This window comes from Buttiauxella gaviniae, assembly GCF_040786275.1.
GTDB lineage: Bacteria > Pseudomonadota > Gammaproteobacteria > Enterobacterales > Enterobacteriaceae > Buttiauxella > Buttiauxella gaviniae_A.
The window spans coordinates 2,877,641-2,935,311 of the sequence record NZ_JBFMVT010000002.1; the positions used below are offsets into that span (position 1 = coordinate 2,877,641).

At 51.3% G+C, this 57,671-nt stretch carries 53 protein-coding genes and 1 pseudogene (2 of these 54 running past the window's edge); 31 read left to right on the forward strand and 23 right to left on the reverse strand.

The genetic code is table 11. The features are described 5' to 3' along the window. Positions 1–429: the start of an exonuclease subunit SbcD gene (sbcD, locus tag AB1E22_RS13980; protein WP_367595850.1), read on the reverse strand. It extends 789 nt beyond the left edge of the window; 429 of the gene's 1,218 nt are visible here — the first part of the coding sequence; its start codon is at positions 427–429; its stop codon lies beyond the left edge, outside the window. Between the two features lie 187 nt (positions 430–616). Here sbcD and phoB point away from each other — a divergent pair, with 187 nt between their 5' ends. The 8 genes from phoB (at position 617) to AB1E22_RS14020 (ending at position 11,048) form a co-directional block, all read left to right on the forward strand. Then, positions 617–1,306 (forward strand): phosphate response regulator transcription factor PhoB, encoded by a 690-nt coding sequence (phoB, locus tag AB1E22_RS13985; protein ID WP_139882222.1) that lies wholly within the window; start codon positions 617–619, stop codon positions 1,304–1,306. Between the two features lie 22 nt (positions 1,307–1,328). Further along, positions 1,329–2,636 carry a phosphate regulon sensor histidine kinase PhoR gene (phoR, locus tag AB1E22_RS13990; protein WP_367595851.1) on the forward strand — a complete coding sequence of 436 codons (1,308 nt, stop codon included), beginning with the start codon at positions 1,329–1,331 and terminating at the stop codon, positions 2,634–2,636. 409 nt (positions 2,637–3,045) lie between these two features. Further along, on the forward strand, positions 3,046–4,365 hold the full coding sequence (brnQ, locus tag AB1E22_RS13995) for a branched-chain amino acid transporter carrier protein BrnQ (RefSeq protein WP_367595852.1): 1,320 nt from the start codon (positions 3,046–3,048) through the stop codon (positions 4,363–4,365). 71 nt (positions 4,366–4,436) lie between these two features. Next, on the forward strand, positions 4,437–5,807 hold the full coding sequence (gene proY / locus AB1E22_RS14000; protein WP_367595853.1) for a proline-specific permease ProY: 1,371 nt from the start codon (positions 4,437–4,439) through the stop codon (positions 5,805–5,807). A 150-nt stretch (positions 5,808–5,957) separates the two neighbouring features. Further along, positions 5,958–7,775, forward strand: coding sequence for a maltodextrin glucosidase (gene malZ / locus AB1E22_RS14005; RefSeq protein WP_367595854.1), 1,818 nt, complete (start codon positions 5,958–5,960; stop codon positions 7,773–7,775). Between the two features lie 141 nt (positions 7,776–7,916). After that, positions 7,917–8,558, forward strand: a complete 642-nt coding sequence (locus AB1E22_RS14010) for a hydrolase (protein ID WP_034457918.1) — start codon at positions 7,917–7,919, stop codon at positions 8,556–8,558. Between the two features lie 55 nt (positions 8,559–8,613). Further along, complete coding sequence (locus AB1E22_RS14015; protein ID WP_367595855.1) at positions 8,614–9,156, forward strand: antibiotic biosynthesis monooxygenase; 543 nt, start codon at positions 8,614–8,616, stop codon at positions 9,154–9,156. Positions 9,157–9,179: 23 nt separating this feature from the next. Then, complete coding sequence (locus AB1E22_RS14020) at positions 9,180–11,048, forward strand: amidohydrolase (RefSeq protein ID WP_367595856.1); 1,869 nt, start codon at positions 9,180–9,182, stop codon at positions 11,046–11,048. A gap of 77 nt (positions 11,049–11,125) precedes the next feature. On the opposite strand, the pseudogene AB1E22_RS14025 reads toward AB1E22_RS14020, so the two are convergent. The 3 genes and pseudogenes from AB1E22_RS14025 to acpH form a co-directional block, all read right to left on the reverse strand. Further along, a pseudogene (locus tag AB1E22_RS14025) lies at positions 11,126–12,342 on the reverse strand (IS481 family transposase). A gap of 174 nt (positions 12,343–12,516) precedes the next feature. Then, positions 12,517–13,119 (reverse strand): peroxiredoxin C, encoded by a 603-nt coding sequence (locus AB1E22_RS14030; RefSeq protein WP_064549195.1) that lies wholly within the window; start codon positions 13,117–13,119, stop codon positions 12,517–12,519. A gap of 201 nt (positions 13,120–13,320) precedes the next feature. Next, on the reverse strand, positions 13,321–13,902 hold the full coding sequence (gene acpH / locus AB1E22_RS14035; protein WP_367595857.1) for an ACP phosphodiesterase: 582 nt from the start codon (positions 13,900–13,902) through the stop codon (positions 13,321–13,323). A gap of 103 nt (positions 13,903–14,005) precedes the next feature. On the opposite strand from acpH, the gene queA reads away from it, so the two are divergent. The 5 genes from queA (at position 14,006) to secF (ending at position 19,495) form a co-directional block, all read left to right on the forward strand. Next, on the forward strand, positions 14,006–15,076 hold the full coding sequence (queA, locus tag AB1E22_RS14040; protein WP_367595858.1) for a tRNA preQ1(34) S-adenosylmethionine ribosyltransferase-isomerase QueA: 1,071 nt from the start codon (positions 14,006–14,008) through the stop codon (positions 15,074–15,076). A gap of 80 nt (positions 15,077–15,156) precedes the next feature. Then, positions 15,157–16,284: a tRNA guanosine(34) transglycosylase Tgt gene (gene tgt, locus AB1E22_RS14045; RefSeq protein ID WP_064549189.1), complete on the forward strand. Its 1,128-nt coding sequence runs from the start codon at positions 15,157–15,159 to the stop codon at positions 16,282–16,284. 21 nt (positions 16,285–16,305) lie between these two features. Further along, entirely contained in the window at positions 16,306–16,638 is a 333-nt protein-coding gene (gene yajC / locus AB1E22_RS14050; protein ID WP_034457929.1) for a preprotein translocase subunit YajC, read from the forward strand. Between the two features lie 27 nt (positions 16,639–16,665). Continuing rightward, positions 16,666–18,513, forward strand: coding sequence for a protein translocase subunit SecD (gene secD / locus AB1E22_RS14055; RefSeq protein ID WP_367595859.1), 1,848 nt, complete (start codon positions 16,666–16,668; stop codon positions 18,511–18,513). Positions 18,514–18,523: 10 nt separating this feature from the next. Beyond that, positions 18,524–19,495 (forward strand): protein translocase subunit SecF, encoded by a 972-nt coding sequence (secF, locus tag AB1E22_RS14060; RefSeq protein WP_367595860.1) that lies wholly within the window; start codon positions 18,524–18,526, stop codon positions 19,493–19,495. Between the two features lie 163 nt (positions 19,496–19,658). Here the strand turns inward: secF and AB1E22_RS14065 are convergent, their stop codons facing one another. Then, on the reverse strand, positions 19,659–20,543 hold the full coding sequence (locus tag AB1E22_RS14065) for a nucleoside-specific channel-forming protein Tsx (RefSeq protein WP_367595861.1): 885 nt from the start codon (positions 20,541–20,543) through the stop codon (positions 19,659–19,661). A gap of 377 nt (positions 20,544–20,920) precedes the next feature. Continuing rightward, the gene (locus AB1E22_RS14070; RefSeq protein WP_367595862.1) at positions 20,921–21,481 is read right to left on the reverse strand and encodes a DUF3251 domain-containing protein; all 561 of its coding nucleotides are present in this window, start codon (positions 21,479–21,481) and stop codon (positions 20,921–20,923) included. 151 nt (positions 21,482–21,632) lie between these two features. Between AB1E22_RS14070 and nrdR the strand changes: the two genes are divergently transcribed. The 6 genes from nrdR to pgpA all read left to right on the forward strand — a co-directional run bounded on the left by nrdR (position 21,633) and on the right by pgpA (position 25,776). Continuing rightward, positions 21,633–22,082, forward strand: coding sequence for a transcriptional regulator NrdR (gene nrdR, locus AB1E22_RS14075; protein ID WP_124025176.1), 450 nt, complete (start codon positions 21,633–21,635; stop codon positions 22,080–22,082). A 5-nt stretch (positions 22,083–22,087) separates the two neighbouring features. Further along, positions 22,088–23,206, forward strand: coding sequence for a bifunctional diaminohydroxyphosphoribosylaminopyrimidine deaminase/5-amino-6-(5-phosphoribosylamino)uracil reductase RibD (gene ribD, locus AB1E22_RS14080; protein ID WP_367595863.1), 1,119 nt, complete (start codon positions 22,088–22,090; stop codon positions 23,204–23,206). Between the two features lie 76 nt (positions 23,207–23,282). Then, positions 23,283–23,753 (forward strand): 6,7-dimethyl-8-ribityllumazine synthase, encoded by a 471-nt coding sequence (gene ribH, locus AB1E22_RS14085; protein WP_034493696.1) that lies wholly within the window; start codon positions 23,283–23,285, stop codon positions 23,751–23,753. Positions 23,754–23,773: 20 nt separating this feature from the next. Next, positions 23,774–24,193 (forward strand): transcription antitermination factor NusB, encoded by a 420-nt coding sequence (gene nusB / locus AB1E22_RS14090; protein WP_139878831.1) that lies wholly within the window; start codon positions 23,774–23,776, stop codon positions 24,191–24,193. Between the two features lie 112 nt (positions 24,194–24,305). Beyond that, on the forward strand, positions 24,306–25,283 hold the full coding sequence (gene thiL / locus AB1E22_RS14095) for a thiamine-phosphate kinase (protein WP_367595864.1): 978 nt from the start codon (positions 24,306–24,308) through the stop codon (positions 25,281–25,283). Beyond that, positions 25,270–25,776, forward strand: coding sequence for a phosphatidylglycerophosphatase A (gene pgpA / locus AB1E22_RS14100; protein WP_367595865.1), 507 nt, complete (start codon positions 25,270–25,272; stop codon positions 25,774–25,776). The genes thiL and pgpA overlap by 14 nt, the downstream gene beginning before the upstream one ends. A gap of 39 nt (positions 25,777–25,815) precedes the next feature. Here pgpA and AB1E22_RS14105 read toward each other — a convergent pair whose 3' ends face one another. From AB1E22_RS14105 to xseB, 4 genes are all read right to left on the reverse strand, one after another. Next, on the reverse strand, positions 25,816–26,790 hold the full coding sequence (locus AB1E22_RS14105) for an aldo/keto reductase (RefSeq protein ID WP_367595866.1): 975 nt from the start codon (positions 26,788–26,790) through the stop codon (positions 25,816–25,818). Between the two features lie 55 nt (positions 26,791–26,845). Further along, the gene (gene dxs, locus AB1E22_RS14110) at positions 26,846–28,708 is read right to left on the reverse strand and encodes a 1-deoxy-D-xylulose-5-phosphate synthase (protein ID WP_367595867.1); all 1,863 of its coding nucleotides are present in this window, start codon (positions 28,706–28,708) and stop codon (positions 26,846–26,848) included. A gap of 71 nt (positions 28,709–28,779) precedes the next feature. Continuing rightward, complete coding sequence (gene ispA, locus AB1E22_RS14115; protein WP_367595868.1) at positions 28,780–29,679, reverse strand: (2E,6E)-farnesyl diphosphate synthase; 900 nt, start codon at positions 29,677–29,679, stop codon at positions 28,780–28,782. After that, positions 29,680–29,922: an exodeoxyribonuclease VII small subunit gene (xseB, locus tag AB1E22_RS14120; protein WP_367595869.1), complete on the reverse strand. Its 243-nt coding sequence runs from the start codon at positions 29,920–29,922 to the stop codon at positions 29,680–29,682. Positions 29,923–30,117: 195 nt separating this feature from the next. Between xseB and thiI the strand changes: the two genes are divergently transcribed. After that, positions 30,118–31,566: a tRNA uracil 4-sulfurtransferase ThiI gene (gene thiI / locus AB1E22_RS14125; RefSeq protein ID WP_367595870.1), complete on the forward strand. Its 1,449-nt coding sequence runs from the start codon at positions 30,118–30,120 to the stop codon at positions 31,564–31,566. 103 nt (positions 31,567–31,669) lie between these two features. On the opposite strand, the gene yajL is transcribed toward thiI, so the two are convergent. Together yajL and panE are read right to left on the reverse strand one after the other, a co-directional pair. After that, the gene (gene yajL, locus AB1E22_RS14130) at positions 31,670–32,263 is read right to left on the reverse strand and encodes a protein deglycase YajL (protein ID WP_367595871.1); all 594 of its coding nucleotides are present in this window, start codon (positions 32,261–32,263) and stop codon (positions 31,670–31,672) included. Beyond that, entirely contained in the window at positions 32,223–33,137 is a 915-nt protein-coding gene (gene panE, locus AB1E22_RS14135; RefSeq protein ID WP_367595872.1) for a 2-dehydropantoate 2-reductase, read from the reverse strand. Before panE ends, yajL begins: the two co-directional genes overlap by 41 nt. A gap of 137 nt (positions 33,138–33,274) precedes the next feature. Here panE and AB1E22_RS14140 point away from each other — a divergent pair, with 137 nt between their 5' ends. Continuing rightward, positions 33,275–33,766 (forward strand): YajQ family cyclic di-GMP-binding protein, encoded by a 492-nt coding sequence (locus tag AB1E22_RS14140; RefSeq protein WP_034493706.1) that lies wholly within the window; start codon positions 33,275–33,277, stop codon positions 33,764–33,766. A 79-nt stretch (positions 33,767–33,845) separates the two neighbouring features. On the opposite strand, the gene AB1E22_RS14145 is transcribed toward AB1E22_RS14140, so the two are convergent. The 8 genes from AB1E22_RS14145 to AB1E22_RS14180 all read right to left on the reverse strand — a co-directional run bounded on the left by AB1E22_RS14145 (position 33,846) and on the right by AB1E22_RS14180 (position 42,976). Next, positions 33,846–35,213 carry an MFS transporter gene (locus AB1E22_RS14145; protein ID WP_367595873.1) on the reverse strand — a complete coding sequence of 456 codons (1,368 nt, stop codon included), beginning with the start codon at positions 35,211–35,213 and terminating at the stop codon, positions 33,846–33,848. 147 nt (positions 35,214–35,360) lie between these two features. Then, complete coding sequence (gene cyoE, locus AB1E22_RS14150) at positions 35,361–36,248, reverse strand: heme o synthase (protein ID WP_367595874.1); 888 nt, start codon at positions 36,246–36,248, stop codon at positions 35,361–35,363. Positions 36,249–36,383: 135 nt separating this feature from the next. Next, positions 36,384–36,713, reverse strand: coding sequence for a cytochrome o ubiquinol oxidase subunit IV (locus tag AB1E22_RS14155; RefSeq protein ID WP_367595876.1), 330 nt, complete (start codon positions 36,711–36,713; stop codon positions 36,384–36,386). After that, the gene (locus tag AB1E22_RS14160) at positions 36,713–37,327 is read right to left on the reverse strand and encodes a cytochrome o ubiquinol oxidase subunit III (RefSeq protein WP_367595877.1); all 615 of its coding nucleotides are present in this window, start codon (positions 37,325–37,327) and stop codon (positions 36,713–36,715) included. The genes AB1E22_RS14155 and AB1E22_RS14160 overlap by 1 nt, the downstream gene beginning before the upstream one ends. Beyond that, positions 37,317–39,308, reverse strand: coding sequence for a cytochrome o ubiquinol oxidase subunit I (gene cyoB, locus AB1E22_RS14165; protein ID WP_367595878.1), 1,992 nt, complete (start codon positions 39,306–39,308; stop codon positions 37,317–37,319). Before cyoB ends, AB1E22_RS14160 begins: the two co-directional genes overlap by 11 nt. A 19-nt stretch (positions 39,309–39,327) precedes the next feature. Beyond that, positions 39,328–40,275: a cytochrome o ubiquinol oxidase subunit II gene (gene cyoA, locus AB1E22_RS14170; RefSeq protein ID WP_367595879.1), complete on the reverse strand. Its 948-nt coding sequence runs from the start codon at positions 40,273–40,275 to the stop codon at positions 39,328–39,330. Between the two features lie 455 nt (positions 40,276–40,730). Further along, on the reverse strand, positions 40,731–42,224 hold the full coding sequence (ampG, locus tag AB1E22_RS14175; protein ID WP_367595880.1) for a muropeptide MFS transporter AmpG: 1,494 nt from the start codon (positions 42,222–42,224) through the stop codon (positions 40,731–40,733). A 173-nt stretch (positions 42,225–42,397) separates the two neighbouring features. Continuing rightward, positions 42,398–42,976: a lipoprotein gene (locus AB1E22_RS14180; RefSeq protein ID WP_367595881.1), complete on the reverse strand. Its 579-nt coding sequence runs from the start codon at positions 42,974–42,976 to the stop codon at positions 42,398–42,400. Between the two features lie 305 nt (positions 42,977–43,281). On the opposite strand from AB1E22_RS14180, the gene bolA reads away from it, so the two are divergent. From bolA to AB1E22_RS14225, 9 genes are all read left to right on the forward strand, one after another. Beyond that, positions 43,282–43,599, forward strand: coding sequence for a transcriptional regulator BolA (gene bolA, locus AB1E22_RS14185; RefSeq protein ID WP_367595882.1), 318 nt, complete (start codon positions 43,282–43,284; stop codon positions 43,597–43,599). Between the two features lie 356 nt (positions 43,600–43,955). Beyond that, positions 43,956–45,254, forward strand: coding sequence for a trigger factor (tig, locus tag AB1E22_RS14190; RefSeq protein WP_367595883.1), 1,299 nt, complete (start codon positions 43,956–43,958; stop codon positions 45,252–45,254). A gap of 320 nt (positions 45,255–45,574) precedes the next feature. Next, the gene (clpP, locus tag AB1E22_RS14195) at positions 45,575–46,198 is read left to right on the forward strand and encodes an ATP-dependent Clp endopeptidase proteolytic subunit ClpP (RefSeq protein ID WP_034457992.1); all 624 of its coding nucleotides are present in this window, start codon (positions 45,575–45,577) and stop codon (positions 46,196–46,198) included. 130 nt (positions 46,199–46,328) lie between these two features. Then, a complete protein-coding gene (gene clpX, locus AB1E22_RS14200) occupies positions 46,329–47,603 on the forward strand; it encodes an ATP-dependent protease ATP-binding subunit ClpX (RefSeq protein ID WP_139878852.1) in 1,275 nt (424 codons plus the stop codon). A 211-nt stretch (positions 47,604–47,814) separates the two neighbouring features. Next, positions 47,815–50,169: an endopeptidase La gene (lon, locus tag AB1E22_RS14205; protein ID WP_367595884.1), complete on the forward strand. Its 2,355-nt coding sequence runs from the start codon at positions 47,815–47,817 to the stop codon at positions 50,167–50,169. Between the two features lie 210 nt (positions 50,170–50,379). Next, positions 50,380–50,652, forward strand: coding sequence for a nucleoid-associated protein HU-beta (gene hupB / locus AB1E22_RS14210; RefSeq protein WP_034457998.1), 273 nt, complete (start codon positions 50,380–50,382; stop codon positions 50,650–50,652). A 233-nt stretch (positions 50,653–50,885) separates the two neighbouring features. Continuing rightward, a complete protein-coding gene (gene ppiD / locus AB1E22_RS14215) occupies positions 50,886–52,757 on the forward strand; it encodes a peptidylprolyl isomerase (protein WP_367595885.1) in 1,872 nt (623 codons plus the stop codon). 162 nt (positions 52,758–52,919) lie between these two features. Further along, entirely contained in the window at positions 52,920–53,282 is a 363-nt protein-coding gene (locus tag AB1E22_RS14220) for a helix-hairpin-helix domain-containing protein (RefSeq protein WP_367597378.1), read from the forward strand. Between the two features lie 122 nt (positions 53,283–53,404). Further along, the gene (locus AB1E22_RS14225) at positions 53,405–53,803 is read left to right on the forward strand and encodes a YbgC/FadM family acyl-CoA thioesterase (RefSeq protein ID WP_367595886.1); all 399 of its coding nucleotides are present in this window, start codon (positions 53,405–53,407) and stop codon (positions 53,801–53,803) included. A gap of 131 nt (positions 53,804–53,934) precedes the next feature. Here AB1E22_RS14225 and queC read toward each other — a convergent pair whose 3' ends face one another. Both queC and AB1E22_RS14235 read right to left on the reverse strand, forming a co-directional pair. Then, positions 53,935–54,630, reverse strand: coding sequence for a 7-cyano-7-deazaguanine synthase QueC (gene queC / locus AB1E22_RS14230; protein ID WP_367595887.1), 696 nt, complete (start codon positions 54,628–54,630; stop codon positions 53,935–53,937). Positions 54,631–54,700: 70 nt separating this feature from the next. After that, positions 54,701–56,404: an SgrR family transcriptional regulator gene (locus tag AB1E22_RS14235; RefSeq protein ID WP_367595888.1), complete on the reverse strand. Its 1,704-nt coding sequence runs from the start codon at positions 56,402–56,404 to the stop codon at positions 54,701–54,703. Positions 56,405–56,507: 103 nt separating this feature from the next. Between AB1E22_RS14235 and cof the strand changes: the two genes are divergently transcribed. After that, on the forward strand, positions 56,508–57,329 hold the full coding sequence (gene cof, locus AB1E22_RS14240) for an HMP-PP phosphatase (protein ID WP_367595889.1): 822 nt from the start codon (positions 56,508–56,510) through the stop codon (positions 57,327–57,329). Positions 57,330–57,374: 45 nt separating this feature from the next. Here cof and AB1E22_RS14245 read toward each other — a convergent pair whose 3' ends face one another. Next, positions 57,375–57,671: the 3' portion of a PLP-dependent cysteine synthase family protein gene (locus AB1E22_RS14245; protein WP_367595890.1), read on the reverse strand. It continues 750 nt past the right edge of the window; the window shows 297 of its 1,047 coding nt (coding positions 751–1,047); its start codon lies beyond the right edge, outside the window — the gene reads right to left on this strand; it ends in the stop codon at positions 57,375–57,377.

Consider the following 57,671-nt stretch of genomic DNA (forward strand, 5'->3'; position numbering starts at 1 on the left):
GCTCTGAATATCGCGTGGTCGCAAAAAAGGGATGGGGCAGAGTATCGCGCCAGGCTGGCCGGCTTTCGTATTAAGGATGATCGCCTGCTGGCTGGCATCATGGCGCGCGCTGGCGATAACGTAGGTATTCAGGCACGCCATCAGTTCGCGGGATTCATTCAGCGTGGCAACGGAATCATGGTTCCCTGCCAGAACCACCAGAGAGCAGCCGGTCGCCTGAAGCAGCACCACAAAGCGGTTGTACAGTTCACGGGCATAGCTTGGCGGCGATCCGGTATCAAAGATATCGCCAGCAACAATTATGGCATCCACATGATGTTCGACGGCCGCGTTCAGTAGCCATTCAAGAAAAGCCTGGTGCTCCGGCCCGCGGCTTTTGGTATAAAAATTTTGACCAAGATGCCAGTCCGATGTGTGAATGATGCGCATATCTATCCCATGCCAGAAAAAACCTGCGGGGATTATAAGGCCTGGCATCACGAAGGGCACTTATGGTTGTCATAATTCAAGGTGATGAGTCATTGAGCGGTCATGTTTTTCATAAATCTGTCATAAATCTGACGCATAATGGCGCGGCATTGAAACAACAATAATTATTCCTTGAGCAAGGCGAATCATGGCGAAGCGTATATTAGTCGTAGAAGATGAAGCTCCAATCCGTGAAATGGTGAGCTTTGTGCTTGAGCAAAACGGTTTTCAGCCCGTAGAAGCGGAAGATTATGACAGTGCAGTGAATCTCCTTATCGAACCTTTCCCCGATCTGATCTTGCTGGACTGGATGTTGCCCGGCGGCTCCGGGATTCAGTTTATCAAACACCTCAAGCGTGAAGCCCTGACGCGTGAAATACCGGTGATGATGCTGACGGCGCGTGGCGAAGAAGAAGATCGCGTGCGCGGCCTTGAAGTCGGTGCGGATGACTATATTACCAAACCGTTTTCTCCGAAGGAGCTGGTGGCCCGCATCAAAGCTGTGATGCGCCGTATTTCGCCGATGGCGGTTGAAGAAGTCATTGAGATGCACGGGTTAAGTCTTGATCCCTCATCACACCGTGTGATGGCGGGTGAAAACCCATTAGATATGGGGCCAACGGAATTTAAGTTATTACACTTCTTTATGACGCATCCGGAGCGGGTGTACAGCCGTGAACAGTTGCTTAATCACGTCTGGGGCACCAATGTTTATGTCGAAGACCGAACGGTGGACGTCCATATTCGGCGGTTACGCAAAGCGCTCGAACACAGTGAACATGACAGAATGGTACAAACAGTACGCGGTACGGGCTATCGGTTCTCAACCCGTTTTTAATTCTTTCTCAGGAGAGTGACGCGTGCTGGAACGGTTGTCATGGAAAAGGCTGGTGCTGGAGCTGGTGCTCTGTTGCATTCCCGCCGCCATTTTAGGCCTCATCTTTGGCCATTTACCCTGGTTTTTATTACTGTCTGTCACCGGGCTGCTGGTCTGGCATTTCTGGAATTTGCTGCGTTTGTCGTGGTGGTTGTGGGTGGATCGCAGTATGACGCCGCCGCCGGGGCGGGGGAGTTGGGATCCACTGCTCTACGGCCTGCATCAGATGCAGTTGCGTAATAAAAAACGCCGTAAAGAGCTGGGAAGTCTTATCAAACGCTTTCGTAGCGGTGCGGAATCGCTGCCCGATGCGGTGGTGCTGACCACTGAAGAAGGGACAATCTTCTGGTGTAACGGGCTCGCTCAGCAACTCCTGGGTTTGCGTTGGCCGGACGATAACGGGCAAAACATTCTTAACTTATTGCGTTACCCGGAATTCACCCGTTATCTGTCCCAAAAAGATTTTGCCCGCCCGCTAACGCTGGTGCTTAACAATGGTCGCCATCTGGAATTTCGCGTGATGCCTTACAGTGACGAACAGTGGCTGCTGGTGGCGCGGGATGTCACTCAAATGCACCAGCTTGAAGGTGCGCGGCGCAACTTTTTCGCCAACGTCAGCCATGAGCTGCGAACGCCGTTGACCGTGTTGCAAGGCTATCTTGAGATGATGCAGGACCAGGCGCTGGAAGGGCCGCTGCGGGAAAAAGCGCTCGGCACAATGCGCGAACAAACTTCGCGCATGGAAGGGCTGGTTAAGCAGCTTCTGACGTTATCCAAAATTGAAGCGGCTCCGGCGATGGTGCTCAATGAAAAGATTGATGTGCCTTTGATGCTGCGTGTGGTGGAGCGCGAAGCGCAAACGCTCAGCCAGAAAAGGCAAACGCTACAGTTTGAAATCGATTCCACTCTGAAAGTGTTTGGTAACGAAGAGCAACTGCGCAGTGCGATTTCGAATCTGGTGTATAACGCGGTAAACCACACGCCAGAAGGGACGCATATTACGGTGAGCTGGAAGCGGGTCGCGGGTGGCGTGAGTTTTAGCGTGGCCGATAGCGGCCCGGGGATTGCGGCAGAACATATTCCTCGTCTGACTGAGCGTTTCTATCGGGTAGATAAAGCGCGTTCACGTCAAACAGGCGGCAGCGGGCTTGGGCTTGCGATTGTAAAGCATGCGTTAAGTCATCACGATGCGCGGTTGAATATTGAAAGCCAGCCTGGCAAAGGCTCGACGTTCTCCTTTGTACTACCTGAGCGTTTGATTGTTAACGAGAAAGTGGTGCAGGCAGAGTAGCTCAAAGGTGTCATGTCAAAATAACTTTCCACAGGCCCTAATTTTGGCCTGTGTTTTTTTTAGTCTATTGTAAATCAAAAAACCTTAATTGGTGATATTTTAACCACATAAAAGACCATGATCTTTTCTTATGATTAAACTAATCAACCAGGAATTGTGTTAATTAAAGCATATCAATCTGGTTTTTAGATCCCTTCTTGCCTTCAAACGCTATAAGCGTTTTAATTGCCGCCCTGTGATTGGCAGACAGACTGGATATGAGTGGTAATTCAAACAACTATTCTTCTCCACCGATCCCGGAAAGGATTTTCCGCTGCTGTAATTGCCGATTGCCGCTTTTATGCTGAGTTTACCGGCATGAAAATTTGAATACTTTCAACACCACACATCCACAGGCTGCAAATATTTTATGACCCATCATTTAAAATCTCGTGACATCCTGGCATTGGGCTTCATGACCTTTGCGCTGTTTGTCGGCGCCGGTAATATCATTTTCCCGCCGATGGTGGGTCTTCAGGCAGGTGAACACGTTTGGTGGGCATCGCTTGGCTTCCTGGTCACCGCAGTGGGTTTGCCGGTGCTTACGGTTGTCGCTATCGCCCGCGTTGGCGGCGGTATTGATAGCCTGAGCTCACCGATTGGCCGCCGTGCGGGCCTGGTGCTGGCGACGGTTTGTTATCTGGCCGTTGGCCCGCTATTTGCGACTCCGCGTACCGCGACAGTTTCCTTTGAAGTCGGGATTGCCCCGTTGACCGGTATGGGCGAGCTGCCGCTGTTCATCTACAGCCTGGTCTACTTTGCGCTGGTAATGGGTATTTCCCTGTACCCTGGCAAACTGCTGGATACCGTCGGCCATGTGCTGGCTCCGGTAAAAATTGTGGCGCTGATTATTTTATCAGGGGCGGCGATTCTTTGGCCTGCGGGGGGGATTAGCACCGCGACTGAGGCCTACCAGAATGCTGCGTTCTCCAACGGTTTCGTCAATGGTTATCTGACCATGGATACCCTGGCGTCGCTGGTATTCGGGATTGTTATTGTTAATGCCGCACGTTCTCGCGGCGTGACCGAAGCGCGTCTGCTGACTCGCTACACCATCTGGGCAGGTATTATCGCGGGTATCGGTTTAACACTGATTTACCTGGCGCTGTTCCGTTTGGGTTCCGATAGCGCAACGCTTGTGGATCAAGGCGCAAATGGCGCGGCCATTCTGCATGCTTACGTTCAGCACACCTTCGGTGGCGCGGGCAGCATCTTCCTGGCAGCGTTGATTTTCCTCGCTTGCATGGTAACGGCAGTTGGCCTGACCTGTGCTTGTGCTGAGTTCTTTAGCCAGTATTTGCCGCTCTCTTATCGCGCACTGGTGTTTATCCTTGGGCTGTTCTCGATGGTGGTGTCAAACCTGGGCCTGAGCCATCTGATTCAGATTTCAATCCCCGTGCTGACGGCCATTTACCCTCCGTGTATTGCACTGGTCGTGCTGAGCTTTACTCGCCCATGGTGGAATAACTCATCGCGAGTGATTGCTCCGGCAATGTTAATCAGCCTGCTGTTTGGCATCGTTGATGGAATTAAGGCTTCAGCAATCAGCAATATATTACCTGATTGGACCGCGCGTTTACCGCTGTCTGACCAGGGCCTGGCATGGCTCATCCCAACCTTGATTATGGTGGTTATTACCATCATTTGGGACCGGGCAGCAGGGCGGCAGGTGGCTTCCGCCGCGCACTAAAATTTGATTTGTTGTTTAACCACGGGGCTTTGCTCCGTGGTTTTTTTATTATTAAGCAGGGTGTGGAATCAATGGAAAACGCTAATAAACTCAAGCGCGGCTTGAGTACCCGGCACATACGCTTTATGGCGTTGGGCTCGGCAATTGGCACCGGGCTGTTTTATGGCTCGGCAGATGCAATCAAAATGGCAGGGCCGAGCGTTCTGCTGGCTTACATTATCGGCGGCGTGGCGGCTTATATCATCATGCGTGCGCTGGGCGAGATGTCGGTTCATAACCCTTCCGCCAGTTCGTTTTCTCGTTACGCGCAGGATAACCTTGGGCCGTTGGCGGGCTATATCACCGGCTGGACTTACTGCTTTGAAATATTGATAGTGGCGATTGCGGATGTCACCGCATTCGGCATTTATATGGGCGTCTGGTTCCCGGCGGTGCCGCATTGGGTCTGGGTTTTGAGCGTGGTGCTGATTATCTGCGCCATCAACCTGATGAGCGTGAAGGTATTTGGCGAGCTGGAGTTCTGGTTCTCCTTCTTCAAAGTTGCCACCATCATCATCATGATTGTCGCCGGTATCGGGATTATCGTGTGGGGGATTGGCAACGGCGGCCAGGCAACGGGCATCCATAATTTATGGACCAACGGCGGCTTCTTCAGCAACGGCTGGATAGGCATGATTATGTCGTTGCAGATGGTCATGTTCGCCTACGGCGGCATCGAAATTATCGGGATTACCGCCGGTGAAGCGAAAGACCCACAGAAATCTATTCCGCGTGCGATCAACTCAGTGCCACTGCGTATCCTGGTGTTTTATGTGGGCACGCTGTTTGTGATTATGTCCATTTACCCGTGGAACCAGGTGGGCACCTCCGGTAGCCCGTTCGTGCTGACCTTCCAGCATATGGGGATCACCATCGCCGCAGGCATTCTGAACTTTGTGGTTATTACCGCTTCTTTGTCCGCGATTAACAGCGATGTGTTCGGCGTTGGCCGTATGCTGCACGGTATGGCGGAGCAGGGCAGCGCGCCGAAAGTGTTCGCTAAAACCTCACGCAACGGGATTCCGTGGGTGACGGTCATGGTGATGTGCTGCGCGCTGCTGCTGGCGGTGGTATTGAACTACCTGATTCCTGAAAACGTCTTCCTGGTGATTGCATCGCTGGCGACATTTGCCACCGTGTGGGTCTGGATAATGATCCTGCTGTCGCAGATTGCTTTCCGTCGCAAGCTCTCTCCTGAAGAGACGAAAGCGCTGAAATTCCCGGTACCGGGCGGTGTGGCAACGACTCTTGTTGGGCTGGTGTTCCTGGTGTTTATCATCGCGCTAATCGGCTGGCACCCGGATACCCGCATTTCGTTGTACGTCGGCTGCGTGTGGATTGTACTGCTGCTGGTTGGCTGGATGTTTAAACGTCGCCAAATTCTGGCGGCAAACCAGGGTTAATCTCTTCTCTCAAACTCACTGCTAGCGCGGTGAGTTTGAGCTTCTCTTTCTCCGCCCCCGTTTTCCTCCCCCAATAAAAATAGTAATGATGAGTGATCCCCAGCTACGCTGTGGCAAGGTGGCGTCAATTATTTATCTGGGGATGCGATTATGTTGAATGCCTGGCACCTTCCGGTGCCCCCTTTCATACAAACACGTAAAGATAAGCTGCACATTACTCTTTGGGTTTCAGGCACGGATTTACCGCAGCGTGTAGTTTTGCGTTATGAGAAAGATAACGAAGACACGTCGGTTCAGATGACGCGCCAGAAAACGTCGCCAGAAGAGGAAATCGTCGCCTGGCGCGGCGTGATTGATTTATCCGAAGGGCAGCCACGCCGTCGCTACAGTTTTAAACTGTTGTGGCTGGATAAACAGCGCTGGTTTACCCCTCAGGGAATGGGATCCATTCCTCCTGCAAAACTTGAGCAATTTGCCGTTGATCTCCCGGATGATGGCCCCCAATGGGTGCAGGATCAAATCTTCTACCAGATTTTCCCCGATCGTTTTGCGCGAACCGAGCAACGCACCCCGGAGCAGGATCAGGTTTATTATCATCACGCTGCAAAGCGCGACATTATTTTGCGAGACTGGAATGAGCCGTTGCTTGGCGAGGCAGGCGGATCGACATTTTATGGGGGCGATCTGGACGGTATCAGTGAAAATCTGCCGTATCTCAAAATGCTGGGTGTTACCGCGCTCTATCTGAACCCCATTTTTACCGCCCCGAGCGTACACAAATACGATACCCAGGATTACCGCCACGTCGATGTGCAGTTTGGGGGCGATCATGCTTTTTTACGCCTGCGTAAAAACACTCAGCGATACGGCATGCGCCTGGTGCTCGATGGGGTATTTAACCACAGCGGCGATACGCACCAGTGGTTTGACAGGCAGCAAACCCATGGCGAAGGGGCGAGTCACAATCCACAATCGCCGTGGCGTGACTTTTACAGCTACAACGACGATGGGCGCGCCCTCGACTGGCTTGGATATTCCAGTTTGCCGAAACTGGACTACCAATCCACTACCCTGGTTGATGAAATTTACCAGGGGGAGGACAGTATCGTGCGCCACTGGTTACGCGAGCCCTGGGGCATTGACGGCTGGCGGCTTGATGTCGTGCATATGCTCGGTGAAGCGGGAGGCGCGAAAAATAATCTTCTGCATGTTTCGGGGATTACCAGGGCCGCAAAAGAGACGAAACCTGATGCTTACATGCTGGGCGAACATTTTGGTGATGCGCGGCAGTGGCTGCAAACCGATGCTGAAGACGCCGCGATGAACTATCGCGGTTTCACCTTCCCGCTGTGGGGATTCCTGGCCAACACCGATATTTCGTACGATCCGCAGCATATCGACGCGCAAACCTGTACCACATGGATGGATGAGTATCGCGCAGGGCTTTCACATCAGCAGCAGTTGCGTATGTTCAACCAGCTTGATAGCCATGATACCGCGCGCTTTAAATCGATCCTTGGCAAAGATGTCGCAAGATTGCCGCTGGCGGTGGTGTGGCTGTTTTGTTGGCCGGGTGTGCCGTGTATTTACTACGGCGATGAAGTGGGGTTAGACGGCAACAACGATCCGTTCTGCCGCAAGCCTTTCCCGTGGAATCCTGATCAACAAGATCTGGGTCTCCTGGCGCTCTACCAGCGGCTCGGTAAATTACGCCATAAAAGCCGTGCTTTGCGCCAGGGCGGCTGCCAGGTGGTTTACGCCGAAGGTGACGTGGTGGTGTTTGTGCGCGTATACCAAAACGAACGCGTGCTGGTGGCGATTAACCGTGGGGTACCTATCGACGTTACGCTGCCATTTAATCCGTTATTAGGCGGCAAAACCTGGAAGCAGCACGAAGGCAAAGCAGTGCTGGAAAATTGCCAGTTGTCGCTGCCTGCTGTTTCCGTCTCTCTCTGGCAAAATCTTTAATCAGGTAACCGGTTTCCCTCTTCGTCAGGCGAGGGCGGAAACTGGTGCTATTCTTATTTTTCGTCCCCTTCATCAATACTATCCAGGCTAGAAATTTCCAGCTCTCATGCCCTACGGGCTTACTGAATCTGAGGAAACACTATGTCTATACGTGAATTGATCGACCCGACTAACTCCACGCTGATTTTCATCGACCACCAACCGCAGATGTCTTTTGGCGTGGCGAACATTGACCGGCAAACGTTGAAAAACAACACGGTAGCGCTAGCGAAAGCGGGCAAGATTTTTAACGTTCCCACCATTTTCACCTCGGTAGAAACCAAAAGTTTTAGCGGATATATCTGGCCTGAATTGCTGGCGGTTCATCCAGAAATTACGCCAATCGAACGCACTTCAATGAACTCCTGGGAAGATGCGGCGTTTGTCGCGGCGGTGAAAGCCACCGGGCGTAAAAAACTGATTATTTCAGCGCTCTGGACGGAGGTATGCCTGACGTTTCCGGCTTTGATGGCGCTGGAAGAAGGGTTTGAAGTTTACGTGGTGACGGACACGTCGGGCGGGACTTCTGTGGATGCGCACGAACGCTCAATTGATCGTATGGTGCAGGCGGGGGCGGTTCCCGTGACCTGGCAACAGGTGTTGCTTGAATACCAGCGCGACTGGGCGCGCAGAGACACCTACGACGCGGTGATGGACTTGGTGCGAGAGCACAGCGGCGCGTACGGCATCGGCGTGGATTACGCCTACACCATGGTTCACGGTGCGCCAGAGCGGAAAGCCTGATTCATCGCCGCAGGAATTTTCCTGCCTTCTGTTTTCTTTGCATCAGGAATAGCCCATGGCTGACAACAACACTGTCACGCTGGTGATTACCCACGCCCTGAAAGCGGGTCAGGCTGCGCATTACGAAGCGTGGCTGGCGAGAATCATGCCGACTGCGGCGCGTTATCCGGGTCATCTTGGCGTGCATGTTATTCGTCCCACAGCCGGAAATGATGTGTACAACATCGTTATCCGCTTTGACACGCTTGAAAATCTCACCGCCTGGACAAAATCGGCTGAACGCGAAGCGCTGGTCGAGGAGATCAAACCGGCTCTGAGCCAGGACGATCATCTGGAAGTTCGGACTGAAACGGCTTTCTGGTTCACACCGGAAATGCCAGCGGTTAAGCGCCCGGCGCAGTGGAAGCAATTCCTGATCACGCTGGCGGTGATTTTCCCCAGCACCAACATCGTTCCGCGAATCACCGCTTTGTTTTTCCCCTCGCTCAAAGGCTCGCTGTTATTACATTTTATCAATGACGCGTTAGTCGTGGCGTTGGTGGTGTGGCTATGGATGCCCGTAATGACGCGCCTGTTAGCGGGCTGGCTGAAAAAATAACACTTCACCGAGGAGAACAGGTTATGTCGCAATCTGCTTCATTAATTCTCACTAACGGTCAGTTTCATACTCTTAATAGCGAAGCTCCACTTGCGCAAGCCGTGGCGATCAAAGATGGAAAGATCATGGCCGTCGGCAGCGAGCCGATGGTGATGAGCTTTGCTGACGATCAAACGCAGTTGGTCGATCTCAAAGGGCATACGGCGATCCCCGGCCTTAACGACTCACATTTGCACCTAATCCGAGGCGGGCTGAATTACAACCTGGAATTGCGCTGGGAAGGCGTGCCTTCGCTTGCGGATGCGCTGCGAATGCTCAAAGAGCAGGCATTACGCACGCCGTCGCCGCAGTGGGTTCGCGTTGTGGGGGGCTGGACGGAGTTCCAGTTTGCTGAAAGGCGTATGCCAACGCTTGAAGAACTGAATGAAGCGGCACCGGAAACGCCCGTTTTCGTGCTGCATCTTTATGATCGCGCGTTGTTAAACCAGGCGGCACTCAAAGCGGTGGGCTACACCAAAGAGACGCCAAATCCGCCCGGTGGCGAGATTGTTCGTGACAGGAATGGGAATCCTACCGGGATGCTTATCGCCAAACCGAATGCGATGATCCTCTATTCGACGCTGGCGAAAGGGCCGAAATTACCGCTGGAAATGCAGGTTAACTCCACGCGTCAGTTTATGCGTGAGCTTAATCGTTTAGGCGTTACCAGCGCCATTGACGCCGGTGGCGGCTTCCAGAATTACCCGGAGGATTATCAAGTCATCGACCAGCTCCACGCCCAGAAACAGATGACGGTGCGTATTGCCTACAACCTGTTTACTCAGCGCCCTCAGCATGAACTGGAAGATTTTGAAAAGTGGACCGACATGCTGAAACCGGGGCAGGGGACGGATTTTTATCGCACTAACGGTGCCGGAGAAATGCTGGTCTTTTCCGCCGCCGACTTTGAAGATTTCTTACAGCCACGCCCGGATTTACCGGACGGCATGGAACAGGAGCTTGAACGCGTGGTGCGCCATCTGGTGGAGCAGCGCTGGCCGTTTCGCCTGCATGCAACCTATAACGAATCCATCAGCCGGATGCTGGACGTCTTCGAAAAGGTGGATCGTGATATTCCGTTTAACGGCCTGCACTGGCTGTTTGACCACGCGGAAACCATCAGCGAAAAGAATATCGAGCGGGTTAAAGCGCTGGGTGGCGGGATTGCGGTGCAACATCGCATGGCGTTTCAGGGAGAATATTATGCCGCACGTTACGGGGCTGAAGCCGTTAAACAGACGCCACCGATAGCGAAAATGCTGGCGGCTGAATTGCCTGTCGGGCTGGGGACGGATGCAACGCGTGTCGCAAGCTATAACCCGTGGACAGCGCTTTACTGGCTGGTGTCAGGGCGCACCGTGGGCGGGATGCAAATGTATGACAACAATAACCGACTGCCGCGTGATGTTGCGCTTGAGTTGTGGACGGCGGGCAGCGCATGGTTTTCCAGCGAAGAGGGCAAAAAAGGGCGAATCAAAACGGGGCAATTGGCCGATTTGGTTGTGCTGTCGAAAGATTTTTTTAGCGTAACGGAAGAGGAAATTAAAGGCATTGAATCGGTGCTGACGCTGGTGGATGGCAAAGTGGTTTACGCCGCCGGTGCGTTTACCTCACTGGCTCCGCCGCCGATTCCTGTGTTACCGGAATGGTCACCCGTAGCAAATGTACCTGGACATTATCGAAGCGATCCGCCAATAGCCGCGAAGGTGGGCATGGTCGCGCAGGTTCATCAGTGTTGCGGGCGTTGTAGCGTGCATGGTCACCAGCATGATGCGGCGCGTAAATCGGTGATTCCGGTTTCTGATGAAGGGGCTTTCTGGGGCGTGATGGGGTGCTCTTGTTTTGCTTTTTAGGTGGGAGTTAAGCGTTTGCGGTGAGTCTTGATCTGGTTCGGACCCCCTCCCAACCTCCCCCTTGCCAGGTGGAGGAGTTAAAACTCCCTCCCCTGGAAAGGTGTACAGTCCGGGGACATGGTAGACAGGTGTTCGGACACATGGTGAACACTTTTTAACATCCTTTACCCATCGTGATCGACCTGTTTTTCAGGTCGATCACGCCCACTCTTGTGCTGTACCACCACACTTCATATTGTCCCTCTCCTGTCTCCTTCAACCCGACATGCTCGCCGATAAACGCCTTGCCCGCCTTCAGTTGCATCCCCTTAATACTGAGTTTTCCGCTTATATCCACCTTCCTGACCATCATCCCGGCATCATACTCTGCCGCCGCCGGACGGGCCTGATACTGCCGCGATGAGGGCTGGTAGCGTGATGCCGGCACCTGCATTCCCAGGGCCTCATGAGGCCGTTCCAGGTTGTATCTGTCCCGCCAGCTGTCGAACGTCTGCTGCAGCTGCTCACTGCTGAGGAACCAGCGCCCCTGCAGCAGTTCAGCCTTCAGGCTGCGGTGAAACCGCTCCAGCTTGCCCTGGGTCTGCGGGTGATAAGGCCGTGAGTGCCCGACGCAGATACCCTGGCGCATCAGCCACAGCTCCAGCGCTGTCCACGTTCCGGTGGTATCTCCCCAGGGCGCGCCGTTGTCCATGGTCATCCGCTCCGGCAAACCGTAGCGTTCGAAGACCTGCCGCAACTGAGCCTGTACGGTCCCGCGGCGCTCGTCGGCACAATGGGCCAGGCACAGGGAGAAACGGGAGTGGTCATCGAGCAGGGTGAGTGGATGGCAGCGACCGGCGGCAAACGGAAAATGCCCTTTAAAATCCATCTGCCAGAGCTGGTTAGGGGCAGCATGTTCGAAACGCCCGGTGGCAGGAATGCCGGACGGGAGGCCGGGCAACAGCCCATGGCGTGCCATCAGGTTATGGACGGTGCTGAAGGCAGGCAGGGTGTGGCCCTGGCGCTCGAGTGCGACCTTTATCTTGCGGGCGCCCCATGCCGGATAGCGTGCGTGAGCCTGGCGTAACAGGTCGACAACAGCCTCAGGCGTGCAGTGGGGAGAATGACGGGGTGTTCGCGGGCGCTCAGTGAGGCCCGCGTGGCCTTCAGCCAGCCAGCGGCGCAGCCACTTGTAACCTGTGGCAGGCGCAATGTTAAAGCGACGACAGAGCGCCCGGATGTTGGCCCCGTCCTGCGAGGCAAAGTGAACGAACTCGGTACGTAATGACATGGTATCTCTCGCATCCCACGGCATAAGCGGCTCCTGAAAGAAGTACTCATGCCTTAGTTGTAAGTGTCTACCATGTCCCCGAACAAGTGTTCACGATGTCCCCGGACTGTACAAAGGGGAGGGTTGGGGTGGGGTCATACAGGTCACAAAAACAAAAAAGGCCGCTTTCGCGGCCTTCTTTTCAAAAACGTTTAGCGATTACAGGCTAGAAACGTTTTCGCTCAGGTATTTAGCAACGCCGTCTGGAGACGCGTTCATACCTTCTTTACCTTTTTCCCACTGAGCCGGGCAAACTTCACCGTGCTCTTCGTGGAATTGCAGCGCATCAACCATACGCAGCATTTCATCAACGTTACGGCCCAGCGGCAGGTCGTTTACAACCTGGTGACGCACGATACCGGCTTTGTCGATCAGGAAAGAACCGCGCAGAGCAACGCCTGCGTCTGGATGTTCGATGCCATAAGCTTTCTGAATTTCACGCTTAATGTCAGCAACCATCGCGTATTTCACTTCACCGATGCCGCCTTTATCAACAGGGGTTTTACGCCATGCGTTGTGAACGAACTCGGAGTCAAAAGATACACCAACGACTTCTACGCCACGTTTCTGGAATTCTTCGTAACGCTTGTCGAACGCAATCAGTTCAGACGGGCAAACGAAAGTGAAGTCCATTGGCCAGAAGAACACAACGGTGGTTTTACCATTGGTGTGTGCTTTGAAGTTGAAGTTTTCAACGATTTCGCCACTGCCGAGAACGGCTGCAGCGGTAAAGTCAGGGGCTGGACGAGTAACCAGGACCATATGTACTCCTGTTAATATTGTTAAAGTGAGTGTTAACGCAACGGGGGGGAGTATAGGGGCGGCAATCCCTCTAACTCAAGCATGCTGCGCCGATTAATCAGATAGGATTTACCTATCAAAAAATGAATATTTGCACAGAGGCGATCCAAAATAGCCCTTTTTTGTAAAAGGGCAAGAATTTAATCGTGAGGCTGCGAGCGGCTACAAATTCTTTTGTTCAGCCAGCGCCATCATGCGGGGGTAGAACTGCCAGAACAGCTCCTCTAGCGCATAGTAATGTGTATCAAGATCGTGCCAGGAGGCTCGCAAAGCATCGAGTTTTGGTCTACGGCTTGCCATGCCATTGAGAACATTAGCAATAAAAGCCATATCGCTATAACGCTCCAGCCAGCGCTCATCCCAGATATAGTGGTTCAGATTGATAAAGCGTGGCGGCGTGTCTGGTATGAACGGCTCAATGTTGGCGCGCGCGTGGGCGATAAATTCGGTAAGCGCGATGTCTGGGCTAAGCGTCTGCCAATGGCGTGAAACGAAATGATCCCACATGACATCCAGCGTAATCGGCGCGACTCGGCGGGTTTCCGGGCGAAACCACTGGCGGGCAATCGCCACTTCCGGCAAGCCATCGGTTAGCACATCCACGCGACGGTGCATGTGGATACCCGCCACTACATCGCCAGGAAAGCTTTCATTCGGGTTGCCGCGAACAAAATCAGCCAGCAAATTCCCCAGAAGTGAGCTGTCGGCAAGGCTTGCAAGATGTAAATGGGCGAGAAAATTCATAGTGACTTTGTCCGTTAATAGTTTTGCTGCGGCTTATTCCTTGCAGGGAAAGGCCCCTGGCACTAGACTGTAGCGCCTCTTTTTAAGTCTCGAGTTCTTTATCATGCGCGTTGCCGATTTTTCCTTTGAATTACCAGACTCCCTGATTGCTCGCTATCCGCAGGCAAGCCGCAGTTCCTGCCGTTTGCTATCGCTCGATGGGCCGACGGGCGCGCTCGCGCATGGCACTTTCACCGATTTGCTCGATAAGCTCAACCCTGGCGATCTGCTGGTCTTTAATAATACCCGCGTAATTCCGGCGCGCCTTTTTGGCCGCAAAGCGAGCGGCGGTAAGATTGAAGTGCTGGTCGAGCGCATGCTGGATGACAAACGCATCCTCGCTCATATCCGCGCGTCTAAGGCCCCTAAACCGGGTGCCGAATTGCTGCTGGGCGATGATGAAAGCGTACATGCGACCATGGTTGCGCGCCACGATGCATTATTCGAAGTGCAATTTGAAGATGAACGCAGCGTGCTTGATATCTTAAACAGCATCGGCCATATGCCGCTGCCGCCGTATATCGACCGCCCTGATGAAGAGTCTGACCGCGAGCTGTATCAAACCGTTTATAGCCAAAAGCCCGGTGCCGTTGCGGCGCCAACTGCCGGCCTGCATTTTGACGAACCGCTTCTGGAAGCGCTGCGTAAAAAAGGCATTGAGCAGGCGTTTGTCACGCTGCACGTCGGGGCAGGGACATTCCAGCCGGTGCGCGTTGATAGCATCGAAGACCACATCATGCACTCCGAATATGCGGAAGTGCCGCAAGACGTGGTTGACGCGGTTTTAGCCTGTAAAGCGCGAGGAAATCGTGTTATCGCGGTGGGGACAACCTCGGTGCGTTCACTGGAAAGTGCGGCACAGGCCGCAAAAAATGACCTGATCGAACCGTTCTTTGGTGACACGCAAATCTTCATCTATCCAGGCTATCAATACAAAGTGATAGATGCGCTGGTGACCAACTTCCACCTGCCGGAATCGACCTTAATCATGCTGGTTTCTGCGTTTGCTGGTTATAAAAACACCATGAACGCGTATAAACAGGCTGTAAGTTCCGAATATCGCTTTTTTAGTTACGGGGATGCGATGTTCATCACGTACAATCCGCAGGCGATTAATGAGCGCCCCGGCGCTTAATCACTCAATTCTACGCCGCTGGTTAATCCGGCGGCGTTTTGTCTTAACCATCGGACTGTGTCTCCGGTGCTGGAGGAAATGTGAAATTTGAATTAGATACAACCGACGGACGCGCTCGCCGTGGCCGCCTGGTGTTTGACCGTGGCGTAGTTGAAACGCCTGCATTTATGCCTGTTGGCACTTACGGCACCGTAAAAGGGATGACGCCGGAAGAAGTTGAAGCCACCGGCGCACAGATTATTTTGGGCAATACTTTCCACTTATGGCTGCGTCCTGGTCAGGAAATCATGAAGTTGCACGGCGACTTACATGACTTCATGCAGTGGAAGGGGCCTATCCTGACCGACTCCGGCGGTTTCCAGGTCTTCAGCCTTGGTGACATCCGTAAAATTACCGAAGCGGGCGTGCATTTCCGCAACCCAATCAACGGCGACGCGATTTTCCTCGATCCAGAAAAATCCATGGAAATTCAATACGATCTCGGTTCCGACATCGTGATGATTTTCGATGAATGTACGCCTTATCCTGCTGACTGGGATTACGCGAAACGTTCAATGGAGATGTCCCTGCGATGGGCGCAGCGTAGCCGCGATCGCTTTGATTCTCTTGAGAATAAAAATGCGCTGTTCGGCATTATTCAGGGTAGCGTTTACGAAGATTTACGTGATATCTCGGTAAAAGGTCTGGTAGAGATTGGCTTTGATGGCTACGCTGTCGGCGGCCTGGCGGTAGGTGAGCCTAAGGAAGACATGCACCGGATTCTGGAGCATGTGTGTCCGCAAATCCCTGCAGACAAGCCACGTTACCTGATGGGCGTAGGGAAACCGGAAGATCTGGTGGAAGGTGTTCGTCGCGGTATTGATATGTTCGACTGCGTAATGCCGACCCGTAACGCACGTAATGGCCACCTTTTTGTCACTGATGGCGTGGTGAAAATCCGTAATGCGAAGCATAAAGATGATACTTCGCCGCTGGATTCTGAGTGTGATTGCTATACGTGTCGCAATTATTCACGTGCTTACTTGCATCATCTTGACCGTTGCAACGAAATACTCGGTGCGCGGCTCAACACTATTCATAACTTGCGCTATTACCAGCGTTTAATGGCTGGTTTACGCAAGGCCATTGAAGAGGGTAAATTAGAGCACTTCGTGAGTGATTTCTACGAGCGAACCGGTAAACCAGTTCCACCTTTGAATGTTGATTAATTTAATAATGAGGGATTTTTAATGAGCTTTATCATTTCTGATGCGGTTGCTGCAACAGGTGCTCCGGCGCAAGGTAGCCCGTACTCTTTGATTCTTATGCTGGTGGTATTTGGTCTGATCTTCTATTTCATGATCCTGCGCCCACAGCAAAAACGCACCAAAGAGCATAAAAAGCTGATGGACTCCATCTCTAAAGGGGATGAAGTGCTGACTACCGGTGGTTTGGTTGGTCGCGTAGTGAAAGTAGCTGAAACTGGCTATATCTCTATCGCGTTAAACGACACCACTGAAGTGGTTATCAAGCGTGATTTCGTAGCTGCCGTTCTGCCGAAAGGCACTATGAAGGCGCTGTAATATTCGTTTTTCCCTAAGGGAACTACCGTGCTAAACCGCTATCCTTTGTGGAAGTACATCATGCTGATCGTCGTGTTTATCGTCGGTCTGCTATACGCACTTCCCAACCTATATGGTGAGGATCCGGCAGTTCAGATCACTGGCGCGCGCGGCGTCGCCGCCAGTGAACAAACGCTGATCCAAGTCCAGAACATTTTAAACGAAGATAAAATTACCGCTAAGTCTGTGGCTCTGGAAGAAGGTGCCATTCTTGCACGTTTTGCCAGCACTGATACGCAGCTCCGCGCTCGTGAAGCGCTGATGGGCGTACTTGGCGATAAATATGTTGTGGCACTTAACCTTGCCCCCGCAACTCCTCGCTGGTTAACCGCTATTTCCGCAGAGCCGATGAAACTCGGTCTTGATCTGCGTGGTGGCGTGCACTTCCTGATGGAAGTGGATATGGACACCGCTCTGGGTAAACTCCAGGAGCAGACCATTGATAACCTGCGTACCGACCTGCGCGACAAGGGCATTGTTTACACCAACGTACGTAAAGCCGATAACTATGGTGTAGACGTTGTCTTTCGTGACAGCAAAGCGCGTGATGACGCTATCTCTTATTTAACTCCACGCCATCGTGATCTGGTGATTTCCGGTCAGGGCAGCAACGCACTGCGTGCTGTAATGACGGATGCTCGCCTGAGTGAAGCGCGTGAATATGCTGTTCAGCAGAACATTAATATCCTGCGTAATCGTGTAAACCAACTGGGTGTCGCGGAACCTCTGGTACAGCGCCAGGGGGCAGATCGTATCGTTGTCGAATTGCCTGGTATTCAGGATACGGCACGTGCGAAAGAGATTCTGGGTGCGACAGCAACGCTTGAGTTCCGTTTGGTCAACACCAACGTGGATGCTTCTGCTGCGGCTTCTGGCCGTGTGCCGGGTGATTCCGAAGTGAAACAGACCCGTGAAGGTCAACCGGTTGTCCTATACAAGCGTGTGATTCTGACCGGCGACCATATCACTGATTCCACTTCCAGCACCGATGAATACAACCAGGCTCAGGTGAACATTTCACTCGACAGCGCTGGCGGTAACATCATGTCTAACTTCACCAAGGACAATATCGGTAAACCGATGGCGACCCTGTTTGTGGAGTACAAAGACAGCGGTAAGAAAGATGCAACGGGTCGTGCGATTCTGGCGAAACAAGAAGAAGTTATCAACGTGGCGAACATTCAGTCGCGCCTGGGTAACAGCTTCCGTATCACCGGTATCAGCAACCCAAATGAAGCACGCCAGCTCTCCTTGCTGTTACGTGCGGGTGCATTGATTGCGCCAATTCAGATTGTTGAAGAACGTACCATCGGCCCAACTTTGGGTATGGAAAACATCAAGCAGGGTCTTGAAGCGTGTCTGGCTGGCCTGGCGGTTTCAATCATCTTTATGCTGTTCTTCTATAAGAAGTTTGGCCTGATTGCGACCACTGCACTGCTGGTTAACCTGGTGATGATCGTCGGGATTATGTCTCTGTTACCAGGGGCGACACTGACCATGCCAGGGATTGCGGGGATCGTGCTAACCCTTGCGGTGGCCGTCGATGCCAACGTGCTGATAAACGAACGTATTAAGGAAGAACTTAGTAACGGGCGTTCAGTTCAGCAGGCTATCCACGAAGGCTACCAGGGCGCGTTCAGCTCAATTTTCGATGCTAACATTACGACGCTTATCAAGGTCATCATCCTGTATGCCGTAGGCACCGGGGCAATTAAAGGCTTTGCGATCACGACCGGTATTGGTGTGGCGACGTCAATGTTTACCGCCATCGTCGGTACCCGTGCCATCGTAAACCTGTTGTACGGCGGCAAACGCATCAACAAGCTGTCTATCTGAGGAGTGCGTTGTGGCACAGGAATATACTGTTGAACAATTAAACCACGGCCGTAGAGTCTATGACTTTATGCGCTGGGATTACTGGGCTTTCGGCATCTCCGGCCTGTTCTTGATCCTTTCCGTCATTATCATTGGCGTGAAAGGTTTCAACTGGGGTCTGGATTTCACCGGTGGTACGGTTATCGAAATCTCGCTGGAAAAACCAGCCGATTTAGATCAGATGCGTGAAGCATTGCAGAAAGCGGGCTTTGCTGATCCGCTGGTGCAAAACTTCGGTAGCAGCCGTGACATTATGGTGCGCATGCCACCGGCTTCCGGTGAAACCGGTGGTCAGGTGTTGGGTAGCAAAGTCGTTAATGTGATTAACGAAGCGACCCAACAAGATGCCGCAGTTAAACGTATTGAGTTCGTTGGCCCAAGTGTGGGTGCGGATTTGGCACAGAATGGTGCGATGGCGCTGCTGGTTGCGCTGATTTCCATTCTGGTTTACGTCGGGTTCCGCTTTGAATGGCGTCTGGCTGCAGGGGTGGTTATCGCACTTGCGCACGACGTTATTATTACCATGGGTGTCTTGTCGCTGTTCCACATCGAGATCGACTTAACTATCGTCGCATCCCTGATGTCGGTTATCGGCTACTCGCTTAACGACAGTATCGTGGTATCTGACCGTATTCGTGAGAACTTCCGTAAGATTCGTCGCGGCACGCCTTATGAGATCTTTAACGTGTCATTGACCCAGACGCTGCATCGTACGTTAATTACTTCCGGTACCACTTTGGTTGTGATTTTGATGCTGTATCTGTTTGGCGGCGCGATGCTGAAAGGCTTCTCGTTGACGATGCTTATCGGTGTTTCTATCGGTACAGCTTCTTCTATCTACGTTGCGTCTGCACTGGCGCTGAAGCTGGGCATGAAGCGTGAGCACATGTTGCAGCAGAAAGTAGAAAAAGAAGGCGCGGATCAGCCATCGATTCTGCCTTAATCGTAAAGATGTCAGACAAAACCGCGGCCTCGGTGCTGCGGTTTTTTTTGCCTGTAGCCTGAGATGGATGTAAAAAAGCCAGCGGTTAAGCTGGCTTTAGCGGTGGATGGTGCATTTTGTAGGTCAGGTAAGCGCTAGCACCACCCGACATAACTGATAAATATTAGAAGTTATAACCCACGACCAGATAACCACCCCAGCCGGTAGAACGAACGCTGAAATCACCGTTACCGAAGTTCAGGCTTGCATCGTCATTCCACTGACCACCGTTGTGCCAGTAACGCGCAACAACTGCATAGTGGAAGTGATCGTAGTTCAGAGACAGAATATGGCTGGATGCGATTGAGTCGCTGGTACGAGCATGTTTCCCGTTGTTATCGAGGAAATTGTCATCGCCCAGATCTGAACCCCAGTCAAAGTTGGTGAAACCGATGTAGCTCAGGTTACCGCCCCACAGAGAAGTAATCGGTACAAAGTATTTCACTTTAAAGCGGTAGCCATCCCACTCGTTTTCGTTGGACGCACCATAGTTCTGCCACTGGTACTTGGCGTACACGTTCATAGACAGGCTCATTGGCAGGCCGGTGTCGATGTCAGTACCCAGACCCATATACCAGGTGCTCTGGCGGCCATCTTTGTTACGACCCATATCGTAGATATAGTTATTCGCAACATACCACTCTTTGAACGGACCAAAGCTCAGGTCAGTGCCAGTCAGTTTGTCGATAGAGAAGCGTGGTTCGATTTCCATAAACAATGGAGAACCGTGGTTCCAGATACCTTTCGCATCAGTGTTACCACCGAAGAATACTGGCGCATCCATGTAACCATAGAAATCAAACCAGTCTTTCTTCGCGAAAGCTTCATATTCCAGATAGGTATCGTTGCGGATCTGTGGTCCGAAGCGAGTGTGGTAACTGCCCACAACGTTTACGCTTTGGTGCCACCAGTCAGAGAGGTATTCGGTATTTTTTGTATCTTCGGCGTGTGCCGTGAAAGAGCTTGAAAGCGCCAGGACGGTGCTAGCCGCCAAAATAATTTTTTTCATATTTTATGCCACTGTTTTTACATGATTCCCGTGAGGGCAGGAGGTGAGTAATCACCTGGTCACTAAACCATTCAGCTGGTTTCTTATTGACGCGCCTATTATAGAAATCCCTGCTCACAAAAATATGTTTCATTTCACATTATCAACAGATGCGTAATCGATTGCGTTCACGTTTGCGCACATTAAAAACGGGCGAGATTCTACATACTTCGTGAATTTAAGCAAATAGATGGCTTTCAGTTACAAATATATGTGATTTAGATCACTAGATTATTTGTTGGATAGCGTGGGGATTCTTCGAGTTTTATTCGCTGAGTTATAAGAGAAAACGTAGATGTTACTGAGGCTTACCCTCGCTAAGGTGAGGGTTGTGATTTTTATTGGGGAGGCAACGCCTGAGAAGGATCTACAGGCTGGATGTCATGAATGCGTACAAAACCCAACTGATCCGGTGAAAGAGCTGAAAGTTGCAACGGAATGCTAACGTCGCTCGGCGCTAATACGCTCGCTGGAGCATTGAATTGCTGGGACTGGACATTCACTTCCTGATAGTTATCGGTGGTGCCTTGAATCTGACCCCACTCCACTTTGCCAGTAAAAGCAGGCAGCGGCTCGTTGGATTCACCTTTAATAATCAGCATGCCACGACTGCCGTTGGTTTCAGCCGTAACTCCGCTCAGGGACATCTGCAAATTGCCTAACTGGCTATTTAGGCGAGCAGGCGTTTTTGAGCCGGGTAGCAAATAGACGCCCGTTGTCGATTTGGCATTTAGTGCATTTTGCTGTGTCAGCTTCAGGGTTTGGTTGCTGAGTTGCGTTAAGTCCTGATTTAATGCACCCACTTCGCTCTTCATCTGACGCACTTTATTTTGCTGGGCGCAGGCACTGAGGCTCACCAGGCTGGTAACCAAGAAAATTCTTAGGTAACTCTTTGTCATCGCTAATTTTTCCTTAAAGTTTTGTCCTGATTTAAGCGTAGCTGGTCACCGGTGAAAAGTCATATTTAACAGGATGAAGTGGCGTTGCCTTTGTACTCCCGCGACTTCGCGGTAAACTATTGTTCATTTGAATAATCCTTCAGGACGCACCATGCATTGCCCATTCTGTTTCGCAGTAGACACTAAAGTGATTGATTCCCGACTCGTCGGCGAAGGATCATCCGTGCGTCGCCGCCGTCAGTGCCTGGTTTGCCATGAACGTTTTACGACTTTTGAAGTGGCAGAGCTTGTGATGCCGCGTGTTGTCAAAAGTAATGATGTTCGTGAGCCGTTTAATGAAGACAAGCTGCGCAGCGGGTTTTTAAAAGCGCTGGAAAAACGCCCGGTAAGTTCAGACGACGTTGAGATGGCGATAAACCATATCAAATCTCAGTTACGCGGAACCGGCGAGCGTGAAGTGCCGAGCAAAATGATCGGCAATCTGGTCATGGAACAGCTTAAAAAACTCGATAAAGTCGCCTATATCCGCTTTGCCTCGGTTTATCGCAGTTTTGAAGATATCCGCGAATTTGGCGAAGAAATTGCCCGTTTACAGGATTAACGCTGATGTCGCTTGATGAAAAATTTATGGCTCGCGCTCTGCAATTGGCTAAGCGTGGACGTTTCACTACTATGCCCAACCCAAATGTAGGCTGCGTGATTGCTAAAGATGGCGAAATCGTTGGGGAAGGTTTTCACTTTCGAGCGGGTGAACCGCATGCGGAAGTGCATGCGTTGCGTATGGCTGGCGAGAAAGCGCGGGGCGCTACGGCGTATGTGACGCTTGAACCTTGCAGCCATCACGGGCGCACACCGCCATGTTGCGATGCATTAATTGCGGCCGGTGTTTCACGCGTGGTTGCTGCAATGCAGGACCCAAATCCGCAAGTTGCAGGGCGTGGTTTGTACCGCCTGCAACAGGCGGGCATCGACGTCAGCCACGGTTTGATGATGAATGAAGCCGAAGCGATTAACCGTGGTTTCCTGAAGCGTATGCGTACCGGCTTCCCGTTTATTCAACTGAAATTAGGTGCGTCTCTTGATGGGCGCACAGCGATGGCAAATGGCGAAAGCCAGTGGATTACTTCGCCTGAATCACGTCGCGACGTACAGCGCCTGCGTGCGCAGAGTGCGGCGATCCTTAGCAGTAGCGCAACAGTGTTGGCGGACGATCCCTCTTTAACTGTCCGTTGGAATGAGCTGGGCGGCGCGACTCAGGCGGTTTATACCGAAGAAAATCTGCGTCAGCCGACGCGTATTATTCTCGATCGCGAAAATCGCGTCACGCCGGGGCATAAAATCATCGCCCAGCCAGGAGAAACATGGCTTGCACGCTGCAAAGCGGATGAGCAAACATGGCCTGAAGGCGTTGAACAATTTATCGTGCCAGAACATAACGGCCACCTCGATCTGGTTGTGATGATGATGTTGCTGGGCAAGCGCCAGATCAACAGCATCTGGGTCGAGACGGGGGCTACACTCGGCGGTGCGCTTCTACAAGCGGGGCTTGTGGATGAATTAATTGTTTACGTTGCGCCAAAATTATTAGGTAACGACGCGCGTGGTCTTTGTAACCTGCCAGGCCTTGAAAAGCTTGCCGATGCGCCTGAATTTAGCTTTAGCGAAGTGAGAAGAGTTGGCCCTGATTTGTGCCTTCATTTAACGCCTCGATACGCTGGCTCGTAAAACGTAAGCAGCCACGAAAAGATTATGATAAAATCCGCCCCCCTGCGGGGCTAAACAGAACCCGTAAAGGAAGATTATGAACATTATTGAAGCAGCCGTTGCTACTCCAGACGCTCGCGTCGCCATCACCATCGCGCGTTTTAACAACTTCATCAATGACAGCCTGCTCGACGGTGCGATTGACGCCCTGAAACGTATCGGCCAGGTTAAAGATGAAAATATCACCGTGGTCTGGGTTCCGGGTGCTTATGAGCTGCCACTGGCGGCAGACGCACTGGCGAAAACTAAGCGTTATGACGCGGTGATTGCGCTGGGTACGGTTATCCGTGGCGGCACAGCTCACTTCGAATATGTTGCTGGCGGTGCCAGCAATGGCCTGGCACATGTTGCTCAGGAAACAGGTATTCCAGTCGCCTTTGGCGTGCTGACCACCGAAAGTATTGAACAAGCCATCGAACGCGCTGGCACAAAAGCCGGTAACAAAGGTGCAGAAGCTGCACTGACCGCGCTTGAAATGATTAATGTATTGAAAGCCATCAAGGCCTGATTTTTTGTAAGGGGAAATCTGTGAAACCTGCTGCTCGTCGCCGTGCCCGTGAGTGTGCCGTTCAGGCGCTTTACTCCTGGCAGTTATCTCGAAATGACATCGCTGATGTCGAATACCAGTTCCTGGCGGAACAGGACGTCAAAGACGTTGACGTTAACTACTTCCGCGAACTGTTGGTCGGGGTGGCTACTAACAGCGCGTATCTGGATGGGCTGATGAAGCCTTATCTGTCCCGTCAACTCGAAGAGTTGGGCCAGGTAGAAAAAGCGGTTCTGCGTATCGCACTGTTCGAACTGTCTAAACGTGATGACGTGCCATACAAAGTGGCGATTAACGAAGCCATCGATCTGGCGAAAACCTTCGGTGCCGAAGACAGCCACAAGTTTGTGAATGGTGTTCTTGATAAAGCTGCTCCGCAAATTCGTCCCCGCAAAAAGTAATCTTCTGGCCGGTTAATCCGGCCTTTTTCTTTATTCTATACCCGTCATCCTTCAAGTTGCAGCCAACACCCTTCAACTTGAAGGATGACGGGTATATTCAGAGGCATAACGCATGGCATGCGGTGAGTTTTCCTTAATTGCCCGTTATTTTGATCGCGTAAGAAGTTCTCGCCGCGATGTGGAAACCGGAATTGGCGATGATTGTGCATTGCTGACGGTCGCCGAGAAGCAGCTATTAGCGATAAGTACCGATACGCTTGTCTCGGGCATTCATTTCCTGCCGGATATTGACCCGCGCGATTTGGGCTACAAAGCGCTGGCGGTGAATTTAAGTGATTTGGCTGCCATGGGTGCCGATCCGAGCTGGTTGACGCTCGCTATTACTCTTCCTGAAGTTGATGAAAGCTGGCTTGCAGCCTTCAGCGACAGTCTGTTTGAACAACTCGACTATTACGATATGCAGCTGATTGGCGGCGATACCACGCGTGGCCCGCTCTCCATGACGCTCGGCATTCATGGTCTGGTGCCGGTTGGCCGTGCCCTTAAACGAAGCGGTGCGCGTCCGGGCGACTGGATTTATGTCACCGGTACACCGGGTGATAGCGCTGCTGGCCTGGCGATTTTGCAGGAACGTTTAACCGTTGAAGATCCGCAGCAAGCTGCATGGCTGAAAAAACGCCATTTGCGACCAACGCCGCGAATTCTGCATGGCCAGGCGCTGCGTGATTTGGCGAGCAGCGCGATTGATCTTTCTGACGGTTTGATTTCCGATTTAGGTCATATCCTCAAAGCCAGTGAGTGCGGGGCGCGAATCGATCTCGATTCCCTGCCATATTCTGAAGCCATGAAAGCTAACGTGAATCCCGAGCAGGCGATGCAATGGGCGCTTTCTGGTGGAGAAGATTACGAATTGTGCTTTACCGTGCCCGAGCTAAACCGTGGTGCGCTGGACGTGGCTATTGGCAATCTTGGGATTCCCTTTACCTGCATCGGCCAGGTTGGGCCGGAGTCAGAAGGGCTACAATTTTTCCAGGATGGTAAACCGGTAAAGCTGAATTTAAAAGGATACGACCACTTTGCTCCGCTCTAAAGATGTGGCTAAAAGCCGTCTCAAGCTCAGCAATCCCTGGCATTTACTCGCTACGGGTTTCGGTAGCGGGCTAAGCCCGATTATGCCGGGAACGGTGGGGTCGCTTGCGGCAATCCCATTCTGGTATGGCATGACATTTTTGCCATTGCAGCTTTATTCGCTGGTGATAATGGTCGGTATTTGTATCGGGGTTTATCTTTGCCACCAGACCGCACGCGACATGGGCGTTCATGACCACGGCAGTATCGTGTGGGATGAGTTCATCGGCATGTGGATTACCCTGATGGCGCTGCCAACGAATGACTGGCGTTGGGTTGCGGCCGGTTTTGTTGTCTTCCGTATTCTTGATATCTGGAAGCCGTGGCCGATTCGCTGGTTTGACCGCAATGTGCATGGCGGGATGGGCATTATGGTAGATGACATCATCGCAGGCGTTATCTCTGCGGGGATAATCTATGTCATTGGGCACCACTGGCCCATCGGGCTATTTTGATTTAAAAACGCTCCCTGCCTCAGGGAGCGTTTTAGTCGGCTACTTAAATCCTACTTTTTCATGCGGCTGGTAAACTGTCTCCAGCTCCGCAATCTCTTCCGGTTTCAGCGTTAAATCTACCGCACCCAGCAAGTCATCCAACTGATGTTCACGAGACACGCCAATAATCGGCGCGGCCACGCCTGGTTTGCTTAACAGCCAGGCCAGCGCGACCTGTGCACGCGACACACCTCTATCTGCCGCTACATTCGCCAGACGCTCGGCAATCAGGGCATCGTTATCTGCGCTTGCGTCATAGAGATTTTTACCGACCTCATCGGATACTGAGCGCGCGGTAGTATCGCCCCACGGACGGGTCAGTTTGCCTCGCGCCAACGGGCTCCATGGGATCACCGCAACCCCTTGCTCGTAGCATAGCGGCAGCATGTCGAGCTCTTCTTCGCGGTAAAGTAAGTTGTAGTGATCCTGCATGGTGACGAAACGCGCCCAACCGTGCTGATCCTGCAATGCCAGCGCCTGAGCGAACTGTGCGCTGTGCATGGATGATGCGCCGATATAGCGCGCTTTACCCGCTTTCACCACGTCATTAAGCGCCTCAAGCGTCTCTTCAATCGGTGTGTTGTAGTCCCAGCGGTGGATTTGCAGCAGATCGACATAATCGGTTCCCAGGCGACGCAGGCTGTCATCGATTGAACGCAGTATCTGCGCCCGCGAAAGGCCCTCGGGTAAATCACCGACCTGAAAATAAACTTTGGTGGCGAGAACGGCATCTTCACGTCGCATAAAATCTTTCAGCGCACGCCCGACAATCTCTTCGCTGCTACCGTCGGAATAGCTGTTGGCGGTATCAAAGAAATTAATGCCGTTATCAATGGCGTGTTTGATGATGAGGCGGCTGCTCTCTTCGGGAAGGGTCCAGGCGTGATTGCCACGGTCTGGCTCACCAAAGGTCATACAACCCAGGCAAAGACGGGAAACCTTGAGATCTGTTTTTCCTAACGTGTTGTATTGCATGGTTCCACTCCAGTTATGCAGAATACTTTAAGCATAGCAGGAGTGGAGGAGGGGATTATTTAAGCCAGTCGCGGATTTTCGTTTCCATACCGTTTGCATCAAGGCCGATAGCGGTGCGCGCTTCTTCCTGTGAGCCTTGCGGAATGAAGTAATCTGGTAAACCGATATTCAGCACGGGAACGACTTTACGGTTTGCCATTAGCACTTCGTTTACGCCGCTACCCGCACCGCCGATAACCGCATTTTCTTCAATGGTCACAAGCGATTCGTGGCTGGCAGCCAGCTCAAGAATCAGAGCCTCATCAAGCGGCTTCACAAAACGCATATCGACCAGCGTGGCATTAAGGGATTGCGCTACCGCTTCGGCTTCAGGAAGTAAAGTCCCGAAGTTCAGCAGGGCGATTTTCTCACCTTCACGTTTCTTCACGCCTTTACCGATGGGTAGTGATTCCAGTGGTTGCAACTCAGTACCCGTACCGTTGCCACGAGGGTAACGCACGGCGGATGGGCCTTCATTATAGTGATAACCGGTATGCAGCATCTGGCGGCATTCGTTCTCATCGCTTGGCGTCATGATGACCATTTCAGGAATGCAGCGTAGGAAGGAGATGTCGAACGCGCCCTGGTGGGTTTGCCCGTCTGCACCCACGATACCTGCGCGATCTATTGCAAATAAGACAGGCAGTTTCTGGATAGCAACGTCGTGAATCACCTGATCGTAGGCGCGTTGCAGGAAGGTCGAATAAATCGCGACGACCGGTTTATACCCGCCAATGGCAAGGCCTGCGGCAAAAGTCACGGCGTGCTGTTCAGCGATAGCGACATCAAAATATTGCGACGGGTACTGGCGCGAAAACTCAACCATGCCTGAACCTTCGCGCATGGCTGGCGTAATTGCCATTAGCTTGTCGTCTCTGGCCGCCGTTTCGCATAGCCAGTTGCCGAAGATTTTTGAATAGCTTGGTAGACCGCCGGACGCTTTCGGCAGCGTTCCGCTTTGCGGGTCAAACTTAGGCACCGCGTGGAAACTTATCGGGTCTTTTTCGGCAGGCGCGTAACCACGGCCTTTTTTGGTCATGATGTGCAGGAACTGCGGGCCAGTCAGGTCACGCATGTTTTTAAGCGTATTCACCAGCCCGAGAACATCATGCCCATCGACAGGGCCAATATAGTTAAAGCCCAGCTCTTCAAATAAGGTACCCGGAACTACCATGCCTTTCAGGTGCTCTTCGGTACGCTTGAGCAATTCTTTAATTGGCGGCACGCCAGAGAACACTTTCTTCCCCCCTTCACGTAGTGAAGAGTAGAGTTTGCCGGAAAGCAACTGCGCGAGGTGATTGTTCAATGCGCCAACGTTCTCGGAAATCGACATTTCGTTGTCGTTGAGAATCACGAGCATATTTGGGCGAATATCACCCGCATGGTTCATCGCTTCAAATGCCATACCTGCGGTAATGGCCCCATCGCCAATCACACAGACTGTGCGACGGTTTTTGCCTTCTTTTTCGGCGGCTACGGCAATGCCAATTCCCGCGCTAATTGAAGTAGACGAGTGGCCGACGCTCAACACGTCATATTCACTTTCGGCACGCCACGGGAAGGGGTGCAAGCCACCTTTCTGCCGGATGGTGCCAATTTTGTCACGACGGCCAGTAATGATTTTATGCGGATAAGCCTGATGACCGACATCCCAGATTAACTGGTCGAATGGCGTGTTATACACATAGTGAAGCGCCACAGTCAGTTCTACTGTGCCAAGGCCAGAGGCAAAGTGCCCGCTGGAGCGGCTTACGCTATCGAGCAAATAGCGACGCAGTTCGTCGCAAAGTTTCGGTAAGCTCTCTTTTGGCAACAGGCGTAGCTCGGGGGCTGATTCCACCAGTGCGAGGGTCGGGTATTTGGCAATATCAAAACTCATTAGAAACTCATCGTGGTGTTTACCCATCATCCTTCAAGGCTGCGCCTGAATGCCAAAGGGTAAGTTAATAATTATTTATCACGTTGGATTATATAGCTTGCTAACGCTTCCAGTGCGGTAGTGTCTAACGACTGGTGAGCCAAGCCTTCCAGCGCCCGGAGAGATTCCTGGTAGAGATCCCATGCTTTGGTTTTGGCATTTTCTAGCCCAAGCAGCGCCGGGTAGGTGCTTTTGCCGAGTTGTTGATCGGCACCCTGACGTTTACCCAGTGTAGCGGTATCGCCGATAACGTCGAGAATATCGTCCTGAACCTGGAATGCCAGCCCGATACTTTCCGCATAATGGTCAAGCAAGGGCAGGGCGTTACGGCCCGCTTCACCGGCGCTCAATGCGCCCATGCGCACCGCCGCACGAATTAATGCCCCGGTCTTATGGCGATGAATACGCTCAAGGCTTTGCAGATCCACATGCTTGCCTTCTGCTTCCAGATCTAACGCCTGGCCGCCACACATTCCGGCAACGCCGCTGGCGCTCGCCAGTTCTTTAACCATCAAGAGTCGGTCTGCAATAGCGACGCCAGGCATTGGTGCATCACTAAGTATAGAAAACGCCAACGTTTGTAGGGCATCTCCGGCTAAAATGGCGCTCGCTTCACCGAATTTTATATGGCAGGTTGGCTGCCCACGACGTAAATCGTCGTCGTCCATGGCGGGTAAATCGTCATGAATCAATGAGTAAGCATGAATGCATTCCACCGCCGCTGCGGGTGCATCCAGCGCTTCTTGCGTTACGCCAAACATTTCCCCGGTCGCATAGACCAGAAACGGGCGGAGTCTCTTACCGCCCAATAGTGCGCCATAGTGCATTGCCTCAACCAGAGGAGTGTTCTGAAACGGTAGCGGTGCCAGAAAACGCAGCAGCGCATCGTTGGCCCGCTCGGCGTGGGCCTGCAACTGATGGTTAAAATCCATTTACTCGTTATCCGGGGTAAAAGGCTTGAGTGGGGCGTCTTCGCTATCATTTAGCAGGATTTGCACGCGTTGCTCTGCCTGCTGCAGTTTCACCTGACCCTGGCGCGCAAGCTGTACGCCACGTTCAAATTCATTTAACGCTTCATCGAGCGCTAAATCTCCGCTCTCGAGACGAGTAACAATCTGCTCAAGCTCCACAAGCGCAGTTTCAAAACTGGCCGGGACTTCGGTTTTTTTCGGCATAGTGAATGTCTGACTCTACTGTTTTTTCGACCCTGCAATGGTAGCGGAGTCATTTGTCTAACGCTATGGCAAGCTGTTAGTGATATACTTTTGCGCCTCGGATGTAACGGCGCTACTGCCGCTGCAATTCTTTAAGTCTTTCAGCCCGCATGGATCATCATGTCATGCCTGGCTCACCAACGAATCATGAGCGCCATGAAGTTTATCATTAAATTGTTCCCGGAAATCACAATCAAGAGTCAATCTGTGCGCATACGCTTTATTAAGATGCTCACCGGGAACATTCGCAACGTTTTAAAACACTACGATGAAGATCTGGCGGTTGTTCGCCACTGGGACAACATTGAAGTTCGCGCTAAAGATGAAAATCAGCGTATCGCCATTCGCGAAGCGCTGACCCGTATTCCAGGTATTCACCATATTCTGGAAGTTGAAGATGTGCCGTTTACCGATTTACACAATATCTTCGAGCAGGCGCTGGAACTTTATCGCGAACAACTGGAAGGCAAAACCTTCTGTGTGCGTGTGAAACGTCGTGGTAAGCATGAGTTTAGCTCGATTGAAGTTGAGCGTTATGTTGGTGGCGGCCTGAATCAGCACATTGAATCGGCGCGCGTAAAACTGACCAAACCGGATGTAACGGTTAACCTGGAAATTGAAAACGATCGCCTGCTGTTGGTTAAAGGGCGTTACGAAGGTATCGGCGGCTTCCCGATTGGTACGCAAGAAGATGTGCTGTCGCTGATTTCCGGTGGTTTCGACTCCGGCGTTTCCAGCTACATGCTGATGCGTCGCGGTTGCCGCGTGCATTACTGCTTCTTTAACCTCGGCGGTGCTGCGCACGAAATCGGCGTTAAACAAGTGGCGCACTATTTGTGGAACCGCTTTGGTAGCTCCCACCGCGTGCGTTTCGTGGCAATTAACTTCGAACCGGTTGTGGGTGAAATCCTCGAGAAAGTCGAAGATGGCCAAATGGGCGTGGTGCTCAAGCGTATGTTTGTGCGTGCGGCTTCTAAAGTGGCAGAGCGTTATGGCGTGCAGGCCTTAGTGACCGGTGAAGCACTGGGCCAGGTTTCCAGCCAGACGCTGACGAACTTGCGTTTAATCGACAACGTTTCCGATACGCTGATTCTGCGCCCGCTTATCTCTCACGATAAAGAGCACATCATCGATTTGGCACGTGAAATCGGTACCGCTGATTTCGCGCGTACCATGCCGGAATACTGCGGCGTTATTTCGAAAAGCCCAACCGTAAAAGCGGTAAAAGCGAAGATTGAAGCCGAAGAAGCTAACTTTGATTTCTCGATACTCGATCGCGTTGTTGAAGAAGCGACGAATATCGATATTCGCGAAATCGCCAATCAGACCAAAGAAGTCGTGACGGAAGTAGAAACCGTTGGCGAATTTGGCCCGAATGATGTGCTGTTGGATATTCGTTCTATCGACGAGCAAGACGAGAAGCCATTTAAGCCAGAAGGTGTAGAGGTCGCATCACTGCCGTTCTACAAACTGAGCACCAAATTTGGCGATTTGGACCAGAGTAAAAACTATTTGCTGTGGTGCGAACGTGGCGTTATGAGCCGTTTGCAGGCGCTGTATTTGCGTGAGCAAGGGTTTAATAACGTGAAGGTTTACCGGGCTTAATTAGTACACTTTCGCTCTGGCTCGGACCCCACCCCAGCCCTCCCCTTTCCAGGGGAGGTAGCAGTTAACTCCTCCACCTGGCAAGGGGGAGGCTGGGTGGGGGTCAGTAATCCCTGTAACTATAAATTCCCGCCGCCATCACCAACTGCTGTGACACTTCATGGGCCTTTTCGCGGCTCACCAACAAATCGATCATCTTCAGTGCAAAATCAATCGCCGTACCTGGCCCCTGGCTGGTTAGCAGATTAAAACGCGGATCCCAGACAATACGCTTATCCTGCCACTGGGCTTCGGGAATGGTTTCTTTCAAACCCGGAAAACCGGTCATATTCGCGCCGGGGAACAGGTCGTGCGGAACCAGAACCGTACCCGCTGCGGCACAAATAGCGGCAACAATTCGCCCTGATAAATGGAACTGACGAACAGTTTCAACCAATAATGGGCTATCGCGGAAACACTCCGCGCCTTTTAAGCCGCCAGGCAGAACGATGATATCGAACTCGCCGTCTGCGACTTCAACCAGCGGTGCATCGGCCAGCAGTTTTACGCCACGCGAGCAGGTAATCGTCAGGTTTCCGTCACTCGCAACGCTCGCTGTGGTGACGCTAATTCCGCCGCGAACCAGAAGATCGATAGTGGTAACGGCTTCGGTTTCTTCAGTTCCAGGAGCCAGGCAAACCAGTGCTTGAGCGCTCATATTCATTCTCCTTACGCTTTATCAGCTCATACAAGCGGCTGTTCACCGGCACAGAAAGGCCATGGGCGCGCGCGCGTTGCAGTAAATAACCAGTAATGTAATCAATCTCTGTGTGACGTTGCACCCGCACGTCTTGCAGCATCGACGAAATATTTGCCCCTGTACTTTCGATAACCTCACCGACGTAATAAAGCAGTGCTTCGGCTGAGGTATGATGCCCTTCGCGCTCCATCACCTGCGCAACTTCTTGGCAAATATCACTTATTTTGTCCTGATGATGAATTAACTCACCGTTCGGGCAATTGTAGAGTGCCGTTAACGGGTTTATCACACAGTTTACCGCCAGCTTTTTCCAGCTCGCAGCCATAATATTATTGTGCCAGGCCATCTCCGGTAGCGCGTGGTGTAATTCATCTGCGAGAAAACTAAAATCGTTTCCCGCCGCATTGCCTGGGCCAATATGCGTTGTGCCATTTGCAACGTGAATAATAATCGTGCCGTCGCGTCGTGCTGCATGTGTGGTAACGCCTGATAACAGCGGTTGGCGTAATGTACGTAGTTCTTCCAGCGTGCCCATGCCGTTATGCAGCAGCAGGATAGGGCAGTTATCTGGCAACTTTTCCGCCAGTGCTTTCACGGAACCGGAAACCTGCCAGGCTTTTAGTGTCACCAGTAATAATTTACTGCTGGCGAGAAAATCGGGATCGTTAGCCGTCAGCGTTTGATTGAACACGCTGCCATCGGTTTCCACCACGTTGACATGGCAAAATGGCTGTGGCACGCGCAACCATCCCTGGACCTCATGTCCTTGCTTATACAGTGATGCCAGCCAGAGTTGGCCGAGTGCACCGCAACCCAGCACGGTGATTTTCATTTTGCCTCCCCATCTACGTACAACGCAGATGTTTTGCTTAATCTATATTATACAGGGCTCTCTACTGCTTTAACGGGTTGTTTTGCGCGGCCCAGCAGGTATTATGCAACGCAACAAAAAGAGAGGGAGAAGAAAGCATGCCATCTTTTGACATTGTGTCTGAAATTGATATCCAGGAAGTGCGTAACGCGATTGAAAACGCGGAGCGTGAGGTTGCTACTCGTTTTGACTTCCGTAATGTACCGGCAACATTTGAACTGAATGAGAAAAATCAGTCCATTAAAGTTGCCAGTGAGTCTGATTTCCAGGTTAACCAACTGTTGGATATCCTTCGCGCCAAGCTGCTCAAGCGTGGTATCGAAGGAGCTTCAATTGATGTGCCGGAGGAATTTGTGCACAGCGGTAAAACCTGGAGCGTGGAAGCGAAACTCAAGCAGGGTATTGAAGCTGCTATTGCCAAGAAAATTGTGAAGCTGATTAAAGACAGCAAGACCAAGGTTCAGGTGCAGATTCAGGGCGAAGAACTGCGTGTGACGGGCAAATCTCGTGACGATTTACAGGCCGCAATGGCGCTGGTTCGTGGCGGGGATTTGGGACAACCGTTCCAGTTTAAGAACTTCCGCGACTGATCCTGCTGGTGGATGGCGCTCAACGCTTATCCACCCTACGTGTTAAATGTAGGGCAGATAAGCGCAGCGCCACCCGCCGTTACAGCGTTCCTTTCACCAACTGCTCAATCTCAAAGCGATTGGTCAGCTTGCTGTCTATCTTCACGTAAGCACTACGTTCCTGGGTAATAATATTAACGTCACTCACGCCAGACTGAGCCAGCAAACGCTGCTTCAGCGTTTCGTCGTCGGCCACATTATCCGGTAGCTCAATTCGCAGGCTTGCTACATAAGGTGGCTCCGTCATGGTGCTACTGACCAAAAGCCACACCATTGCCAGTAATGCACCCGCCAAAAACACCGTTTGCGAATCAAATAAGCCGTCAATCCAGCCCCCCAGTGAGCCGCCAATTGCTACACCCAAAAACTGGCTGGTGGAGTAAATGCCCATCGCTGTACCCTTGTAACCGGCTGGCGACTCTTTACTGATAAGCGACGGTAAAATGGCTTCCATCAGGTTAAAGGCGAGGAAGAAGAGCTGAACGCCCAGGACTAATTCCCAGAAGTGCGGGCCGGAACCCCACAGCACGATTTCAGCAATCAGCAACAGCGCCACGCAGCCAACGAACACGCGCTTCATGCGGCGTTTAACTTCGGCATAAATAATAAATGGCACCACCGAGGCAAAAGCAATCAGCATGGTACAGAGGTAAATTTTCCAGTGTTCTGATGCCGGGAAACCCGCCTGCTCAAGCTGGCCGGGGAGGGCGACAAACGTCGACATCAACATGATGTGCAAACACATGATGCCGAAGTTCAGCTTCAGCAATTTCGGCTCCGCCAGCACTTTGCTAAAGCAGCCTTTCACCATTCCGGACTCGCGGTTTAGCACATGAGTTTTGGTGTTTGGCACCACCCACAGGGTGATTAAAATGCCGCAGCCCGCAAGAATCGCAATCATCCAGAACAGCGCGTTTAAACCAAGGCTGTGGGTGATAATCGGGCCGAGCACCATGGCGATAGCAAATGTTACACCGAAACTCACGCCGATAAACGCCATGGCTTTAGTGCGATTCTGTTCACGCGTTAAATCAGAAAGGAGTGCCATTACGGCTGCGGCAATCGCACCGGAGCCTTGCATGGCTCGCCCGAGGATCACGCCCCAGATAGATTCCGAAAGTGCCGCGATAACGCTCCCGAGAACGAAAATCAGTAAACCGCCAATAATAAGGGGTTTGCGGCCAATTCTGTCTGAAAGCAGGCCAAAAGGAATTTGAAAGAGCGCCTGCGCCAGGCCATAAATACCGATGGCGATACCAATCAACGCTTCACTTGCGCCCTGTAACGCCATTCCATAGGTAGTAAGAACCGGCAGCACCATAAACATGCCAAGCATGCGCAGTGAAAATACCGTGCCTAAACCCCACGTCGCACGTAATTCGACGGGCGTCATTTTGTAATCGTTCATTACCACCTCAGATAAAAAGCAGGCCTTAGTGTAGTGCGTGGAAAGAAGAGGGTAAATGGCTGGTTGTTTAATAAATATTACAAGGGTGAATGATTGATGGCGCTAATAAAAAAGGGCACCGAAGTGCCCTTTAGGAAGGTTCGTAACTTACCAGACGTAAGTCAGTAGATTATGTGAATCTGGCACCATGAAATCGACTGACATCATCACGCTTAATGAAGTGATGGCGACGATAGAAAAGACGAACAATTTGCGCGCCCAGACTTTATCGTCTTCCACTTTATAACCGCGCAGTGCCATTCCCAACCACCAGACGCTGACCGCGGCGGCGACAACCAGATATTTATACCCAGCGTAACCGCCTAAAGACAGCATCAGCGTTGCCACAGCAAAAGCGATGATATAAAGCGTGATATGGTTCTTGGCGACCGAAATCCCTTTAACTACCGGCAACACAGGAATGTTAGCTGCCTGGTAATCTTTAAAGCGGAAGATGGCAATCGCATAGGAATGCGGCATCTGCCACAGGCTAAAGATAGCCAGCAGGATCAGGGCTCCGGTATCAAATTCACCGGTCACCGCGCAGTAACCAATCACCGGCGGTGCAGCGCCGGAAAGGCTGCCAATCAGCGTGCCATAAACGGATTTACGCTTCATGTACAGGCTATAAACGCCGACATAAACCACAAAGCCCATCACGCCCAACCACATAGCCAGCGGATTGGCTCCGAACCAAAGCAGCATGAAGCCAGCAATACCCAACAAGGTGGCGTATACCAGCGAGGTTTTCGGCGCAATCAGGCCTTTGACCAGAACCCTGTTCTTGGTTCGTTCCATCTTGCGGTCAATATCACGGTCAATGAAGTTGTTGTAAACACAACCCGACGCCACGACCAGCGACACGCCCACGAGCGTGGAGACAAACAGGGAATAATCAATACTGCCCTTTGAGGCCAGTAAAAATCCCCCAATGACAGAAATTAAATTGCCGAAAATAATTCCTGGTTTTGTAACTTGTAGGTATTTCTTAATCATATATACCCGTCATCCTTCAGATTGCAGGTGTGTTGGCTGCCCTCTTTCACCCCGGTCACTTAGTCATCTAAGTTTCCGGGGATTCACTCGGTTGCCGCCTTCCTGCAACCCGAATGATTTGGGTATAGGCCGTTCTTAGTGAACCATCATGTTCTGGTTGAGGTTCCACATAATCCAGATAGAGCCGACCACCAGAATGGCAATAATCAGCGCGGTAAAGGCAAAGGCCACCAGGTTCCAACGCTCCTCAGAAGAGGTGTTCATGTGCAGGAAGCACACCAGGTGAACCAGAATCTGTACCACTGCGGTAACCACTACCACCCCGAGAATAACGGCGTGGGAGGCTGTACCTGACATGACCATCCAGAACGGGATTGCCGTCAGGATGATCGACAGGATAAAGCCGGTCAGATACGTTTTAACGCTACCGTGGTGGGCTCCGTGGTGTTCAGTTGAATGACTCATTACATCGCCCCCATCAGATAGACAACAGAGAATACGCAGATCCACACGACGTCCAGGAAGTGCCAGAACAGGCTCAGGCACATCAGACGAGTACGGTTAGCGCTGGTCAAACCGCGGCGGGAGACGTGAATCATCATCAGCGCCATCCAGACCAGACCAGAGGTTACGTGCAGACCGTGCGTACCGACCAGGGCAAAGAAGCCTGACAGGAAGCCGCTGCGATCCGGGCCGAAACCTTCTTTAATCAGATGATGGAATTCATAGATTTCCATCCCGACGAAGCCCGCACCAAACAGGAAGGTCAGCGCAAGCCAGGAGAGAACCTGACTCTTGTTGCCTTTGTTCATGGCGATGATCGCCATGCCGTAGGTGATGGAGCTGAATAACAGCAGGGCAGTTTCAACCAGCACAAATGGCAGTTCGAAAATGTCTTTCCCTGCCGGGCCGCCGGCAGTGCCGTTCACCAGAACGGCATAGGTAGCAAACAAGCAACAGAACAGAATGCAGTCGCTCATCAGGTAGATCCAGAAACCAAAGACCTTATTGGTTCCTGCATCGTGGTGCCCATGCTCAGCGGCGTGGGCGTTAGCGTGAGTGAGAGTTTCAGTTGACATTTTTCAGCCCTGCTTTGGTAATTTCATCGAAGTGCTGGTTTTCCAGTTTTTCGACTTCCGCAACCGGAACGTAGTAATCCACATCTTCGTCGAAGCTTTTCGCAATCCAGGTGATGATGATGCCTGCAAAGCCAACAATCGCCAGCCACCAGATGTGCCAGATCATCGCGAAACCAAACACGGTAGCGAATGCGGCAATGACGATGCCCGCTGCGCTGTTACGTGGCATATGAATCTCTTCATAATGCGTAGGTTGTTTGTACGCTTCACCTTTCTCTTTCATTTCCCAGAATGCATCACGTTCGTGAACGTGTGGCAGATGGGCAAAGTTGTAGAAAGGAGGAGGGGAAGATGTTGCCCACTCCAGCGTACGGCCACCCCATGGGTCACCGGTCAGATCGCGGTTCTGCTCGCGGTCGCGAATAGAAACATAGAACTGAATCAGCTGGCTCAGGATGCCCAGAGCAATCAGACCTGCGCCACATGCTGCAATCACCAGCAGAGTGTGGAACTGTGGATCGATCTCCTGGCTCAGACGACGGGTCATACCCATGAAGCCCAGCACGTACAGCGGCATAAATGCCACGAAGAAGCCGATGATCCAGAACCAGAATGCGCGCTTGCCCCAAGTTTCGTTCAGGGTGAAACCGAAGGCTTTTGGCCACCAGTAAGTCAGACCTGCGAAGCAACCGAACACCACACCACCGATAATAACGTTATGGAAGTGAGCAATCAGGAACAGGCTGTTGTGCAGTACGAAGTCCGCACCCGGAACCGCCAGCAGAACACCGGTCATGCCACCGATTGAGAAGGTGACAACGAAGCCAATGGTCCACAGCATCGCGGAGTTGAACACGATACGGCCTTGATACATGGTGAAAAGCCAGTTGAAGATCTTCACCCCGGTCGGGATGGCGATAATCATGGTGGCAATACCAAAGAAGGCGTTTACGTTCGCGCCGCTGCCCATGGTGAAGAAGTGGTGCAGCCAAACGATGAACGACAGTACCGTAATCGCGATGGTCGCCCACACCAGAGAGGTGTAACCGAACAGGCGTTTTTTCGAGAATGTCGCAACCACTTCGGAGAACACACCAAATACCGGCAGCACCAGAATATAAACTTCCGGGTGGCCCCATGCCCAGATGAGGTTGATGTACATCATCATGTTGCCACCCATATCATTGGTAAAGAAATGGGTGCCAAGGTAGCGGTCAAGGGTTAACAGTGCGACGGTCACGGTAAAGATTGGGAATGCCGCAATAATCAGTACGTTGGTACACAGCGAAGCCCAGGTAAACACCGGCATTTTGAACATTGTCATGCCAGGGGTACGCATATTCAGGATAGTAACGAAGAAGTTAATACCCGTTAATGTTGTACCGATACCCGAGAGCTGTAGACTCCATATCCAGTAGTCGACGCCGACCCCCGGACTGTACTCTATGCCCGATAGCGGCGGATAGGCCACCCAACCGGTCTGCGCGAATTCACCCACCCCAAGAGACAAGTTAACCAGCACCACGCCGACAACCGTGAACCAGAAGCTCAGGTTGTTCAGGAACGGGAAGGCAACGTCACGCGCACCAATCTGCAACGGCACGACGATGTTCATCAGGCCGATAACAAATGGCATCGCTACGAAGAAGATCATGATTACGCCGTGGGCGGTAAAGATCTGGTCGTAGTGATGAGGTGGCAAGAAGCCAGCTTCTCCAGCAGAGGCCAGCACTTGCTGGCTACGCATCATGATGGCGTCGGCAAAGCCACGCAAAAGCATGACGATAGCGACAATCACGTACATTATGCCGAGGCGCTTGTGGTCAACCGAGGTGAACCACTCTTTCCATAAATATTCCCACTTACCGAAGTAAGTGATAGCTGCAACTAGCGCCAGTCCCCCGACGATAATTGCTGCCACCGTAACCATGATAATGGGTTCATGGTATGGGACTGCATCCAGTGTAAGTTTTCCGAACATCGTATTATTCCTCGGCCCCTTAGTGAGAGGTTTCCGCGTGACTCATGTCCATGCCTTCCATACCTTCATGCGCTGCGTGCTCGCCTTCAGGTTGGGTCATGTCCATGCTCTTTCCGTGCCCCATGAATTTGTTAATAACGTCTTTAAACAAATCAGGTTTAACAGCGGAGAAGTATTCGACTTTGTTGTATTCGCTAGGTGCTGCAAGCTTCTCGTAAGTTGCCATATCGTTCATGACTTCCGGAGATTGTTTCGCTTTAGCAACCCATTGGTTAAAGGTGTCCATATCCGGGGTGGCGATAGCCTTGAACTTCATCCCAGAGAAACCTTTACCGCTGTAGTTAGACGAAATACCGTCGTAGGTGCCCGCTTCGTCAGCAATCAGGTGCAACTTAGTTTGCATACCTGCCATTGCGTAGATTTGGCTACCCAGGCGCGGAATAAAGAAGGAGTTCATCACCGAGTTAGAGGTGATTTTGAATTCCACCGGGGTGTTGGCTGGGAAGGCAATTTCATTCACCGTAGCAATACCTTGCTCTGGATAAATAAAGAACCATTTCCAGTCCATGGCGATAACTTCAATGGTCACCGGCTTCGCGTCGTGAACCAGCGGTTTGCTAGGCTCAAGGGCGTGCGTGGTTTTCCAGGTCAGTACCGCGAGGAAAATGATGATAAGGATGGGAATCGTCCAGACTACAGCTTCAACTTTGTTAGAGTGGGACCAGTTGGGGCTGTATTTGGCGTCTTTGTTTGAAGCCCGATATTTCCAGGCAAAACCGATAGCCATTGCGATAGCTGGGATAACGACAATCAACATCAGCCCGAGAGCAGTCAGTATCAATGAACGTTGTTCCAGTCCAATTTGTCCTTTGGGATCTAGCAGCGCAGAATCACAGCCACTGAGTAAAAGTGTGCCTGCAAATAATGACAACCATCCCAAACTTTTATTGTATTTCCTGAGTCTCATTTAACGACCTCAATTCCAGGGAGCTCTATTGTCGTTTAAAGTGTGAAGGCATTTTACGGGAAGGTTACATTACTGTAAACACGAATGGCATAGTGTCAGTGTGGTGTTACTGGGTTCTGCCGCCAATGTCACATAGAATGCAACAAACTGTAAAATATCGAGATAGGCCGCAGGCGTGCTGGGTTATAACGAAAACCTATGTAGCTATAAATAGTGTAGGGTAATTGGTATAACCAATCATTTTGCTAAACATAAATTTAACAAATTAGCATCAATTGATAAACGAAGTGATCAACAAAATAATTTAGGGAAAAGCTGAATCGGTTAAGGAAAGGGTGAAAATAATTTTATTGCTAACTATGTAAAAAAAGATCCTTGCTTTCGGAGAATAATTCACTCAAACAATGAATGCGTGTTAAGTGAGCAATATAATCACGCAGCGAAACATATTATTTTTATTTAACAGGGATAGTTAAACCAACGCTGTTTTTTCTCAACGCCAGATAATCAAGCAGCCCGCCAAACAAAATTCCACCGATAGCAAATAGCGCTCCCCATTCCAGTAACTGAATGTTAAACGCCCAGTTTGTCAGACCGATTGCATTAGTAATTAGTATGATTAGCCACACAGCCAGAAGGGTGCAACCCACCATTAATGCCCGAAGTGCAAGACGGTAGGCTGATGAAAATTCACTGCGTGGAATGAAGCTGTCGTTATTTTGCGTGTACTCAAGCGTGCTCTTACACACCAGTAAAAGTAAAATACCGGGCACGGCGGCAACCACTGAAAACAGGTAAAACGTCGGCCAGCCTTGCGCTTCAACAAACCAACCGGCAATCGGCCCCACGTAAACGCGGCCAACGGCTGAAAGTGCCGAAAGCAGAGCAAACTGAGTAGCGGAAAACGATTTATTGCACAGCGTCATCAGCAGGGCGACAAATGCTGCAGTGCCCATACCCCCGCACAAGTTTTCAAAGAAAACTGCTGAGGCCATGCTGATTATATTCTTATCGGTTATGGACAGAATCCAGTAACCCGCATTCGATACGCCCTGCAAAATCCCGAAAATCAGCAGCGCGCGGAACAGCGACAGGCGCTGCATTAAAATACCGCCGTAGAGTGCGCCGATAATGGTGGCAATCAGCCCCAGCGTTTTATTGACCATACCCACTTCACCGGCATCAAAACCAACGCCGCGGATCAAAAATGTGGTCGTTAAACTCATAGCGAATGCATCGCCAAGTTTGTACAGCACAATCAGCAGCAGGATAAGCCAGGCATTATTGCGACCAAAGAAATCACGCAGCGGGGCGACCACCGCTTGCTCGAGGCTTTTTGGAACCGGTATCGCATCGGTAGGTTCTGGGGCAAACAATGTGGCGATGATGCAAGGCAACATGAGGGCGGCCATCAGCCAGTACATCCCTTGCCAGCCGAGGTATTTATCCGCAAGCCAAAGCGCCAGTCCGCCGGATACCAACATTGCCAGGCGATAACCCAACACGCTGATGGCCGCACCGGTTCCGCGTTCTTCAGCGGGAAGAACATCGGTTTTCCAGGCGTCAAAAACGATATCTTGCGAAGCAGAGCAGAACGCAATGATAACTGCGAGGGCGGCCATCCAACGCAACTGCGAACCAGGTTCCAGAAAACCCATACCCGCAATGGCGACCAGCAGTAAAATTTGCGTAATCAACAACCAACCACGACGACGCCCAAGCAGCGGCGGCGTATATCTGTCCATTATCGGCGACCACAGGAACTTAAATACATAGGCTTGCCCCACGAGGGAGAAGAAACCAATGGTTTTGAGATCGATATTCTCAACCGTCATCCATGCTTGTAGCGTGCCGGAAGTCAGGGCGAGAGGGAGGCCGGAAGCAAAGCCTAAAATCAAAAGAATGGCTGATTTTGGCTGCTGAAAGAGACGTAGATAGTGGTTGGACATACTCTGCTCGACAGCCAGCCCGCATAAACCTTTCGTACTTCAAGCTGCATCTTTGTTGGCTGCGTTTACTCACCCGAATCACTTACCGTAGTAAGCTCATCGGGTTTCGCTCTCTTGCCGTCGCGATGCAACTCGGATTACGTTGGGTATGACGCGGACTGGTGGGATGTTGATTAACGAGCGTTCTGCTTAATAAAGTCGTGAACGCTGGTGTCCTGAGCCATATCAGCAATGGTATCGGTCAATACGGAGTTTACGGCATTGGCGATATTTTTGTTGGTGGCCTGGAACGCGCCTTCTACGTTGTAGCTAGAACGGTAGTTTTTGGTCATCTTGTTACCATTTTTCGCCGTCGCAATAATCACGATATCTGCTTTGGTGGCGATGTTGTAACGCACGCTGCCCTGGGACACATCAGCATACAACTGGTTTACGATGATCTGCAGATCAACCGGGCTGCTTGGTCCAACCATATAACCACGCGCGGTCATCTGTTTTTCCAGCACTTCTTGCAGCAGGAAACGCAAATCGCGAGATGGGGTCAGCGTCACCAACTGGTTGTCACGAGTGACCTTAGCTAGAGCCTGGTCTGTACGTTGGTCTGCACCGTTGATGCTCACGGTCACACCCATCAGGCTTGGATCTTGCTGCGGCAAGCTGATAGTTGGAGAGACATCAATTGTTGTCGGTGGTGTTGCACAGCTGGCCAGCATAAAAATGGCGACCAAAGGGAAGAATATTTTTTTTAACATGTTCGCTATCTCAATGTACTCAAGGGGCAGGCAGATAAAAAATCACGCCATCATAACACTGCGGTTGCACAGAGGAAGTAGTTAACGCACGTAATTTCATCGCGTTGCGCTTTTTCTGAGCGGTTGCAAAGCTATCTGACCATTTTTCCCGCTAATAGTGCCGTAATCACATTAAGCTACAGAGGCTTGACTAAGAAAATAGGACGAAAGCTAAATAATTGTTGAAATTCCGTTATTAAAACGGCTAAAAGCGGCTAACATTTAAAGGGATGAGTGGCATCTCTACGTAGTCGAGGAGAAAGTTCATGATGATGCGCGAGCAAATAGAATCAAAATTAAGGGCAGCGTTTGAACCCGTGTTCCTGGAAGTCGTGGATGAAAGCTATCGTCACAATGTCCCGGCGGGTTCAGAGAGCCATTTCAAAGTGGTTTTAGTCAGCGATAGATTTGCGGGGGAGCGTTTCTTAAATCGCCATCGGATGATTTACGGTGCGTTAAGTGCGGAACTCTCCACCACGGTACATGCGCTGGCTCTGCATACCTACACTATTAAGGAATGGGAAGGGTTGCAGGATACGATTTTTGCCTCTCCACCTTGCCGTGGAGCCGGCTCAATCGCCTGAAGTTAACCTTCAGGCTTGCAACTGAGGGAACTTTTCCTTTATGTTGCGGTATATGAATCGTGTTTTACAAAACGGCCTGCGGGCCGTTTTGTTTTGTCTGAAATAGCCCTCGTTGTTGCAGGGTTTGGGCAAAAAATCCAAAAGAACTGTGAAAAGGGCCGCAGCAACACTGTGTTGCCGTTCTCGACTCACCTTGGTGATGCCGCTATAATGCTGCGTCTTATTTTTCGGAATGTCTTCGGGACGATTCTGACGACAGGGAATGTGATTCTGATTCAGAAGGCATCCCGGTTCTGTGGAGTGCAAATGAGCACTTCCAGAGTTGACCGAGCACTGTGATTTTTTGAGGTAACAAGATGCAAGTTTCAGTTGAAACCACTCAGGGCCTTGGCCGCCGTCTCACGATTACTATCGCTGCAGACAGCATCGAAACCGCTGTAAAAAGCGAGCTGGTCAACGTGGCAAAGAAAGCCCGTATCGACGGTTTCCGTAAAGGAAAAGTACCGATGACCGTTATCGCACAACGTTATGGCGCATCTGTTCGCCAGGACGTGTTGGGCGAACTGATGACCCGCAACTTCGTTGACGCGATCATCAAAGAAAAAATCAATCCGGCTGGCGCACCGAACTACGTTCCAGGCGAATACAAACTGGGCGAAGACTTCACCTACGCGGTTGAGTTTGAAGTGTACCCAGAAGTTGAGCTGCAAGGTCTGGAAGCAATCGAAGTTGAAAAACCGGTTGTTGAAGTGACTGACGAAGACGTTGACGCAATGCTGGACACCCTGCGTAAGCAACAGGCGACCTGGAAAGATTCTGACGCCGCTGCAACTGCAGAAGATCGCGTAACCATCGACTTCACTGGTTCTGTTGACGGCGAAGTATTCGAAGGCGGTAAAGCGTCTGACTTCGTACTGGCAATGGGCCAGGGTCGTATGATCCCAGGCTTCGAAGACGGTCTGGTTGGCCATAAAGCTGGCGAAGAGTTCACTATCGAAGTGACCTTCCCGGAAGACTACCACGCTGAAAACCTGAAAGGTAAAGCGGCTAAGTTCGACATCGTTCTGAAGAAAGTTGAAGAGCGTGAACTGCCAGAATTTACTGAAGAATTCATCAAGCGTTTCGGCGTTGAAGATGGTTCAGTTGCTGGTCTGCGTACCGAAGTTCGTAAAAACATGGATCGTGAGCTGAAAGGCGCGGTGCGTAACCGCATCAAGTCCCAGGCAATCGACGGTCTGGTTAATGCGAACAACATCGACGTTCCAGCTGCGCTGATCGACGGCGAAATCGACGTTCTGCGTCGCCAGGCTGCACAGCGTTTTGGTGGCAATGAGAAACAAGCGCTGGAACTGCCACGTGAACTGTTCGAAGAACAAGCTAAACGTCGCGTAGTTGTTGGCCTGCTGCTGGGTGAAGTGATTCGTACCCACGAGCTGAAAGCTGACGAAGACCGCGTTAAAGCCCTGATCGAAGAAATGGCTTCTGCCTACGAAGATCCGGCTGAAGTGGTTGAGTTCTACGGCAAAAACAAAGAACTGATGGACAACATGCGTAATGTTGCTCTGGAAGAACAAGCGGTTGAAGCGGTTCTGTCTAAAGCGAAAGTGTCTGAAAAAGCCACTACCTTTAGCGAGCTGATGAACCAGCAAGCGTAAGCATTCTTTTTGGCATCATCGCCAAAATATTGCTGCATCAAGCCCGTCACCCAATGGTGGCGGGCTTTTTTTATCAGTGACGCCTTGAAAACCCATCAATAAAACGCAGTTTCAGGGTTAGCGTAACAAGAAAAGGTTGTTATGCTTGAAACAGGGAAAGCTCATCCCCATAAACTGGGGTATGACTTGAAATTAGGATCCCTGACTGATAATCCGTCCAATTAAGGTTGTGGGGGCGCAAGGAGCGTGGTCTTCTTTTAGCGTCTCAAGTAGAATCAGTGCATCAGGTATCGAAGGCTTAATTATTCCAGGAGACGGAAATGTCATACAGTGGCGAAAGAGATCAATTTGCACCCCATATGGCCCTGGTGCCGATGGTTGTTGAACAGACATCGCGTGGCGAGCGTTCATACGATATCTATTCCCGTCTGCTCAAGGAACGTGTCATCTTTATGACGGGCCAGGTCGAAGACCATATGGCCAACCTGATTGTGGCGCAGATGTTGTTCCTGGAAGCAGAAAACCCAGAAAAAGACATCTATCTCTACATCAACTCACCAGGTGGTGTGATAACCGCTGGTATGTCTATCTACGATACGATGCAATTTATTAAACCAGATGTCAGCACTATTTGTATGGGGCAGGCCTGTTCTATGGGGGCTTTCCTGCTGACTGCTGGGGCAAAAGGTAAGCGCTTCTGCTTGCCAAACTCACGAGTGATGATTCACCAGCCGCTGGGTGGCTATCAGGGGCAAGCAACGGATATCGAAATCCACGCGCGCGAAATCCTGAAAGTGAAAGCTCGTATGAACGAACTCATGGCGCAACACACAGGCAAATCTCTTGAAGAAATCGAGAGAGACACCGAGCGTGACCGTTTCCTTGCTGCAAGCGAAGCGGTTGAATACGGCTTAGTTGATTCAATCCTGACTCACCGTAGCTAACGCCCGAAAACAGTGGGCCGTATACTATAGTTGTAGTAGCGGCTCATAGCGCGCTTACGATTGGCTGCGCCGTAGAATGGCATTTGTGCCGTCAAGTACGGTGCAAAGAAACAGAGAAGAGGTTTTACTGATGACAGAAAAGCGCAAAGACGGTTCAGGCAAACTGCTGTACTGCTCTTTTTGCGGCAAAAGCCAGCATGAAGTGCGTAAACTGATTGCCGGGCCGTCAGTGTATATCTGCGATGAATGTGTCGACTTATGTAACGACATTATTCGCGAAGAGATTAAAGAAGTCGCTCCGCACCGCGAACGCAGTGCGCTGCCGACGCCGCATGAGATCCGTCACCATCTTGATGATTACGTCATCGGTCAGGAACAGGCTAAAAAAGTTCTGGCGGTAGCGGTTTATAACCATTACAAACGCCTGCGTAACGGCGACAGCACTAACGGAATCGAACTGGGCAAAAGTAACATTCTGCTCATCGGGCCAACCGGTAGCGGGAAAACCTTACTGGCTGAAACCCTGGCGCGCTTGCTGGATGTTCCATTCACCATGGCAGATGCCACAACGTTAACCGAAGCGGGTTACGTCGGTGAAGATGTCGAAAACATCATTCAGAAACTGCTGCAAAAATGTGATTACGATGTGCAGAAAGCACAGCGCGGTATTGTCTATATCGATGAGATCGACAAAATCTCCCGCAAATCTGACAACCCGTCCATTACTCGGGATGTGTCTGGTGAAGGTGTGCAGCAGGCGTTGCTGAAACTTATCGAAGGTACGGTTGCAGCGGTACCACCACAGGGCGGTCGTAAGCATCCGCAACAGGAATTCTTGCAGGTTGATACCTCTAAGATTCTGTTTATCTGTGGCGGTGCATTTGCAGGTCTGGATAAAGTCATCGCTAACCGCGTTGAAACTGGCTCTGGTATCGGCTTTGGTGCGACCGTAAAAGGTAAATCTCAGAAAGCGACCGAAGGGCAGTTGTTAGGCCAGGTAGAGCCGGAAGATTTGATCAAATTTGGTCTGATCCCTGAGTTTATCGGTCGTCTGCCGGTTGTTGCTACCCTGACCGAACTGAGCGAAGACGCGCTCATTCAAATCCTGAAAGAGCCGAAAAATGCCCTGACTAAGCAATATCAGGCGCTGTTCAATCTGGAGGGTGTGGATCTGGAATTCCGCGACGAAGCGCTGGATGCGATTGCGAAGAAAGCAATGGCACGTAAAACCGGTGCTCGTGGTCTGCGTTCCATCGTAGAAGGCGCATTGCTTGATACCATGTATGACCTTCCTTCTATGGAAGATGTCGAGAAAGTGGTGATTGACGAATCCGTGATCGACGGCCAGAGCAAGCCATTATTAATTTATGGTAAGCCAGAAGCGCAACAAGCATCCGGTGAATAATTCGCCAAAATAACCAGTTAGTTAGTATAAAAAGGGGGATTTATATCCCCCTTTTGCTTTTCCTTCATTCCTGCCATTGAATGCGCGGGAAACATCCCCATATACTGACTTACTTGTTGGTGATGCCGCCTTTCTGAATCTCGAATGATTTAGGGTATGAATAAAGGGCATCGCTCCATCACCAGGCGGACCTTAACTAAGAGAGAGCTCTATGAATCCTGAGCGTTCTGAACGCATTGAAATCCCCGTATTGCCTCTGCGCGATGTGGTGGTTTATCCGCACATGGTAATTCCACTGTTTGTCGGGCGAGAAAAATCCATTCGTTGCCTGGAAGCGGCCATGGATCATGATAAAAAAATCATGCTGGTGGCGCAAAAAGAAGCCTCGACAGATGAGCCAGGTGTAAATGACCTGTTCTCAGTGGGTACCGTCGCATCTATTCTGCAAATGCTGAAACTGCCAGATGGCACAGTAAAAGTGCTGGTTGAAGGTTTACAGCGTGCGCGTATTACCACGCTTTCTGACAACGGTGACCACTTCTCAGCGCAGGCTGAATACCTGAATTCGCCAGCTATCGAAGAGCGCGAACAGGAAGTGCTGGTGCGCACCGCAATTGGTCAGTTTGAAGGCTATATCAAACTGAACAAAAAAATTCCGCCGGAAGTGCTGACATCGCTCAACAGCATTGATGATCCTGCTCGTCTGGCTGACACCATCGCTGCACATATGCCATTGAAACTGACTGACAAACAGTCCGTTCTTGAGATGTCCGATATTAACGAACGTCTTGAATATCTGATGGCAATGATGGAGTCAGAAATCGATCTGCTGCAGGTTGAGAAACGCATTCGCAACCGCGTTAAAAAGCAGATGGAAAAGAGCCAGCGTGAGTACTATCTGAACGAGCAAATGAAAGCGATTCAGAAAGAACTCGGCGAAATGGACGACGCGCCCGATGAAAACGAAGCGCTAAAACGCAAAATCGACGCGGCAAAAATGCCAAAAGAAGCGCGTGAAAAAACCGAAGCGGAACTGCAAAAACTGAAAATGATGTCGCCAATGTCTGCGGAAGCAACCGTGGTTCGTGGCTACATTGATTGGATGGTGCAGGTGCCGTGGAATGCGCGCAGCAAAGTGAAAAAAGATCTGCGACAGGCGCAGGAAGTTCTGGATACCGATCATTACGGCCTTGAGCGTGTGAAAGATCGTATCCTCGAATACCTCGCGGTTCAGAGTCGCGTTAACAAGCTCAAAGGGCCAATTCTGTGCCTGGTTGGGCCTCCTGGCGTGGGTAAAACTTCACTGGGTCAGTCCATCGCTCGCGCGACCGGGCGTAAATACGTGCGTATGGCGCTGGGCGGCGTGCGTGACGAAGCTGAAATTCGCGGTCACCGCCGGACTTATATCGGCTCCATGCCGGGCAAATTGATTCAGAAAATGGCGAAAGTGGGCGTTAAAAACCCATTATTCCTGTTAGATGAAATCGACAAAATGTCTTCTGACATGCGTGGCGATCCGGCTTCCGCACTTCTGGAAGTACTTGATCCAGAACAGAACGTGGCGTTTAACGACCATTATCTGGAAGTTGATTACGATCTGAGCGATGTAATGTTTGTGGCAACGTCCAACTCCATGAACATCCCAGCCCCGCTGCTGGATCGTATGGAAGTTATTCGTCTTTCTGGTTACACCGAAGATGAGAAGCTGAACATTGCCAAGCAGCATCTGTTGACCAAACAGATTGAACGTAACGCGCTGAAAAAAGGTGAAATCACGGTTCACGATAGTGCAATTATCGGCATTATTCGTTACTACACTCGTGAAGCTGGTGTACGTAGTCTGGAACGTGAAATTTCCAAACTGTGCCGTAAAGCGGTTAAACAGTTGTTGCTGGATAAATCGCTCAAGCACATCGAAATCGATGGTGACAACCTGAAAGATTTCCTTGGCGTACAGCGCTTTGACTATGGTCGCGCAGACAGCGAAAACCGCGTCGGCCAAGTAACGGGTCTGGCGTGGACTGAAGTGGGTGGCGATCTGCTGACTATCGAAACCGCATGTGTACCAGGTAAAGGCAAGCTGACCTACACCGGTTCTCTGGGTGAAGTGATGCAGGAATCCATCCAGGCGGCATTGACCGTGGTGCGCGCGCGTGCGGAGAAATTGGGCATTAATGCTGACTTCTACGAAAAACGTGACATCCACGTTCACGTGCCAGAAGGCGCGACGCCGAAAGATGGCCCAAGTGCCGGTATTGCAATGTGTACCGCGCTGGTTTCTTGCCTGACGGGTAACCCTGTTCGTGCCGATGTGGCAATGACAGGTGAAATTACGCTGCGTGGCCAGGTTCTGCCAATCGGTGGTTTGAAAGAAAAACTGCTGGCGGCACACCGTGGCGGCATCAAAACTGTTCTGATTCCGGACGAAAATAAACGCGATCTGGAAGAGATTCCGGACAACGTTATCGCTGACCTGAAAATTCATCCGGTGAAGCGAATCGAGGAAGTTTTGGCGCTCGCATTGCAGAATGAGCCTTACGGAATGCAGGTTGTCACTGCAAAATAGTGACCTGACGCATATTCGGTAAATAAAATCAGAGCTGGCTGGTGAATTGTCACTTGCCAGCTTTTTTTTGTATCGCTACTTTAGATTGCTGGCGATGTATGCCATTAACAACGGGTGTTGTAAGGGCATGACAGGCCTGATATAACTGCTGCGCGGTCGCACCTTGAAGGATACCGGTGCGATATAAATTATAAAGAGAGGAAGAGAAGAGTGAATAAATCTCAACTGATAGACAAAATTGCCGCAGGTGCTGATATTTCTAAAGCTGCGGCGGGACGTGCATTAGACGCTGTGATTGCTTCTGTTACTGAATCTCTGCAATCCGGGGAAGACGTGGCACTGGTTGGCTTTGGAACTTTTGCTGTTCGTGAACGTGCTGCCCGTACCGGCCGTAACCCGCAAACAGGTAAAGAAATCACCATCGCTGCTGCAAAAGTACCAGGTTTCCGTGCTGGTAAAGCACTGAAAGAAGCGGTTAACTAATTTATCGTCCGGTTTTTAGGGCAAGGCGAGTAAAGTTAGGTCAGGGCGCATCGTTAGATGTGCCTTTTTTTATGCCTGACGGCTAATTTTGCGCATGTTTGATGATTTGAACCCATTTTCTTGTCACAATACCCGCTTGCACGCAGCGGCACAGCAGTACGCATATTCAGGGATGCCCATTTAGCGACTGCGCTGGGTTTACCATTCACACTACAGTGGAGTGTTGTTACACCATGATGGACAATTTACGTACGGCGGCAAACAGCCTCGTAATCAAGATAATTTTCGGGATCATTATCGTGTCATTCATTTTGACTGGCGTGAGTGGCTACCTGATTGGCGGTAGTGCTAACTACGCCGCGAAAGTGAATGGCCAGGAAATTAGCCGCGGTCAGTTTGAAAATGCTGTAGCCAGCGAGCGTAATCGCCAGCAGCAACAGCTTGGCGAACAGTTCTCTGTACTGGCCGGTAACGAAGGCTACATCAAGCAGATGCGCCAACAGGTGCTGTCGCGCATGATTGATGAAGCGTTGATGGATCAATATGCCAAACACCTTGGCCTTGGCATCAGCGATGAACAAATCAAACAAGCCATCTTTAAAGAGCCTGCGTTCCAGAATAACGGCAAATTTGATAACGCACGTTATACCGCCATTATCAACAACATGGGTATGACTGCTGATCAATACGCAAATGCACTGCGTAACCAACTGACCACTCAGCAGTTGATTAACGCTATCGTTGGCACGGATTTCATGCTGACCGGTGAAACTGACGAACTGGCAGCGCTGGTATCGCAGCAACGCGTCGTACGCGAAGCCACCATTGATGTGAATGCCCTGGCCGCTAAGCAAGACGTTTCCGAGCAGGAAATCACTACCAGCTACGAGCAAAACAAAAACAACTATATCGCCCCTGAGCAATTCAAAGTCAGCTACATCATGCTTGATGCGGCTTCTCAGAAGGTTGAGGTGGCTGATACAGACATCCAGGCCTACTACGACCAGCATCAGAACGAATTTACTCAGCCACAGCGTAACCGCTACAGCGTAATTCAGACCAAAACTGAAGCCGAAGCGAAGGCACTTCTTGATGAGCTGAGCAAAGGTGGTGATTTTGCTGCACTGGCAAAAGAAAAATCGGCTGACATCATCTCTGCCCGTAACGGCGGTGACATGGGCTGGCTGGAGCCGGGTACCACTCCTGACGAACTGAAAAATGCCGGTCTGAAAGACAAAGGCCAGCTTTCTGGCGTGATCAAATCTTCTGTTGGTTTCCTGGTTGTGCGTCTTGACGACATTCAGCCTGCGCAAACTAAGCCGCTTTCTGAAGTGAAAGATGCAATTGCGGATAAAGTAAAACAAGAGAAAGCGGTTGATGCTTACTATGCGCTGCAACAGAAAGTGAGCGATGCGGCAAGCAATGACAACCAATCTCTGGCGAGCGCTGAACAGGTTGCAGGGGTTAAAGCGGTTGAGACTGGCTGGTTTGGTCACGACAACTTACCAGCAGAACTGAACTTCAAACCGGTTGCAGACGCGATTTTCAATGGTGGCCTGGTCGGTGAGGGCGGTACGCCGGGTAGCAACTCCGACATCATCACTGTTGATGGCGACCGCGCGTTTGTCGTGCGTATCGCGGAGCATAAAGCCGAAGCGATTAAGCCTCTGGCAGAAGTGCGTGACCAGGTTATCGCGCAGGTGAAACATCAGAAAGCTGAGCAGCAGGCGAAGCTGGATGCTGACAAACTGCTGAACGCGCTGAAAATGGGCAAAGGTGATGAAGCGTTGAAAGCTGCAGGCCTGAGCTTCAGTGCGGCGAAAACGCTGGCCCGTACCGGCCAGGACCCAATCAGCCAGGCGGCCTTCACTCTGCCATTACCGGCTAAAGACAAGCCAGCTTACGGCGTGGCTAACGACATGCAGGGTAACGTGGTTCTGTTAGCGCTGGATGAAGTTAAGCCTGGCGATATGCCTGCAGAGCAGAAAAAAGCGATGGTTCAGGGAATTACCCAGAACAACGCCCAAATCACTTTCGAAGCGCTGATGAGCAATCTGCGCAAAGAAGCGAAAATCAAGATGGGCGACAGCGTCGACCAGCAGTAATAATTTCGGCGTTGCTCGCAGTCCACTGCAACGCCATGCAATATTTAAAGGCCGCTTTCGCGGCCTTTTCCACATTTGAAGTTTGCCATTTGTTCCTGTTTTTCTCTCCCGTTAAGGTGGCTTCGCTGTCAACACACAAGGAGGAACAGCATGAAAACAGGAATCAAAACTGGGATTAAAGCCGTATGTATCGCTGTAGCACTTATCGGTGCCAGCGCCTGTACACCCGCAACCGCCGCGCCTGCCGTTGTTAAAAATGATACGGCTCAGCACAGCGATAAAACACCTGTAACGCCGGTCACTACCGCTAAACCATCTGATGCTGACGATGGTGTAGTGAGTATTAACACGGCCAGCGCAGAAGCTCTGGCGCAAGCAATGAATGGCGTTGGGTTGAAAAAAGCACAGTCGATTGTCAGCTATCGCGAAGAGTACGGCCCATTTAAGGCGCTGGAACAGTTGCAGGAGGTACCAGGGATTGGCAGCGCGTTAGTCGAACGCAACCTGTCTCACATTAAGCTTTAACGCTTAGTGCTCATGGCTCGCGTAGCCTAAAAAGTTTGCTATGCTAAGTGACAGGTCATACCAGTTTGGTGTGGCCTGTTTACCTCACCTGACGACTAAAATTAAAGATAGGGTTTAGCGCTATGCAGACACAAATCAAAGTCCGGGGTTACCATCTGGATTTCTATCAGCATGTTAATAATGCCCGCTACCTTGAATTTCTCGAAGAAGCCCGCTGGGAAGGGCTGGAAAACGCAGCGGGTTTCCAGTGGATGACGGAAAATAACATCGCGTTTATTGTCGTGAATATCAATATTAACTACCGCCGCCCGGCAGTGCTGGGTGATGTCCTGCGCATTGAAAGCGCTTTGCAGCAACTTAATGGCAAAAGCGGCGTACTAACCCAGGTTGTGAAACTAGAGCCGGAAGGCGAGATCGTAGCAGATGCGCTGTTAACCTTCGTTTGTATTGATTTAAAGACACAGAAGTCAGTTCCGCTGGAAGGGGAACTGCGCGAAAAGTTAGTACAGATGATGGAATAATTCCCCCGATTACTGGCAAAAGTCGGATGTCGTTCCGTTAATCTGCCCTACGAACCGGGTTTTGTAGAGGGAATAAGTGGCAGCGCCATCCACCATAGCGAAGCAGATGATAGATCTGCTTCGCTACAGAATTACTTCAGCCCAGTTTTCTTTTTCATTGCGGCCATAACCGCAGGTTTATCTGCGAGATAATGATTAAGCCCGTTAGCACGTAGATTGCAGGCGGCGCATTCGCCGCAGCCATCACCCTGAATCCCGTTGTAGCAGGTCAGCGTTTCCTTGCGCACCAGATCCAGATGGTGCCAGTAATCCGCCAGCGCCCAGGTTTCTGCTTTATCAAGCCACATTAGCGGCGTTTCAAAACGAACGTCGCGCCCCATTCCGAGGCTTACAGCGTGATTCAGCGCTTTCACGAACTCATCGCGGCAATCCGGATAACCTGAGAAGTCTGTTTCACACACGCCGGTAATAACTGCTTCAGCCTCAACCTGGTACGCATAAATCGCCGTAAGCGTAAGAAAGAGAATATTGCGTCCTGGCACAAACGTACTGGGAATGCCTTTTTCTTCTGGATCGTATCCCGGAACAGGAATGCTGTCGCGCGTCAGGCTACTGACTGCCAGTTCATTCAGCAGTGTCACATCAAGAACTTTATGGGCACGCGCACCCAGTTTCAGTGCAAGATTACGGGCAATATCAATCTCAGCCCGGTGGCGCTGACCATAATCAAACGTCACACAGTGCACTTCATCATACTGCTCTAATGCCTGAATCAGGCAGGTTGTGGAATCCTGGCCACCGCTAAAGACGACAACTGCACGTTTCATGAGTAATCCTGTAGTACACGTAAAATATAGAGATATGGTAACGCTTCGGCTGCATGGCTGCCCAGCTTCTTCACACCATCGTCGGGGGCGGTAGCCACGCCTGGGTAAAATCGAACCAGCCCCAGGCATTAAGTTCAATGCCGTTCACCCCTGGTGGAGCACTGATTTGGTAGCGGTAATTAAACAGCGGCGAGACTATCGCATCGCGCATTAACGCACTAAAGACTTCCTGCAATCTGCTGCTGCGCGCTAACTCATCCGGATAGATTTGTACGCTATCTAACGTTGCCTGCAAATGTTCGTACTGGCTTTCGGTCAGTACCGCGGGCCATAGCACATCGCTGCGCAACCACTGTTCCAGCGTGTAAACCGGCGCTTCGCCAATCAATCTGTCGCCCATCATTAAATCAGCGTGCGCCAGCGCTTCACAGCCCGTCCAATTTTTTGCGTCATGAAAAATCACATTTAGCTCGCAGCCTAAAGCGGCAAGATGCGTTTTAAGCTGTTGTGCCATGACGTGTAACTCAACGGGCAAATGGTAAACCAGCGTCAGTTGTGGCGGCAGGGTGACCGCCTTGCATGTAGGCCATTCCGGCATTTTCCAGCCGGGGATCATCTCAACGCTTGGCGTGATCAGTGACTCTTCAACGGGCAGGCTGGCGATCAACTGCTGCTCCTGAATAATCTGCATCAGAAAACGCGCCTGCTCAGGCGTTAAATGGTTGTTCTGTTTTACCGCCAGATAGCAAAAGCCGAGGCTGATGCTATTGCTGACGGGCCGCAAGTGCACCAGTTCATCCTGCTGACCGATGGCAATCTGCACCGGGTGGCGGCAGCTGGTGCCGAGTTCGGTATCGAATAATTGCGGCGTAATCCAGTACTCCACGGCTTTAAGCAACGGATGGCTGAGATGATAGGATTCAAAACTTTCGATGCGCACCAGATTCTCTTTAAAGCTACTGATACGAAATGGCCCGCAGCCCAGTTGCGTGTCTTCCGGGTGCGCTAGACGGCTACAGTAACTTGCCAGGCGGTGAGCCAGCCAATAATCGGGAGTGTGCAAGACGAAACGGATGCACTGCGTATGGGCAAGTTCAATGCTTTTCACGCTGATAAACAGCCGTTGCATGGCCGGAAGCGTTAGCAGCATCATTAGACGCTGCTGCAATTGCGCGGTTTCTACCGGTTCGCCGTTATGCCAGTGAAGCGTGGAACGAATAAAAAAGTACCAGTTCAGGCCGTCATCAGAGACGTGCCAATGATGCGCAAGATCGGGTTGCGGCGTAGCACTACTGGAAGTGAAACGAGTGAGCCCTGCAAAAATTTGCCCCGCTAAATGCTGTTCGGCCCGCCCCGGTAAAAAGCCCGGCTGCAAAGGTTCTAGCGGACGATAATAGGGAATTCGTAGCGTCGGCGTATCGTTCTGCCATTGCCCACCTAAAAAAGGCTGAAGCAACTGGCGCAGCTGTTCGGGGGCGATTTGTGCCAGTTCAAGCGCATTCTGGTGCTGCCCTTTATGCAGCACTTGTTCCATCATGCCCGAACGAACGCTCTCGGGCGTCACCAAAAAGGTGAGGATCCCGCGTTTTCCTCGTCCAGATTGAGCATGCCACGTTAGCCAGCCTGCATCTTGCAGTTGATTCAGTACCGTTCGCACATGGCGCTCGCTGCAAAAACAACGCTCCGCCAGCTCCGCCACGGTGACGTGCTGCGTTTCCCCGTTCGAAGGCTGCCATAAACGCTGGAATTGATTTAAACGATTCAAAAGACGCATCAGTATAAACCCGGAACAATTTTAAAAAAGTATTCACTATTTGTTCCGTATATGCCAGTGGATACTGGTCCCTGTGTTTTAGTCGTCACAAACCGGAGTAAACATGGCTCGTCTGGCTGCATTTGATATGGATGGCACGCTGTTAATGCCCAATCACCATTTGGGTGAAGAAACACTGCGTACCCTGAACCGCCTGCGTGAAGAACGCCAGATGATGCTTGCGTTTGCAACGGGCCGCCATGTTCTGGAGATGCGCCATATTCTGGGTACGCTGTCGCTGGAAGCGTTCTTAATCACCGGCAACGGGACGCGCATTCACTCAACGGATGGGGAGTTGCTGCATCGGCAAGATCTTGCGCCAGAAGCGGCGGAAATCGTCCTTCATAGCCATTGGGATACCCAGGCCAGTGTGCATGTTTTCAATGACAGCGGCTGGATGACGCAGAACGAGATCCCCGAATTGCTGCACGCGCATGTCTACAGCGGGTTTAAATACCGCCTGACCGATCTAAAACGCTTACCATCACATCAGGTGACGAAGATCTGTTTCTGTGGCGATCACGACGATCTTCGCCGACTGAAGATCCAACTGAACGAAGCGCTGGGCGACATGGCGTTTCTTTGCTTCTCGGCGGTGGATTGTCTGGAAGTGTTACCGACAGGCTGCAATAAAGGTGCCGCGCTTAATGTACTCAGCCAGCATCTCGGCCTGACGATGAAAGATTGTATGGCATTTGGCGATGCGATGAATGACCGCGAAATGTTATCGGGCGTGGGTCATGGTTTGATCATGGGCAACGCGATGGCACAACTGAAAGCAGATTTACCGCATTTGCCTGTTATTGGTCACTGCAATAGACAGGCTGTTTCTCATTATTTGACGCATTGGCTGGATACACCAAACCTCACTTATTCCCCCGAATGATAAGGCTTTTTCAGCAGGCCGATTCATGCGAATCGGCCCCTTTTTTTACTTAATTAAATTCTCAATCTCATTGCGCCACGGCTGCACATCCCCGATATTCGCCTTCACCCAATCCGCGTTGTAATAGGTTTCCAGATAACGTTCACCGCTGTCGCAAAGCAGCGTCACAATCGAACCGGTACGCCCTTCGGAACGCATGCGGGCCGCAAGTTGTAGCACTCCCCACATATTCGTGCCGGTAGACGCGCCCACTTTACGGCCAAGAACGGTCTCCAGCCACTGCATGGTGGCGATACTTGCCGCATCCGGAACGCGCATCATGTCGTCAATGACATCCGGAAT

Excerpts from the sequence above, each read along its gene's own strand:
- dxs (WP_367595867.1), bottom strand. The coding sequence starts at position 28,708 with ATGAGTTTTGATATTGCCAAATACCCGACCCTCGCACTGGTGGAATCA.
- ribD (WP_367595863.1), top strand. The coding sequence starts at position 22,088 with ATGTCGCTTGATGAAAAATTTATGGCTCGCGCTCTGCAATTGGCTAAG.
- AB1E22_RS14105 (WP_367595866.1), bottom strand. The coding sequence starts at position 26,790 with ATGCAATACAACACGTTAGGAAAAACAGATCTCAAGGTTTCCCGTCTT.
- ppiD (WP_367595885.1), top strand. The coding sequence starts at position 50,886 with ATGATGGACAATTTACGTACGGCGGCAAACAGCCTCGTAATCAAGATA.
- thiL (WP_367595864.1), top strand. The coding sequence starts at position 24,306 with ATGGCATGCGGTGAGTTTTCCTTAATTGCCCGTTATTTTGATCGCGTA.
- AB1E22_RS14010 (WP_034457918.1), top strand. The coding sequence starts at position 7,917 with ATGTCTATACGTGAATTGATCGACCCGACTAACTCCACGCTGATTTTC.
- AB1E22_RS14015 (WP_367595855.1), top strand. The coding sequence starts at position 8,614 with ATGGCTGACAACAACACTGTCACGCTGGTGATTACCCACGCCCTGAAA.
- panE (WP_367595872.1), bottom strand. The coding sequence starts at position 33,137 with ATGAAAATCACCGTGCTGGGTTGCGGTGCACTCGGCCAACTCTGGCTG.
- cyoB (WP_367595878.1), bottom strand. The coding sequence starts at position 39,308 with ATGTTCGGAAAACTTACACTGGATGCAGTCCCATACCATGAACCCATT.
- clpX (WP_139878852.1), top strand. The coding sequence starts at position 46,329 with ATGACAGAAAAGCGCAAAGACGGTTCAGGCAAACTGCTGTACTGCTCT.
- yajC (WP_034457929.1), top strand. The coding sequence starts at position 16,306 with ATGAGCTTTATCATTTCTGATGCGGTTGCTGCAACAGGTGCTCCGGCG.
- clpP (WP_034457992.1), top strand. The coding sequence starts at position 45,575 with ATGTCATACAGTGGCGAAAGAGATCAATTTGCACCCCATATGGCCCTG.
- AB1E22_RS14235 (WP_367595888.1), bottom strand. The coding sequence starts at position 56,404 with ATGCGTCTTTTGAATCGTTTAAATCAATTCCAGCGTTTATGGCAGCCT.
- thiI (WP_367595870.1), top strand. The coding sequence starts at position 30,118 with ATGAAGTTTATCATTAAATTGTTCCCGGAAATCACAATCAAGAGTCAA.
- AB1E22_RS14225 (WP_367595886.1), top strand. The coding sequence starts at position 53,405 with ATGCAGACACAAATCAAAGTCCGGGGTTACCATCTGGATTTCTATCAG.
- cyoA (WP_367595879.1), bottom strand. The coding sequence starts at position 40,275 with ATGAGACTCAGGAAATACAATAAAAGTTTGGGATGGTTGTCATTATTT.
- cyoE (WP_367595874.1), bottom strand. The coding sequence starts at position 36,248 with ATGATTAAGAAATACCTACAAGTTACAAAACCAGGAATTATTTTCGGC.
- phoB (WP_139882222.1), top strand. The coding sequence starts at position 617 with ATGGCGAAGCGTATATTAGTCGTAGAAGATGAAGCTCCAATCCGTGAA.
- cof (WP_367595889.1), top strand. The coding sequence starts at position 56,508 with ATGGCTCGTCTGGCTGCATTTGATATGGATGGCACGCTGTTAATGCCC.
- queC (WP_367595887.1), bottom strand. The coding sequence starts at position 54,630 with ATGAAACGTGCAGTTGTCGTCTTTAGCGGTGGCCAGGATTCCACAACC.
- AB1E22_RS14065 (WP_367595861.1), bottom strand. The coding sequence starts at position 20,543 with ATGAAAAAAATTATTTTGGCGGCTAGCACCGTCCTGGCGCTTTCAAGC.
- proY (WP_367595853.1), top strand. The coding sequence starts at position 4,437 with ATGGAAAACGCTAATAAACTCAAGCGCGGCTTGAGTACCCGGCACATA.
- malZ (WP_367595854.1), top strand. The coding sequence starts at position 5,958 with ATGTTGAATGCCTGGCACCTTCCGGTGCCCCCTTTCATACAAACACGT.
- AB1E22_RS14145 (WP_367595873.1), bottom strand. The coding sequence starts at position 35,213 with ATGAACGATTACAAAATGACGCCCGTCGAATTACGTGCGACGTGGGGT.
- ispA (WP_367595868.1), bottom strand. The coding sequence starts at position 29,679 with ATGGATTTTAACCATCAGTTGCAGGCCCACGCCGAGCGGGCCAACGAT.
- ribH (WP_034493696.1), top strand. The coding sequence starts at position 23,283 with ATGAACATTATTGAAGCAGCCGTTGCTACTCCAGACGCTCGCGTCGCC.
- AB1E22_RS14070 (WP_367595862.1), bottom strand. The coding sequence starts at position 21,481 with ATGACAAAGAGTTACCTAAGAATTTTCTTGGTTACCAGCCTGGTGAGC.
- lon (WP_367595884.1), top strand. The coding sequence starts at position 47,815 with ATGAATCCTGAGCGTTCTGAACGCATTGAAATCCCCGTATTGCCTCTG.
- tig (WP_367595883.1), top strand. The coding sequence starts at position 43,956 with ATGCAAGTTTCAGTTGAAACCACTCAGGGCCTTGGCCGCCGTCTCACG.
- ampG (WP_367595880.1), bottom strand. The coding sequence starts at position 42,224 with ATGTCCAACCACTATCTACGTCTCTTTCAGCAGCCAAAATCAGCCATT.
- yajL (WP_367595871.1), bottom strand. The coding sequence starts at position 32,263 with ATGAGCGCTCAAGCACTGGTTTGCCTGGCTCCTGGAACTGAAGAAACC.
- nrdR (WP_124025176.1), top strand. The coding sequence starts at position 21,633 with ATGCATTGCCCATTCTGTTTCGCAGTAGACACTAAAGTGATTGATTCC.
- queA (WP_367595858.1), top strand. The coding sequence starts at position 14,006 with ATGCGCGTTGCCGATTTTTCCTTTGAATTACCAGACTCCCTGATTGCT.
- xseB (WP_367595869.1), bottom strand. The coding sequence starts at position 29,922 with ATGCCGAAAAAAACCGAAGTCCCGGCCAGTTTTGAAACTGCGCTTGTG.
- bolA (WP_367595882.1), top strand. The coding sequence starts at position 43,282 with ATGATGATGCGCGAGCAAATAGAATCAAAATTAAGGGCAGCGTTTGAA.
- AB1E22_RS14140 (WP_034493706.1), top strand. The coding sequence starts at position 33,275 with ATGCCATCTTTTGACATTGTGTCTGAAATTGATATCCAGGAAGTGCGT.
- acpH (WP_367595857.1), bottom strand. The coding sequence starts at position 13,902 with ATGAATTTTCTCGCCCATTTACATCTTGCAAGCCTTGCCGACAGCTCA.
- brnQ (WP_367595852.1), top strand. The coding sequence starts at position 3,046 with ATGACCCATCATTTAAAATCTCGTGACATCCTGGCATTGGGCTTCATG.
- AB1E22_RS14155 (WP_367595876.1), bottom strand. The coding sequence starts at position 36,713 with ATGAGTCATTCAACTGAACACCACGGAGCCCACCACGGTAGCGTTAAA.
- AB1E22_RS14030 (WP_064549195.1), bottom strand. The coding sequence starts at position 13,119 with ATGGTCCTGGTTACTCGTCCAGCCCCTGACTTTACCGCTGCAGCCGTT.
- AB1E22_RS14160 (WP_367595877.1), bottom strand. The coding sequence starts at position 37,327 with ATGTCAACTGAAACTCTCACTCACGCTAACGCCCACGCCGCTGAGCAT.
- AB1E22_RS14180 (WP_367595881.1), bottom strand. The coding sequence starts at position 42,976 with ATGTTAAAAAAAATATTCTTCCCTTTGGTCGCCATTTTTATGCTGGCC.
- AB1E22_RS14020 (WP_367595856.1), top strand. The coding sequence starts at position 9,180 with ATGTCGCAATCTGCTTCATTAATTCTCACTAACGGTCAGTTTCATACT.